General features: G+C 47.1%; 50 protein-coding genes and 1 tRNA gene (1 of these 51 running past the window's edge). 32 read left to right on the plus strand and 19 right to left on the minus strand.

Translation table 11 applies throughout. The features are described 5' to 3' along the window. A partial coding sequence (locus tag L4C42_RS07210) for a hypothetical protein (protein ID WP_429759926.1) occupies positions 1-246 on the plus strand: 246 nt, incomplete at its 5' end. Between the two features lie 535 nt (positions 247-781). Here L4C42_RS07210 and L4C42_RS07215 read toward each other — a convergent pair. Beyond that, on the minus strand, positions 782-3,430 hold the full coding sequence (locus L4C42_RS07215; protein ID WP_429759928.1) for a penicillin-binding protein 1A: 2,649 nt from the start codon (positions 3,428-3,430) through the stop codon (positions 782-784). Between the two features lie 146 nt (positions 3,431-3,576). Here L4C42_RS07215 and pilM point away from each other — a divergent pair, with 146 nt between their 5' ends. The 18 genes from pilM to L4C42_RS07305 all read left to right on the plus strand — a co-directional run bounded on the left by pilM (position 3,577) and on the right by L4C42_RS07305 (position 23,685). Then, positions 3,577-4,554, plus strand: a complete 978-nt coding sequence (gene pilM, locus L4C42_RS07220) for a pilus assembly protein PilM (protein WP_418641920.1) — start codon at positions 3,577-3,579, stop codon at positions 4,552-4,554. 1 nt (position 4,555) lies between these two features. Then, entirely contained in the window at positions 4,556-5,146 is a 591-nt protein-coding gene (locus L4C42_RS07225; protein ID WP_353497715.1) for a PilN domain-containing protein, read from the plus strand. Beyond that, on the plus strand, positions 5,146-5,730 hold the full coding sequence (locus tag L4C42_RS07230; protein ID WP_353497716.1) for a type IV pilus inner membrane component PilO: 585 nt from the start codon (positions 5,146-5,148) through the stop codon (positions 5,728-5,730). Before L4C42_RS07225 ends, L4C42_RS07230 begins: the two co-directional genes overlap by 1 nt. Then, the gene (locus L4C42_RS07235) at positions 5,720-6,226 is read left to right on the plus strand and encodes a pilus assembly protein PilP (protein WP_429759931.1); all 507 of its coding nucleotides are present in this window, start codon (positions 5,720-5,722) and stop codon (positions 6,224-6,226) included. Before L4C42_RS07230 ends, L4C42_RS07235 begins: the two co-directional genes overlap by 11 nt. Further along, a complete protein-coding gene (locus tag L4C42_RS07240) occupies positions 6,226-7,962 on the plus strand; it encodes a type IV pilus secretin PilQ (protein WP_418642314.1) in 1,737 nt (578 codons plus the stop codon). Before L4C42_RS07235 ends, L4C42_RS07240 begins: the two co-directional genes overlap by 1 nt. Positions 7,963-8,147: 185 nt before the next feature. Further along, on the plus strand, positions 8,148-8,666 hold the full coding sequence (aroK, locus tag L4C42_RS07245) for a shikimate kinase AroK (protein WP_353497718.1): 519 nt from the start codon (positions 8,148-8,150) through the stop codon (positions 8,664-8,666). A 30-nt stretch (positions 8,667-8,696) separates the two neighbouring features. Further along, the gene (aroB, locus tag L4C42_RS07250; protein WP_429759933.1) at positions 8,697-9,782 is read left to right on the plus strand and encodes a 3-dehydroquinate synthase; all 1,086 of its coding nucleotides are present in this window, start codon (positions 8,697-8,699) and stop codon (positions 9,780-9,782) included. 104 nt (positions 9,783-9,886) lie between these two features. Next, complete coding sequence (locus tag L4C42_RS07255; RefSeq protein WP_353497720.1) at positions 9,887-11,380, plus strand: AAA family ATPase; 1,494 nt, start codon at positions 9,887-9,889, stop codon at positions 11,378-11,380. Positions 11,381-11,538: 158 nt separating this feature from the next. After that, positions 11,539-12,363: a Dam family site-specific DNA-(adenine-N6)-methyltransferase gene (locus L4C42_RS07260; protein WP_353497721.1), complete on the plus strand. Its 825-nt coding sequence runs from the start codon at positions 11,539-11,541 to the stop codon at positions 12,361-12,363. Positions 12,364-12,467: 104 nt separating this feature from the next. Beyond that, positions 12,468-13,145 carry a ribulose-phosphate 3-epimerase gene (rpe, locus tag L4C42_RS07265; protein WP_252012666.1) on the plus strand — a complete coding sequence of 226 codons (678 nt, stop codon included), beginning with the start codon at positions 12,468-12,470 and terminating at the stop codon, positions 13,143-13,145. 12 nt (positions 13,146-13,157) lie between these two features. Then, positions 13,158-13,838, plus strand: a complete 681-nt coding sequence (locus L4C42_RS07270; RefSeq protein WP_429760066.1) for a phosphoglycolate phosphatase — start codon at positions 13,158-13,160, stop codon at positions 13,836-13,838. A 157-nt stretch (positions 13,839-13,995) separates the two neighbouring features. Further along, complete coding sequence (trpS, locus tag L4C42_RS07275) at positions 13,996-15,012, plus strand: tryptophan--tRNA ligase (protein ID WP_353497722.1); 1,017 nt, start codon at positions 13,996-13,998, stop codon at positions 15,010-15,012. A gap of 257 nt (positions 15,013-15,269) precedes the next feature. Then, complete coding sequence (locus tag L4C42_RS07280) at positions 15,270-17,936, plus strand: ExeM/NucH family extracellular endonuclease (RefSeq protein WP_429759937.1); 2,667 nt, start codon at positions 15,270-15,272, stop codon at positions 17,934-17,936. Positions 17,937-18,063: 127 nt separating this feature from the next. Further along, on the plus strand, positions 18,064-18,645 hold the full coding sequence (locus L4C42_RS07285; protein WP_429759939.1) for an aminodeoxychorismate/anthranilate synthase component II: 582 nt from the start codon (positions 18,064-18,066) through the stop codon (positions 18,643-18,645). Between the two features lie 381 nt (positions 18,646-19,026). Next, positions 19,027-20,238, plus strand: coding sequence for an aspartate aminotransferase family protein (locus L4C42_RS07290; RefSeq protein WP_353497725.1), 1,212 nt, complete (start codon positions 19,027-19,029; stop codon positions 20,236-20,238). Positions 20,239-20,319: 81 nt separating this feature from the next. Continuing rightward, positions 20,320-21,339 (plus strand): arginine N-succinyltransferase, encoded by a 1,020-nt coding sequence (gene astA, locus L4C42_RS07295; protein WP_353497726.1) that lies wholly within the window; start codon positions 20,320-20,322, stop codon positions 21,337-21,339. 77 nt (positions 21,340-21,416) lie between these two features. After that, positions 21,417-22,883 carry a succinylglutamate-semialdehyde dehydrogenase gene (astD, locus tag L4C42_RS07300; RefSeq protein WP_418641925.1) on the plus strand — a complete coding sequence of 489 codons (1,467 nt, stop codon included), beginning with the start codon at positions 21,417-21,419 and terminating at the stop codon, positions 22,881-22,883. A 10-nt stretch (positions 22,884-22,893) separates the two neighbouring features. Next, on the plus strand, positions 22,894-23,685 hold the full coding sequence (locus L4C42_RS07305) for a DUF1338 domain-containing protein (protein ID WP_429759942.1): 792 nt from the start codon (positions 22,894-22,896) through the stop codon (positions 23,683-23,685). 267 nt (positions 23,686-23,952) lie between these two features. Here L4C42_RS07305 and crp read toward each other — a convergent pair whose 3' ends face one another. The 5 genes from crp to L4C42_RS07330 form a co-directional block, all read right to left on the minus strand. After that, a complete protein-coding gene (gene crp / locus L4C42_RS07310; RefSeq protein WP_004410522.1) occupies positions 23,953-24,585 on the minus strand; it encodes a cAMP-activated global transcriptional regulator CRP in 633 nt (210 codons plus the stop codon). Between the two features lie 243 nt (positions 24,586-24,828). Then, complete coding sequence (locus L4C42_RS07315; RefSeq protein WP_353497729.1) at positions 24,829-25,698, minus strand: phosphoribulokinase; 870 nt, start codon at positions 25,696-25,698, stop codon at positions 24,829-24,831. Between the two features lie 127 nt (positions 25,699-25,825). Continuing rightward, positions 25,826-26,038 (minus strand): YheU family protein, encoded by a 213-nt coding sequence (locus L4C42_RS07320; RefSeq protein ID WP_353497730.1) that lies wholly within the window; start codon positions 26,036-26,038, stop codon positions 25,826-25,828. A 73-nt stretch (positions 26,039-26,111) separates the two neighbouring features. After that, entirely contained in the window at positions 26,112-27,089 is a 978-nt protein-coding gene (locus L4C42_RS07325) for a hydrolase (RefSeq protein ID WP_353497731.1), read from the minus strand. After that, a complete protein-coding gene (locus L4C42_RS07330) occupies positions 27,086-28,474 on the minus strand; it encodes an aminotransferase-like domain-containing protein (RefSeq protein WP_353497732.1) in 1,389 nt (462 codons plus the stop codon). The genes L4C42_RS07325 and L4C42_RS07330 overlap by 4 nt, the downstream gene beginning before the upstream one ends. Positions 28,475-28,602: 128 nt before the next feature. Between L4C42_RS07330 and L4C42_RS07335 the strand changes: the two genes are divergently transcribed. Then, positions 28,603-29,199, plus strand: a complete 597-nt coding sequence (locus L4C42_RS07335) for a LysE family translocator (protein ID WP_353497733.1) — start codon at positions 28,603-28,605, stop codon at positions 29,197-29,199. Here the strand turns inward: L4C42_RS07335 and L4C42_RS07340 are convergent. Together L4C42_RS07340 and L4C42_RS07345 are read right to left on the minus strand one after the other, a co-directional pair. Continuing rightward, a complete protein-coding gene (locus L4C42_RS07340; RefSeq protein ID WP_353497734.1) occupies positions 29,189-29,668 on the minus strand; it encodes a TIGR02444 family protein in 480 nt (159 codons plus the stop codon). The two genes, L4C42_RS07335 and L4C42_RS07340, sit on opposite strands and share 11 nt — an antisense overlap. Beyond that, positions 29,665-31,587 (minus strand): ABC transporter ATP-binding protein, encoded by a 1,923-nt coding sequence (locus tag L4C42_RS07345; protein WP_353497735.1) that lies wholly within the window; start codon positions 31,585-31,587, stop codon positions 29,665-29,667. The genes L4C42_RS07340 and L4C42_RS07345 overlap by 4 nt, the downstream gene beginning before the upstream one ends. A 300-nt stretch (positions 31,588-31,887) precedes the next feature. On the opposite strand from L4C42_RS07345, the gene kefG reads away from it, so the two are divergent. The 8 genes from kefG to rplI all read left to right on the plus strand — a co-directional run bounded on the left by kefG (position 31,888) and on the right by rplI (position 37,626). Continuing rightward, positions 31,888-32,502: a glutathione-regulated potassium-efflux system ancillary protein KefG gene (gene kefG / locus L4C42_RS07350; protein ID WP_353497736.1), complete on the plus strand. Its 615-nt coding sequence runs from the start codon at positions 31,888-31,890 to the stop codon at positions 32,500-32,502. Beyond that, positions 32,486-34,282, plus strand: a complete 1,797-nt coding sequence (gene kefB / locus L4C42_RS07355) for a glutathione-regulated potassium-efflux system protein KefB (RefSeq protein ID WP_353497737.1) — start codon at positions 32,486-32,488, stop codon at positions 34,280-34,282. The genes kefG and kefB overlap by 17 nt, the downstream gene beginning before the upstream one ends. A gap of 32 nt (positions 34,283-34,314) precedes the next feature. Beyond that, a complete protein-coding gene (locus L4C42_RS07360; protein WP_338165463.1) occupies positions 34,315-34,518 on the plus strand; it encodes a YheV family putative zinc ribbon protein in 204 nt (67 codons plus the stop codon). Between the two features lie 118 nt (positions 34,519-34,636). Beyond that, the gene (gene slyD, locus L4C42_RS07365; protein WP_353497738.1) at positions 34,637-35,221 is read left to right on the plus strand and encodes a peptidylprolyl isomerase; all 585 of its coding nucleotides are present in this window, start codon (positions 34,637-34,639) and stop codon (positions 35,219-35,221) included. A gap of 86 nt (positions 35,222-35,307) precedes the next feature. Beyond that, positions 35,308-36,249, plus strand: a complete 942-nt coding sequence (locus L4C42_RS07370) for an isoaspartyl peptidase/L-asparaginase family protein (RefSeq protein ID WP_353497739.1) — start codon at positions 35,308-35,310, stop codon at positions 36,247-36,249. Positions 36,250-36,448: 199 nt separating this feature from the next. Further along, a complete protein-coding gene (rpsF, locus tag L4C42_RS07375; protein ID WP_353496513.1) occupies positions 36,449-36,838 on the plus strand; it encodes a 30S ribosomal protein S6 in 390 nt (129 codons plus the stop codon). 77 nt (positions 36,839-36,915) lie between these two features. Next, complete coding sequence (gene rpsR / locus L4C42_RS07380; protein WP_353496514.1) at positions 36,916-37,143, plus strand: 30S ribosomal protein S18; 228 nt, start codon at positions 36,916-36,918, stop codon at positions 37,141-37,143. 30 nt (positions 37,144-37,173) lie between these two features. Continuing rightward, complete coding sequence (gene rplI, locus L4C42_RS07385; RefSeq protein WP_429759948.1) at positions 37,174-37,626, plus strand: 50S ribosomal protein L9; 453 nt, start codon at positions 37,174-37,176, stop codon at positions 37,624-37,626. 52 nt (positions 37,627-37,678) lie between these two features. Here rplI and L4C42_RS07390 read toward each other — a convergent pair whose 3' ends face one another. Next, positions 37,679-38,437 carry an Eco47II family restriction endonuclease gene (locus L4C42_RS07390; protein ID WP_429759950.1) on the minus strand — a complete coding sequence of 253 codons (759 nt, stop codon included), beginning with the start codon at positions 38,435-38,437 and terminating at the stop codon, positions 37,679-37,681. 172 nt (positions 38,438-38,609) lie between these two features. Here L4C42_RS07390 and L4C42_RS07395 point away from each other — a divergent pair, with 172 nt between their 5' ends. Next, on the plus strand, positions 38,610-40,289 hold the full coding sequence (locus L4C42_RS07395) for an RluA family pseudouridine synthase (RefSeq protein ID WP_429759952.1): 1,680 nt from the start codon (positions 38,610-38,612) through the stop codon (positions 40,287-40,289). Positions 40,290-40,388: 99 nt separating this feature from the next. Here L4C42_RS07395 and L4C42_RS07400 read toward each other — a convergent pair whose 3' ends face one another. From L4C42_RS07400 to L4C42_RS07415, 4 genes are read right to left on the minus strand one after another with little or no spacing between them, the layout of a single operon-like run. Further along, positions 40,389-40,955 carry a condensin complex protein MksE gene (locus L4C42_RS07400; RefSeq protein WP_429759954.1) on the minus strand — a complete coding sequence of 189 codons (567 nt, stop codon included), beginning with the start codon at positions 40,953-40,955 and terminating at the stop codon, positions 40,389-40,391. After that, positions 40,955-42,364 (minus strand): hypothetical protein, encoded by a 1,410-nt coding sequence (locus tag L4C42_RS07405; protein ID WP_429759956.1) that lies wholly within the window; start codon positions 42,362-42,364, stop codon positions 40,955-40,957. Before L4C42_RS07405 ends, L4C42_RS07400 begins: the two co-directional genes overlap by 1 nt. Continuing rightward, positions 42,357-45,296, minus strand: a complete 2,940-nt coding sequence (locus tag L4C42_RS07410; protein ID WP_429759958.1) for a hypothetical protein — start codon at positions 45,294-45,296, stop codon at positions 42,357-42,359. The genes L4C42_RS07405 and L4C42_RS07410 overlap by 8 nt, the downstream gene beginning before the upstream one ends. Then, positions 45,289-46,080 carry a hypothetical protein gene (locus L4C42_RS07415; protein WP_429759960.1) on the minus strand — a complete coding sequence of 264 codons (792 nt, stop codon included), beginning with the start codon at positions 46,078-46,080 and terminating at the stop codon, positions 45,289-45,291. The genes L4C42_RS07410 and L4C42_RS07415 overlap by 8 nt, the downstream gene beginning before the upstream one ends. A gap of 565 nt (positions 46,081-46,645) precedes the next feature. On the opposite strand from L4C42_RS07415, the gene L4C42_RS07420 reads away from it, so the two are divergent. Both L4C42_RS07420 and L4C42_RS07425 read left to right on the plus strand, forming a co-directional pair. Further along, on the plus strand, positions 46,646-47,227 hold the full coding sequence (locus tag L4C42_RS07420) for a class I SAM-dependent methyltransferase (protein WP_429760068.1): 582 nt from the start codon (positions 46,646-46,648) through the stop codon (positions 47,225-47,227). A gap of 21 nt (positions 47,228-47,248) precedes the next feature. Further along, complete coding sequence (locus tag L4C42_RS07425; RefSeq protein ID WP_429759962.1) at positions 47,249-50,161, plus strand: DEAD/DEAH box helicase family protein; 2,913 nt, start codon at positions 47,249-47,251, stop codon at positions 50,159-50,161. Positions 50,162-50,220: 59 nt separating this feature from the next. Here the strand turns inward: L4C42_RS07425 and L4C42_RS07430 are convergent. The 3 genes from L4C42_RS07430 to L4C42_RS07440 all read right to left on the minus strand — a co-directional run bounded on the left by L4C42_RS07430 (position 50,221) and on the right by L4C42_RS07440 (position 53,543). After that, positions 50,221-50,308, minus strand: a tRNA-Ser gene (locus tag L4C42_RS07430). Positions 50,309-50,453: 145 nt separating this feature from the next. Beyond that, complete coding sequence (locus tag L4C42_RS07435; protein WP_429759964.1) at positions 50,454-50,903, minus strand: L-alanine exporter AlaE; 450 nt, start codon at positions 50,901-50,903, stop codon at positions 50,454-50,456. A gap of 396 nt (positions 50,904-51,299) precedes the next feature. Next, positions 51,300-53,543: a hybrid sensor histidine kinase/response regulator gene (locus L4C42_RS07440; RefSeq protein WP_429759966.1), complete on the minus strand. Its 2,244-nt coding sequence runs from the start codon at positions 53,541-53,543 to the stop codon at positions 51,300-51,302. A gap of 144 nt (positions 53,544-53,687) precedes the next feature. Here L4C42_RS07440 and L4C42_RS07445 point away from each other — a divergent pair, with 144 nt between their 5' ends. Continuing rightward, positions 53,688-54,257: a UPF0149 family protein gene (locus L4C42_RS07445; protein WP_353496536.1), complete on the plus strand. Its 570-nt coding sequence runs from the start codon at positions 53,688-53,690 to the stop codon at positions 54,255-54,257. Positions 54,258-54,348: 91 nt separating this feature from the next. Here the strand turns inward: L4C42_RS07445 and L4C42_RS07450 are convergent, their stop codons facing one another. The 3 genes from L4C42_RS07450 to nadA all read right to left on the minus strand — a co-directional run. Continuing rightward, a complete protein-coding gene (locus tag L4C42_RS07450; protein ID WP_429759968.1) occupies positions 54,349-55,749 on the minus strand; it encodes a BamA/TamA family outer membrane protein in 1,401 nt (466 codons plus the stop codon). Between the two features lie 115 nt (positions 55,750-55,864). Further along, a complete protein-coding gene (locus tag L4C42_RS07455) occupies positions 55,865-56,854 on the minus strand; it encodes a potassium channel family protein (protein WP_429760070.1) in 990 nt (329 codons plus the stop codon). Positions 56,855-56,987: 133 nt separating this feature from the next. Further along, a protein-coding gene (gene nadA / locus L4C42_RS07460; RefSeq protein WP_353496539.1) for a quinolinate synthase NadA crosses the window boundary here: on the minus strand, positions 56,988-57,671 show its 3' portion. The gene runs 378 nt beyond the window's last position; the window shows 684 of its 1,062 coding nt (coding positions 379-1,062); the start codon falls outside the window, past its right edge; it ends in the stop codon at positions 56,988-56,990.

The raw sequence follows: 57,671 nt of genomic DNA on the forward strand, positions 1-57,671 counted from the left end.
AAGTCTCCTCGACCATTCCCCAATCAATTACCTCCGCTGGAATACCCTAGCGAACATGAAGTCAGAAAGGTGAAATGTGGCGGCTATATTAAACTTAACGGGCAAGCCATTTACGTCACGAGAAGACTATTAGGTGAGTACGTTAGTTTGGAATATATCGACAATCGATGTTGGTTGCTTCGATTTGGAGAAATGAGATTAGGGATTGTAGATGAAGTTGTTGGAAAAGTAATTCGGCCAACATAGGGTGTTACCTATGTGGCCGGTTTAAAGTGTTACCTATGTGACCATCAGTACAGCTTGGTGCGCGCTTTGAGAAGACCCCTGCCTGCGCAGGGGTGACGGCTGTTTTAGTGGTGAAGATAGCTTTGAGTATGCGCTCTCACAACTCACGTCATTCCTGCGTAGGCAGGAATCTACTTAAGGCCTGGTGCGCGCTTTGAGAAGACCCCTGCCTGCGCAGGGGTGACGGCTGTTTTAGTGGTGAAGATAGCTTTGAGTATGCGCTCTCACAACTCACGTCATTCCTGCGTAGGCAGAAATCTAATTGAGGCTTGATACGCACTTTGAGAAGACCCCTGTTTGCACAGGGGGGACGGCTGTTTAAGTGGTGAAGATAGCTTTGAGTATGCGCTCTCACAACTCACGTCATTCCTGCGTAGGCAGGAATCTACTTAAGGCCTGGTGCGCGCTTTGAGAAGACCCCTGCCTTCGCAGGGGTGACGGTTGCTTTAGGGGTGACGACTTATTTTAGTGTTCTATAGCAAATGAAAGAGCGTCATTAGAATAGACTCTCACCACCAGACTCATCACTAGAGTACAAGGTATCCGTTAGACTTTCCTGTACGTACTCAGTCGGCTCAGTCCCAATCTTGAAGTATTCAAACATGGTCGAACCATCGGTCTTATTGGTGAGAAGACCCGAGTCACGGTCGATACGCACGCGAGTGATATCGTTTGGTACCTGCTTGCCGACTACATCGTGACCTTCAAGCGCCATGCCCATAAAGCCCACCCATGCAGGTTGAGCCGTTTTTGCACCTGCCTCAGCACCGGTGATTTGATCCTTACCTAAGTTCGCATTTGCCGTTGTGCGGCCAAGCTTTCTTTGGTGGTCATCGAAACCAACCCAAGCGGTTGCGACGATACCTGGACCATAACCGTTATACCACGCGTCTTTCGAGTCGTTTGTGGTGCCCGTTTTTCCGCCCACATCGCGGCGCTTAAGCTTTTGAGCGCGCCAACCAGTACCGTTCCAACCAGTGCCTTCACGCCAGTTACCACCGCCCCAAACGTTGCTGTAGAGCATTTCACGCGTTAGGAACGCGGTTTGCTCTGAAATCACTTTTGGTGCATAGCGCGGCTCGTCGGTTTCCGTTAGGTCTTCTTCGTTAAATTGCGCGATGTCCAGTGGCTCAATCTCAGAGGCATTGGTTGCTTCTTCAATGCTCGGCGCTGCGCCTTCTGTTGCTGCCTTGGTAAACTCAGGAGCTTGCATATCCGGACAGTTCTGATGACACACCACTTTCGGGTTTGCTTCAAACTCAACTTTGCCGAATGGGTCTTCCACTTTACTGATGTAGAATGGTTCTACATAGTATCCACCGTTAGCGAACACAGAGAAGCCTTGTGCCATTTGAACGGGCGTCAAACTGCCAGCACCAAGAGCAATCGTCTCAGAGCGAGGTAGCTTAGACTTATCAAAACCAAATCGAGTTAGGTAATCACGAGTCTCATCCAGACCTACTTCACGCAGTACACGAACCGCCATAACGTTCTTTGATTGCGCTAGACCGATACGCAGACGTGTTGGGCCTGTGTAAGTTGGAGGCGAGTTTTTAGGGCGCCAAGCGGTGCCTGCACTCTTATCCCACTTATTGATAGGCGCATCGTTCACAAGACTTGCCAGCGTCATATCTTTATCCAGTGCGGCAGCGTAGATAAACGGCTTAATGCTCGAACCTACTTGTCGTACCGATTGTGTTGCGCGGTTAAACTTACTGTGTACGAAGTTAAAACCACCCACGAGAGACAGCACTGCGCCGTTTTCTGGGTTGATAGCAACAAACGCCGTATTGGCATTAGGCACTTGGCTTAGACGCCACGTGATAGCCATTGGCTCAGGTACTTGGTCATCTTCCGTTTGCGCTTCTTTTTCTTCAGGAGACACATCTGGAGTGATATCGAGATCCGCGGCGCGAACCCAAACTTGTTCACCCACGGCCACGATATCGCTCGGTGCTTTTGGTGCTGCACCTTGACGATCATCGGTACGGAACTTACGTGCCCAGTTCATGTTTTCCCAGCTGATAGTTTGTTCACCATAGCTTTTTACATAAACCGTAGCGGATTTATCGGCCACTTTAGTGACCACCGCAGGACGAAGCTCACCATAGGTTGGCTGGCGACGAAGGTGCTTGGCAATCTCTTCGCCAGTCATTGCGGTTTGACCTGCTTTCCACAGCACTTTTTCAGCGCCGCGGTAACCGTGTCGCTCGTCGTAGTTTAGAAGGTTTTTAATTGCCGCGATGTGACCTGCTTTTTGCAGTTTCGAGTCAATCGTGGTGGTGATTCGCATGCCTGATTCGTACGCTTCTTCACCGTAGCGGCTCACCATCCAAGCGCGAGCAATCTCTGCGACATATGGAGCGCTTAGCTCGATCTCAGCGCCATGGTATTGAGAGATAATTGGCTCCGCACGCGCTTCATCAAATTCAGCTTGAGTGATGTATTTTTCAGACAACATGCGTGAAAGCACGACATTACGACGCTGGGTCGCACGTTCAACAGAGTAGATAGGGTTCATGGTCGATGGTGCTTTAGGAAGACCGGCCAATACCGCAATCTCACTCAAAGTAAGTTCATCAAGGTTACGACCGAAGTACGCCTGTGCTGCCGCGCCAAAACCGTATGAGCGGTAGCCCAAGAAGATTTTGTTAACGTAGAGCTCCATGATTTCTTGTTTGCTAAGAAGTTGCTCGATGTGTACGGCGATGAAAATCTCTTTCACCTTACGCATGATTTTCTTCTCGTTCGACAAGAAGAAGTTACGAGCTAGCTGCTGGGTGATGGTACTTGCACCTTGTGAAGCACTACCGGACGCGATAACGGCCACTGCCGCACGGGTAATACCGATTGGGTCAAAACCAAAGTGGTCGTAATAGCGGCTATCTTCTGTCGCAATGAGAGCTTCGATAAGTTCTTGTGGGATCTCATCGTAAGATACTGGAATTCTGCGTTTTTCGCCGAATTGTGCGATCAGCTTCCCATCTTGGCTGAACACCTGCATCGGTGTTTGTAGTTGGACGTCTTTAAGAGTGGCGACATCAGGTAGCTCAGGTTTTACGTAGTAGTAAAACCCAAAAATTGTACCGACTCCAAGGAGTATGCAAATGAATGCAAGAACCAACAGTCTCTTTATGAACTTCACCGAGAATTTCCTAATTAATTGGGGTTACGAGTAGGTAATTACTTGTAGGCTAGGACAAAAATATACCTATAGGGTTAATTAACGCTTATTTGAGCGTCGATCTCAACCTTTTCACGTTGTTTATGTATTTGTTGAGGTTATTTTTCATGGCAAGAAAATGGATCACCGGGATAGATATTGGTCATCACAGTGCCAAAGCTGTTGTCTTGGTTTGTAATGGTACAGATATCTCCTTGGTTAACCATCTGGAGCTTAAAGGATGTGATGCTATTTTCTCCGATCCCCACGCCCTTAAACATCAAGATAGTGTTAAGAAACTTAAAATTCTGCGAAAGATTGCGCCGTTATTTCGCAATAGTGCCGCTATTGTGCTGCCAGAAAGTGCAGTGATCAGCAAAGTCGTCACACTTGAGGCGGGTCTTGAAGGGCAGGAGCAGGAGCTTGCCATTGAGCAAGCGATGAATCATCAGACGCCGTACCCAATGGATGACATTGCTTTGGACTTTATTAAAGAAACCGAAGAGGACAATGTTGCGGTAGAGGCGTATCGAGTGCATGTGACCAAACAATCTATCGTCGATAGCTGGTCTCAAGTGATCACCAAGCTTGGTTTTCGTCCTAAGTTGCTGGACACCAACAATGGAGCACTGCGCGGCGTCCAGAGCTGGGTTTGCGCTCACACACCATCGTTGGCAAATCATGCGGTGCTGGATCTTGGCTGCGTACAAGCGACACTACTTCCACCGCCGGCGCTTTCTCCAGAGTTGGCCAAATCATGGGTACTGGAACCTATCCCCGAACTACAAAATCGTGCAGAAAGTCAGTTCAAGTCGCTATCTGAAGTGGTGTTTGAGTCTGTTGCTGGGCGGGTTGCTTCTCAACTGCAATTGTATCGTTCGGTGGCCGGGAAAGAGGCTATTGATGGTGTCATTTTGATGGGAGGACACGCGCAGCAAGAGGGCGTGATCGATCGCGTCACTAAGGCCTTGTCCTGTCCAATAGCTTGCATTGATCTTCAGCGATTATCGACAAGTAAGACCAAGTCGGGCCAACCTTTGTCACCATGCTATGCCTCTGCGGTCGGGGCGGCAATCAATGGTCTGAATTGGCTAAAGAGACATTGATATGAAGATAATCAACCTATTGCCTTGGCGAGAAGCCAAGCGTAAGAAGCATCAACAGCGCTTTATCGCGATGCTTGTTGCGGCGCTGCTTCTTGGTTATTCGACGTCACATCTATTAAATCTGAAGCTGACAAGTGAGGTCAGTGTTCAACAACAGCGGGTTGCTTATCTGCAAGGTGAAATTGATGACTATCGACGTCAAATCCGTGCATTGTCATCGACCAAAAGTGAGCAGCAGTCTCTAGAAGCCCGCCTTGACTACGTTGATGGGCTGCAGCAGCAGCGCAATAAGACAACAGCGGTAATGAATTTGCTGCCGACTCTTATTCCTTCGCAAGTCTATGTAGACAAGATCCGTATGCAAGGTGAGCAATTTAAGGTCAGTGGCATTGGAGAAAGTACCGCTTTCCTCGCTCAAATGCTGGATAGATTTGAACAATCGACGATGGTCAATAACGTAGTGCTGCACTCTATCGTTCATGACCGCGAGCGCTTTGGCGCTAAATATCAAGCGTTTGAGCTGTCGTTTGCTATTGATGGTGCAGCGCTACTTGCCAATCCAGCCAAGCAGCCGCAAACAGGAGTGAACTAATGTCACTCGACCTTGAACTTGATGAATTGAGCAGTTGGCCGTTGATTCCACAGCTTGTCGTGGTCGGTATTGTGTTTGTGATGGCGGCACTGGTCAGTGGATGGCTTTCGGTGAAGCCCAGCCTTGAAGACCTCGATTACTACAAACAACAAGAAACTCAACTGAAGCAAGAGCTGCAGGTTGTCGCTCGCAAGGCCGCTATGTTGCCTGTGATGTCAGCGCATCTTAGCGATCTTTCTGACCATTACGACAGGCTTTTGCGTCAATTGCCTGCTCAGCAAGAGCTAGCAAGCTTGCTCGCAGACATCAACGAGCAAGGCCTCAACAATCATCTTACCTTCACTCGTATCAATTGGGGTAAGCGTCAGCCGCAGAAGTTTTTATTAAAGCTTCCTTTAGATATCGAGCTGACCGGAAGTTATGACGATATCGGCCGTTACGCTCAGGCAATTGCTGAGCTGCCTCGCATTGTACTGATCGAAAATGCTGAATGGCAGAGAGTCAGTTTGGAAAGCAGCACTCTGCACTTTCGTGTCAATGCCACTACCTACCAGTTTATTGCGGAGGCTGAAGGTGAAAAATAGCACTCTAGCTATATTGATAACTTTAGGTTTATTTGGTTGCAACGCCAATCAAGAATCATTGCAACAGTTTGTTTTAAATGCAGAATCGAGTTCTGAGCCGCAAAAAATGGCGGCGAGATTGATTCAGTCTTCTGAGGTAGTACTCTTCCAAGAGTCGAGCAGTCAATCGCCTTTCGGTTTGCCGAAAATGGCAACCCAGCAGAGTCCTAAACGCGGGCAGAGCTGTTGGCAACCGAAGACCAGAACCAAACAAGGATTAGAGCTCTATCGAATTAGCGAACTACAGGTCAAAGGGATCATGAGTAAAAACGGCAAGATGACCGGCTTGGTGATGCTGCCCAATCGACGTGTAGTGAAAGTGGAAGAGGGGCATTTTCTTGGCGAGAACAACGGTCAAATAAAACAAATAACCGAAAATGCGCTGATTGTAGGCGAGACCTTGTCCGATGGATTGGGATGCTGGTACCAAAGGCAAATAAAGCTGGCATTGAAGTAATGGAGAAACACGTGCAACGTTTAGTGGTGCAGGGCATCAATTTTCTTATCTGTGGTCTTGCATTGAGCATTGGCTTGCTGACAAGTGGCGAACTTGCGGCTAATGAAATTACCAACGTTTCATTTCAACTCAACGAGCAGCGTCAGGGGGTATTGACGGTTACTCTGTCCGAGCAGGACAGCGCTGTTGATGTCAGTGGCAGCGACAATGGTCTGAACATTATGCTTCGGCAAACGAAAGTGACGCCTGAGCATTTGTCTATTTATGATGTCACCGATTTTGCCACACCCGTCACCACCATCGAACTTTTTGATGAGTCGCCTGATGTGCGTTTAGTCGTGAGAACCAAACAAACGGTTGATTATCAATACGTGGTAGCGGATAACCAGCTTCGCGTTACGTTTGTTGAGCTTAGCCAAGCTCGCGCTGACGAGAAGGCATTGGAGTCGCGCAACAAAGGTCAGCTTACCTCGATCAATTTTCAAGATATGCCAGTTCGTAACGTGCTGCAGTTACTTGCTGAGTACAATGATTTTAACTTAGTTGTCTCAGATACGGTGCAAGGCAATTTGACGCTGCGTCTTGATAGTGTGCCGTGGACAGATGTACTTGATATTATTCTGCGCGTTAAAGGCCTTGATAAACGAGTCAAAGGGGATGTCGTGCTGGTGGCGCCAAAGGCAGAACTTGACCGACAGGAAAAGCTTGAGCTAGAGCGTCATCAACTGACTGAAAAAATTGGTAAGTTGGCGTCAGAAATCGTCAAGATTAATTACGCCAAAGCCTCTGAAATGGCCGCCATGGTCGGTGGAAATGAGACCCTCAGCATGCTATCTGAGCGCGGCTCTGTGACGGTCGATGAGCGCACCAATTCACTATTGCTTCGCGATCTTCCTGACAATATAGAAGTCATTAAAAGCATTATTGCTGAGCTCGATATCCCCGTAAAACAGGTTCAAATTGAAGCACGAGTGGTGACGATTAGAGAAGGTAACATTGAAGAACTGGGGATCCGCTGGGGAGTGAGTTCATCCAATGGCACCACGACTGTTGGCGGCTCTATTGAAAGCAATCTTGTTGCCGCAGGTAGTGGCGAAAAACTTGAGATAGATGATTTTTTGAACGTCAATTTGCCAGCGCTATCTGATAATGCATCAAGTATTGCGTTTCAAGTGGCGAGTCTTGGTACCAATACCTTGCTCGACCTTGAGCTTTCAGCACTACAAAACGAATCAAAAGCAGAAATTATCTCTAGCCCAAGGTTGATCACCACCAATAAGAAGTCGGCGTATATTGAGCAAGGGACAGAGATCCCGTATCTCAAATCTACCTCAAGTGGCGCCACTGCTGTGGAGTTTAAAAAAGCGGTGCTCTCGCTGACTGTTACGCCGCAAATTACCCCGGATAACCGGTTAATACTTGACCTCGATGTTACCCAAGATCAAGTGGGGGAAATACTGAAAACACTAGAGGGAGAAACGGTCGCCATTGACACTCAGCGTATCGGTACTCAGGTTCTCGTGAATAACGGTGAGACTGTGGTGCTTGGTGGAATTTACCAACACACCTTTTCCAATAAAATCGATAAAGTGCCACTTTTAGGTGATATTCCAGGCTTGGGCGCATTATTTCGACGAACCTATGAAAATATCGGTAAGAGTGAGCTACTAATCTTTGTGACTCCGAAGATTATTACCCCAACACCAGTACTCACAGATCTTGGTAACCCTTTGTAAAATGGTCATTAATTGAAAAGGATTAAAAATAAAGTTGCATTAAAGCCACCTTGCCTTGATAATTTCGGGTCTTATCACGACTTATCTGTGAGGAATCGGTGCCACAAGCCCTTTTTTCCGAGGTTCCTTTTCGGTCTTTTCTTGTGGCGATGTCATTGAATTAACGTTGTAAATTAATGCTGAACATGGCTGAGAAACGTAATATTTTTCTTGTTGGCCCTATGGGTGCCGGCAAAAGTACAATCGGTAGACACCTAGCTCAACAACTTCATATGGAATTTGTTGATTCTGATACTGTAATTGAAGAGCGCACTGGCGCAGACATCGCATGGGTGTTTGACGTTGAAGGTGAAGACGGTTTCCGCGCGCGCGAAGAAACCGTTATTAACGATCTAACCGAGCAGCAAGGTATTGTACTTGCTACTGGCGGTGGTTCTGTGAAGAGCAAAGACAACCGTAACCGCTTGTCGGCTCGTGGTATCGTTGTTTATCTAGAAACCACTATCGAAAAACAACTTGCTCGCACTAATCGCGACAAGAAGCGTCCATTACTTCAAACGGATAACCCACGCGAAGTACTAGAAAGCCTAGCGGACGAGCGTAATGATCTTTACAAAGAAGTGGCGGACTATGTGGTTCGTACTGACGATCAAAGTGCAAAAGTGGTAGCCAACCAAATCGTAAAAATGCTAGAAGAAGGTTAATCGAAACCTTTTTCATTAGGAGAGCAAACCATGGAACGGATTACGGTCGAGCTTGGTGAGCGCAGCTACCCAATTTCAATTGGTGCCGGGTTATTTAATGACTCGGCTCAATTTTCCCAAATTCCCGACGGAAAAACAGTCGTGGTGATCACCAACACCACTGTATCCCCTCTTTATGCTCAGGTGATTCTTAAACAGTTGGAAAGCAAAGGTTGCAAAACCTCATTGCTTGAACTGCCTGATGGTGAGCAATACAAAACTCTTGATACCTTTAACACGGTTCAAACCCATCTGCTCTCGGGCAACTACGGTCGCGATGTCGTTGTAGTCGCACTGGGTGGTGGCGTGATTGGCGATCTTGTCGGCTTTTCGGCAGCTTGCTATCAGCGCGGTGTTGATTTTGTGCAGATCCCAACCACTTTGTTATCGCAAGTGGACTCATCGGTTGGTGGTAAAACAGCGGTTAACCATGAGCTGGGTAAAAACATGATCGGTGCTTTTTATCAGCCTCAAGCGGTAATCATCGATACCAACTGTTTGCGTACGTTACCTGAACGTGAGTTTGCAGCGGGTATGGCCGAAGTGATCAAGTATGGCATCATCTATGATGAGTCGTTCTTTGAGTGGCTAGAGGAAAACCTCGACAAACTCTATGCTCTTGACCAGCAAGCGTTAACCTATGCGATTGCGCGATGCTGTCAGATCAAAGCTGAAGTGGTTGCTCAAGATGAGAAAGAGTCGGGTATTCGTGCGTTATTGAATCTAGGTCATACATTTGGTCATGCTATCGAAGCGGAACTAGGGTATGGTAAATGGCTACATGGAGAGGCTGTGTCTTCTGGCACTGCGATGGCGGCTCATACCGCTCAACTGCTAGGTGATATCACGCCGCAGCAAGTCACTCGTATTATTGCTTTGCTAAAGCGAGCGAAACTGCCCGTACATACGCCTGAGTCAATGAGCTTTGATGATTTCATCAAGCACATGATGCGCGACAAAAAGGTGTTATCGGGTAAGTTGCGTTTGGTGTTGCCGACCTCTATCGGCAGCGCGCAAGTGGTCTCTGATGTACCAAGTGATCTGATTGAGCAAGCGATTGATTTATGTCGCAAGTAGCCAATACTTAACGATAGAGAGTTGAGGTTAGGCGACATCCGCGAATAGAATAAGAGGCTCCAGTTGGAGCCTTTTTTAGTTTGGATTGGTGGTAGAAAACCGGGATGAGTTTGTCCTATGAATTGCGAGTGCTAGAACTCGATTCACAAACCCAGTTGCTTGAAAGAATGCAGCTGTTGACGCAATTTGCTTCAAACTTTGTGGTCGTCAAAGGTGAGGCGGGAGCTGGAAAAACCTGGCTTGCTCATCGCTATCTAGAAGCGTGGTCGTATGACAAAAACCAGTCGTTAGTGACCTGCCTGCCTAACCAGGAGGATGAGGTCAATCGCGGTAATATTCTCAGGCAGCTGTTTCCACATCAAATGTACAGCACCACCGATTCACTCAATGACAGTATCGAGCGTATTTTAGATGGTGAAGCGTGTAACATCGTTATTGTGGTCGATAACGCCCACCATGCGTCTCAAGCACTATTGGCTGAACTCTGGCTGCTTTATAGCGCTGCGCTTTCCACACCTAAGCAAAACATCAGCGTGGTGTTGTTTACCGCGAGTGATTCAGTATCGACTAAGCTTGCAAGATTAAGTCATGGACTGGATATCAAGCCGGTTGAGTTGGATATTGATGAATTACCAGAGGCTGAGGCTGAGCGTTTTTTTGAGAGTTTGGTTCTACGCTATCTCGATGAAAGCGTTGAAAAAAGAATCAAAAGCGCGTTTACTAATATCAGACCGCTTCCGGGAGAAATTTTGGCGCTAGGAGAGCACAAAGTGGAAAAGAAAGTGATTATTCGTTCATTGGTGGGCTCGCCCGCGAAGATTGCCGTCACCGTTGCCGTTATTCTGTTGCTGCTGTTCTTAGGCTATCGCTGGTTACTGCAAGCTCCAAAACCGAGTGTTGCACCAGTCGAGATGGCGAGTGAACAAACCGTGATCCCGACTTTAGAGCAGCCAGTGGATGCTGCAAGTGAAGAGCAAGCGCAAAAAGCCAATCAAGAGATGCCATCAAACTTGACCGCCACGGATGATTCCGAGGCATTGCCACCGGTGGTGACGTCAGAAACGGCTAGTGTGGGCGTCGCGGAGACTGGTGAGCGTGTCGTGATCACCTCTGATGTGGTTGATGCTTTACTAGAAGATAAGACCGACATTGCCGCGCAGCAAGCTAAAGAAATCCAGCAAGCGGTGGATAGTGCAAAAAACACGAGTAATATTCAGCCAGTGGCTATTGAGCCTCCACCAGAGGTGGTGATTGATGATGGTGTGACAGAAGCGCTTCAAACGCCTATTACATTCTCGTTTGCGAGAGACCAGCTGAATGCATTAGCCTCGAACAGCTACACGCTACAGATTGCGGCGATGACAGAGCTAGAAGATGTGCAGCTATTTTTGAACCAGCATAGTTTTGATAAGCCGGTGCGCATTTATCCGACTCTGCGTGGCGAGGAAAAGTGGTATATCGTCACTTACGATAATTACGCAACGATTCAGCAAGCGCGAGATGCGGCGGAGAAGCTCCCAGCAGAGCTACAGTCGCTTGGTCCATGGCCAAAAGCGTTGAGCCAAGTGAAGCGTGAAATTGCTCGCTGGACTGAATAAGCTTTCGAGCTAGTCGACTGTGAGCTAGTTAACGGCGACTCAGTCAACATTTACACCAAGCGCTGTTGACCTTTCTACCAGAAAGGTCAACATAACAATTTGAATTATGATATATTCCCCAGCCTTAATTTTTGGGGTGGCAGTAATTAGAGCAAGTAATGAAGAAGCAACGTGCCTTTCTTAAGTGGGCTGGTGGAAAATATGGCTTGGTTGAAGACATTCAAAAGCATTTACCAGACGCTAGAAAACTGGTAGAACCCTTTGTTGGTGCAGGCTCTGTTTTTCTTAATACGGATTATGAGCAATACCTGCTCGCCGATATTAACCCTGATCTTATCAATCTTTACAACCTACTCAAGACGCAGCCAGAGCAATACATTGCTGAGGCGAAACGTCTATTTACCGCAGAGCACAATCGTAAAGAAGTCTATCTCGATATTCGCGCTCAGTTTAACCAAACCGACGACATCATGTTTCGTTCGGTAGCGTTCTTGTACATGAACCGTTTTGGGTTTAACGGCTTATGTCGTTACAACAAAAAGGGGGGCTTTAACGTGCCGTTTGGCTCCTACAAAAAGCCATACTTCCCTGAGAACGAAATGGAGTTTTTTGCAGAGAAAGCGAAGAAAGCAACATTTGTCTGTGAGGGTTACCCTGAGACATTTAAGCGCGCTCGCAAAGGCAGCGTGATTTACTGCGATCCTCCGTACGCTCCGCTTTCCAACACCGCCAATTTTACCTCTTATGCAGGTAATGGTTTTACCTTGGACGATCAGGCTGCGCTTGCCGATGTGGCTGAACATGCGGCTTTTGACCGTGGTATTCCTGTACTGATCTCTAACCACGACACCACGCTGACGCGACGCCTGTATCACGGAGCCCAGCTTAATGTGGTTAAAGTGAAGCGAACCATTAGCCGCAATGGCGCCGGTCGCAATAAAGTCGATGAATTGTTGGCATTATTTGAACCGCGAGATCAATAACTCCTAGCCAAGGGCTAGGATTTACCCCCTTGCTTCGGTAGAATTGCGCGCACTGTTACTGTTATGTAAAGACTCGCTTGCAATCCATTTCACTGAGGTTAGGTATGAAAGACTTTCTTATTGCTCCATCCATTCTCTCTGCAGACTTTGCTCGTTTGGGTGAGGATGTCGAAAAAGTACTCGCTGCGGGTGCTGACGTCGTTCACTTCGATGTGATGGATAATCACTATGTGCCTAACCTAACGTTCGGTGCACCAATCTGTAAAGCGCTGCGCGACTACGGCATCACTGCTCCAATTGATGTTCACTTAATGGTGAAACCTGTCGACAGCATCGTACCTGACTTTGCCAAAGCAGGCGCAAGCATGATCACTTTCCACGTTGAAGCGTCTGAGCACGTTGATCGCACGCTTCAGCTCATCAAAGAGCACGGCTGTCAGGCGGGTGTGGTACTAAACCCTGCAACGCCGCTTTCTTGCCTTGATTACATCATGGACAAGGTTGATCTGATTCTACTAATGTCGGTTAACCCTGGTTTTGGCGGTCAATCGTTCATCCCTTCAACGCTAGATAAGCTGCGCGAAGTTCGTAAGCGTATCGATGCGTCTGGTCGTAACATTCGCCTTGAGATTGATGGCGGCGTGAAAGTCGACAACATTCGCGAAATTGCTGAAGCGGGTGCGGACATGTTTGTTGCGGGTAGCGCTATCTTCAATCGTCCAGATTACAAAGAGGTGATTGATGAGATGCGTGCTGAACTTGCTAAAGTAGAAAGTAAGTAACGGGCAGTCATGATGAGCACAATTAAACTGGTTGTATTCGATCTCGATGGTACTCTGCTTGATAGCGTGCCAGATTTAGCGCTTGCCGCTGACCAAGCTGTTCAAGAACTTGGTTACCCAGCAGTAACCGAAGAGCAAGTTCGCGATTATGTTGGCAATGGTGCTGATATCTTGATTGGTCGCTCGCTAAGCCAGAGCATCAATGTCGATCCGAGCTTGTCACCTGAGCTGCTCGCGAAAGCGCGAGTTCTATTTGATGACTTTTACAAAGCGAGTGGTCACAAACTTAGCCACCTTTATCCAGCGGTGCATCAAACGCTGGATACCTTGGTTGCCAACGGTATCACTGTCGCTCTGCTTACCAACAAACCATCAAAGTTTGTTCCAGAGCTACTAGAACAGCACAAGCTGGATAAGTACTTCAAGCACGTGTTGGGTGGTGATGCGTTTGAAAAGCGCAAGCCAGATCCTATTGCTCTGCACTGGTTGATGGAACAAGAACAAGTCTCTGCGGAGCAGGTACTGATGGTTGGCGATTCAAAGAATGACATTCTTGCGGCGCGCAACGCGGGCTGTCAGGCGTTTGGTTTGACTTATGGTTACAACCATGGCGAGCCGATTGCCAATGCCAAGCCAGATTTTGTCGCTGATATTGTGTCGGATGTGCTAAAAGCGGTCGGTATCGACGCTTAACTTCCTCAATATGCCGTGAAGCCAGTGTCTTTTATCCCCTAGTTATAAAACACTGGCAAAATACTCGCCAATGAGTACACTGCTAAAACCGCGTTAAAAGAACGCGGTTTTTCATTCTCCTAAATTATCTCGTCAAGAAGTCAAAGGAATCATAATCATGAGCAAACCCATTGTATTAAGTGGTGTTCAGCCGTCAGGTGAACTAAGTATCGGTAACTACTTGGGTGCTCTACGTCAATGGCAACAAATGCAAGACGACTATGACTGCCAGTACTGCGTTGTTGACCTTCATGCCATCACGGTTCGCCAAGATCCAAAAGCGCTGCATGAGGCAACTCTAGACGCACTAGCAATCTGCCTTGCGGTTGGTGTTGATCCAAAGAAGAGCACGCTATTTGTTCAGTCACACGTACCAGAGCATGCTCAACTTGGTTGGCTTCTTAACTGTTACACCCAAATGGGTGAACTGAATCGTATGACTCAGTTTAAAGACAAATCTCAGCGTTACGCTAACGATGTTAACGTGGGTCTATACGACTACCCTGTATTGATGGCTGCGGATATCCTGCTATACGGTGCACACCAAGTGCCAGTAGGTAGTGACCAGAAGCAGCACCTAGAGCTAGCGCGTGATATCGCGACTCGCTTTAACAACATCTACAGCCCTGAATCGCCAATCTTTGAAGTGCCAGAGCCTTACATTCCGACTGTGAATGCGCGCGTAATGAGCCTGCAAGATGCGACTAAGAAGATGTCTAAATCGGACGATAACCGTAAAAACGTTATCACGCTGCTAGAAGAGCCAAAGTCGATTCTTAAGAAGATTAACAAGGCGCAAACAGACACTGAGACGCCGCCGCGCATTGCTCACGATTGGGATAACAAAGCGGGTATCTCTAACCTAATGGGTCTGTACTCTGCGGCAACTGGTAAAACGTTTGAAGAGATTGAAGCGCAATACGCAGGCGTTGAAATGTATGGTCCATTTAAGAAAGATGTCGGTGAAGCACTGGTAGCCATGCTTGAGCCAATCCAATCTGAGTACCGTCGTATTCGTGAAGATCGTGCTTACATGGATGAAGTGATGCGCCAAGGTGCTGATAAGGCATCTGCTCGCGCAGCAGAGATGCTAGCGAAGGCGTACAAAGCGGTAGGTTTTGTAGCTCGCCCATAACATCATCATTGCAGAAACAAAAAAACCACCCCAACGGGTGGTTTTTTTGTTTCTGCAATAAGTGCATGATTTGTAAACGATTGCATGACCGGAACCAGTTCTGTTGAAAGTTGGTGTTGTGCTACAAATTCCTATGTAGCACTGTGATAAATCGCTCAAAACACCCTGATGTGTCTTATTTGTTTCATGAATTAACGTGATAGTTGTCCTGAATTTAGCTTCATTAGATAACAATAACGAGATATTCAGGTGGATGTATGACAACGAACAACCGACGCTCCTTGCTTGCAGTGATGATAGGATCGCTGCTGGCGGCAAATGCGAATGCCGAGCTGATCATTTCCCAGTATGTTGAAGGTGGTGGTTTTAATAAAGCGATAGAGATAGCCAATACCGGCGATACGCCGCTGGCGCTTGATGGTTATCAGTTAGCACGATCAGCCAATGGTGATGGCATTTGGGGCAGCACACTGTCTTTGGATGGTAAAACTCTCGCGGCGAAACAGGTCATGGTGTTTGCGAATTCTAGCGCAAGCGATGCAATCAAAGCCGTGAGTGATGAAGTGGAAAACAATGTCACGAGCTTTAATGGTGATGACCCCATCGCTATCTTGAAATCGGACGGCAGTGTTCATGATGTGCTTGGTATCATGGGTGATGTAGATTTTGGTAAGGACGTGACCTTAGTAAGAACCTCTTCTGCCAGCGAGGCAAGTGCGACGTTTAATGCTTCGGATTGGGTAACGTTAGATAAGGACGTGATTGATGGTTTAGGTGACTACGATCTGCAAGCAGCGCCCGAGGTATTCACGTGTACAGATTCTGGTGCTACGCCAAGCTTCACCACCATTAGCCAAATTCAGGGCAGTGGTGATAGCTCTCCATTTATTGATGGCTACCCGTATATCACCGATGAGGACTTCTTCGTTAACGGCGTGGTTTCTGCTGTTACCTCTGGCCTAACCAAGGGTTTTTACCTGCAAGATGTCACCCCAGATAACGACGTTGCGACATCCGATGGTTTGTTTGTTCACACTGGCGGTTTGGTCGCTGATCTAGTGCCTGGCGATGTGGTGTGCGTGAAAGGTAAAGTAAAAGAGTATTACTCTCATACCCAGCTTGTGTCAGACATGAACAGCTATCTCAAGCAGAGCTCTGGCACTGCCCCTGCGGCGACGCCACTGGAACCGCTTGAAGGCGAAAACCTTAAGCAAGCACTTGAGCGTCATGAAGGCATGTTGATTGAGCTCACCGATCAAAGTGCGCTGCATATTACGCGTAACTTCTCGTATGATTACGATGCGCGCCGCAATAACATGTTGCTTTCCTACCAAGCTCCGTTGTACAAGCCGACACAGTTACATCCAGCTGAGAGTAGTGAGTCGATAGCACTTGCCGAGCATAATGCCAATCACCGTGTGTTTGTTGAATCTGATCAAAAAGCGCCAAACGGTCAGATCCCTTATTACCCAGATTTTGCCACTGACCCGGATCAAAATGGCAGTTCTGAAAATCACCTACGTTTAGGCTCACGAGTGGAAGGCATGCAAGCCGTCGTTACCTATAGCTACAATGAGTATCGCTTGATTGTCACCAACGAGCTCGATAAGAGTAATTTTGTCGCGATAGGTGAGGGCTTCAATGTCGAGCGTAAAGCTGCCCCTAGCGTTGTGGATGCCGATCTGCACGTAGCAAGCTTTAATGTGCTCAACTACTTCAACTCGGTCGCAGACAGTGGCGATCCTAATGCCCTTGGTCAAAATCGCGGTGCAGAGAGTTTTGCCGAGTTTGAGATCCAACGTGCGAAAATCGTTGCGGCAATGAAAGCGATGAACGCAGACATCATCGGCCTAATGGAAATTGAAAATAATGGGTTTGGTGAAGGCAGCGCGCTGAACAACTTGGTTACCGCGCTTAATGCAGAATTTGATAATACCGATGACCACTACGCCTATGTTGAGATAGAGGCTACGGACAAACATCAAGATGCGTATCTAGGCAGTGATGCCATCATGGTGGCGATGATCTACAAGCCTAGCAAGGTGGAAGTGAATCAAAGCGCTCAAGTAATACCAATGCCTGAGCAGCACATTGAAGCTGGCTTAATCAGCCGTGAGAAAGATGACACCACCAACCCAAGCTACGATAAGTATCAGCGCCACAGTTTGCTGCAGACGTTTGATGTGAAAGGCAGTGACGAGTCCATCACCATCGTCGTCAATCACTTCAAGTCTAAAGGCTCTGAGTGTATTGAAGAGTGGATTGCCGGTGTTGAAGATAGTGAACCAAGCGATTTGCAAGGCAACTGTAATAACTTCCGCGTATCGGCAGCGAAAGTGCTAGGGGATGCCATCGACCAGGTATCTGGCGATATCCTGGTGATGGGGGATATGAATGCTTATGGCATGGAAGATCCAATTCTCGTTCTGACCGACTACGATCCTGCGCAGCACAAGCGTGAAATTAAGACCGCCTCTTACACCACGCTTGGCCTAAATGATGATGGCACTAACAAGGTTTACCAGCAGCAAGGTACCATTATTAATCAAGGGTATGGGCTCGTGAATCTCAATACCAGACTGCATGGGGCTGAGACGTTCTCATACAACTATGGTGGCGAGCTTGGCAACCTAGACCACGCGCTGGCGAATCAAAGCTTGGCGCAGAAAGTGGTGGCGATTGAAGACTGGCACATTAACTCGCTGGAGAGTAATTTGTTTGAGTACAGCAGCAAGTACACTGGAGATATGGCGAAGTACCAAGATGCGTATTCAGCATCGGATCACGACCCTATCTTGATTGCTATTGATTATTCTCAAGAGGAAGAGAAAAAGGATGGCGCTGGTTCAACTGGCCTAGCTTCTCTACTCGCGCTGTTCGGTTTTGGTGTTTATCGTCGTCAACGACGTCATGTAAAACGTTAACGCTTGTAGACTTGTAAGGCCAGCGTAAGCTGGCCTTAATTTCAATAAACCATAATTCTGCGCTTGCCTTTCATCGCAGGTATTGCACAATACCGCCTCTTGGTGCGCAACCCTTTAAAGTCTGACTATGCTACTCATCATCGACAACTACGATTCCTTCACCTTTAACCTGTTTCAGTATTTTTCTGAATTGGGCACAGAGGTCAAAGTCGTGCGTAACGATGAGATTGATATTGCCGGTATCGAGGTTTTAAACCCTTCCCACTTGGTTATTTCCCCTGGTCCTTGTACACCCAATGAGGCAGGGATCTCGCTTGATGTGATCAAACACTTTGCTGGCAAATTGCCACTGCTTGGTGTCTGCTTAGGTCATCAGGCGATAGCACAGGTGTTTGGTGGCGAAGTCGTGCGTGCAAGGCAGGTGATGCATGGTAAGACGTCACCGATTCGGCATACCAACCAGAGTGTGTTCACTGGACTTAATAATCCTCTTACTGTGACGCGCTATCACTCGCTTATTGTGGCTCGCGACAGTCTACCTGACTGCTTTGAAGTAACCGCCTGGACCGAGCTTGAGAATGGCGAGTTTGACGAAATCATGGGGTATCGTCATAAGATCCTCAACATTCACGCTGTTCAATTCCACCCAGAATCTATCAAAACTGAGCAAGGGCATGAGCTTTTGCGTAACTTCCTGTTGCAGAAATAGTCGATCTAGATCACTCTTTTTTGTTTTCTTATCCCTAATAAGTTTAGCTTATGGATTTGCAAATTTATTCGCTTTTACTGATGTAAAGCGAGTGAACACCTTACCTGAGCAGTTTCTTCGCCCCTTCGTCAAAAAACACTTCATTCAAATTCATTTATGATGCATAAATACTCATAAGGCGATATTGAATCCGGCGCAAAGTGCGCTTAAAAAGGTTTTTTCACTATTGCTATGGTTAAATAAATGTAAATACAATGCTGCATCTGTGGAAAGTCGATAGAAAATGTTCTGTCGACAATGGAAAGAGAAGGTTCCCCTAAAACCGTCTCGTTAAAGGCCAGTCTCTTTTCGTCCACACGCAGTAATAAGAAGGAATGTGTTATGACAACGGAAAAAGCGGTAACTCGTGAGTGGTTCGATGAGGTAATGGTGCCTTGCTATAACCCTATGGAGATGATTCCAGTTAAGGGTGAGGGTGCACGTGTTTGGGATCAGCAAGGTAACGAGTATATCGACTTTGCTGGTGGTATCGCGGTGAGCTGTTTAGGCCATTGCCACCCTGCGATGGTGAATGCGGTTACAGAGCAAGCCAACAAAATTTGGCACTTAAGTAATGTAATGACCAATGAGCCTGCACTGCGCCTTGCGAAAAAACTGACTGAAGTGAGCTTTGCTGAGCGCGTGTTCTTTGCCAACTCGGGTGCAGAAGCGAACGAAGCAGCGCTTAAGCTTGCGCGTCGCTGGGCAGCGGATGTACATGGCACTGAAAAGTCAGAAATCATCGCGTTTAACCAAGGCTTCCACGGCCGTACTTTCTTTACCGTGACAGTGGGTGGTCAAGCGGCCTACTCCGATGGTTTTGGTCCTAAGCCAGGTGACGTGACACACATTCCTTATAACGATATCGCGGCGCTCGAAGCGCAAATGTCTGAGAAAACCTGTGCGGTGATGATGGAGCCACTACAAGGTGAGGGCGGTATCGTTTCTCCGCAACCTGAATTCGTTCAAGCCGTTCGTGAGCTTTGTGATAAGTACAATGCGCTACTTATCTTTGATGAAGTACAAACAGGTAACGGCCGTACCGGTAACTTTTACGCTTACCAAGGTCTTGGTATCACGCCTGATATTCTGAGCACGGCTAAATCTCTGGGCGGCGGCTTCCCTATCGGAGCCATGCTAACCACAGAAAAACTGGCCGCTCACATGAAGGTGGGAACCCATGGTTCAACCTATGGCGGTAACCCGCTCGCGTGTGCGGTAGCAGAGGCGGTTGTTGATGTAGTTTCTCGCAAGGACGTACTAGAAGGCGTTGCTGAGCGTGAGGCTTGGTTCCGTGAAGGTCTTGAGAAAATCAACGCGAAATATGACCTATTTAGTGAAATTCGTGGCAAAGGCTTGCTACTTGGCGCTGCGCTTAACGAAGAGTGGCAAGGCCGAGCTCGTGACGTATTAGTTGCTGCAGGCCAACAAGGTTTGATGGTGCTGGTTGCCGGTGCCAACGTGGTGCGCTTCACACCATCACTGGTTATCACTCAACAAGAAGTTGAAGAAGGATTAGCTAAACTAGACAAAGCCATTGGTACGCTAGTTTAAGCAGACAGCCGATAAGTCGGCTTTTAGATACTCTCTCGGATTTGGATGTTCCGAGAGAGTTCGCGTCAGGAGGGATTATTGATGCTTGTTGTTCGTCCTATCACTATGTCTGACTACGATGCGCTACATACTTGCGCGGTAGAATCAGGCCACGGTTTCACTTCTCTTCCCGTTAATGAAGAGCTTCTGACAAACCGAATTACCCACTCTGAATACAGCTTTGCTAAACATGATGTCACGGCGCCTACCGACGAAGGTTATTTGATGGTTGGCTTTGACACCGAAACCGGCGAAGTCGCAGGGACAACGGGTATTGAAGGTGCGATTGGTTGGGATGTTCCTTTCTACTCTTATCACATAAGTACCGTGGTGCACTCATCGCCAAAGCTGAACGTCAACAACGTGGTGAAGCTTTTGACCTTTGGCAACAATTACACTGGCTGTAGTGAAATCTGTACCTTGTTCTTGCGTCCGGAGTTTCGAGGTGGTCTGAATGGACGCCTAATGTCGAAATGTCGCTTCTTGATGATGGCAGAGCACCCAGAGCGCTTTTCTAAAACCATCTTTGCAGAAATGCGCGGCGTGTCGGATGCAGAAGGTAACTCACCGTTTTGGCAGTGGTTACAAGAGCACTTCTTCTCGATCGATTTCACGATGGCAGATTATCTAACAGGTATAGGTAAAAAAGGCTTTATTGCCGACCTAATGCCAAAGCTACCTATTTACATCAATCTGCTGAGTAAAGAAGCGCAAGCGGTTATCGGTCAAGTGCATGAAAATACGCGTCCTGCATTAAAACTACTTGAGAAAGAAGGTTTTACTTGTCGGAACTATGTCGACATCTTCGATGCAGGTCCAACGGTTGAATGCGATCTTCGTAATATCCAAGCGGTACGAGATTCATTTCGCGCTAAGGTGTCGGTCTCTGAGCACACCAGTTCACAGGACTACCTGATTGCTAATACTTCTTTTGAGCACTTCCGTGCGACGGCGGCTAAAGCGGCGTTTGACGCCGAGTCTGGCACCGTATTGTTGTCTCCTGAGGCGGCGGATGCACTGAATGTTGCTGATGGCGACATGGTTCGTATGCTGGCTCAATAAGCGACGTTACTCGCCTCCACAAGCAATAAGATGGCCGCTCACAGCGGCCACATTTAAAAGACCAAAGGAACTTCACTATGTCTCAACAAACTCAATGGATCTCGGGCAACTGGGTAGCGGGTCTCGGTTACGCGTTTCAGTCACTGTCACCATACGACAATAATATTATCTGGGAAGGTCAATCCGCGACGCCAGAGCAAGTAGATCAGGCAGTATCTTCCGCTCGCAAGGCGTTTGTTGAGTGGAAAAAAAGACCGTTTGCGGAACGTGAGGCTATTGTGCTGGCGTTTGCCGACAAGGTTAAAGAACGTAGTGAAGAGATTGCTATTGCGATTGCCAAAGAAACGGGCAAGCCGTTATGGGAAACCCGCACTGAAGCCGGCGCGATGGCCGGTAAAATTGCCATTTCGATACGTGCTTACCATCAACGCACTGGTGAGAACCAACGCGAAGCAGCTGGAAACCAAATCGTCCTCCGTCACAGGCCACTTGGTGTTATGGCAGTGTTTGGTCCTTATAACTTTCCGGGACACTTGCCAAATGGCCATATCGTGCCAGCGCTGTTGGCAGGGAACACAGTGGTCTTTAAACCCTCAGAGCAAACTCCACTAGTCGGCGAACTTGCAATGAAAATCTGGGAGGAAGTGGGACTGCCTGCCGGTGTTATTAACCTTGTTCAAGGTGGTAAAGAGACGGGTATCGCTCTTGCTGATTCGAAAGGCATTGATGGCGTGCTGTTTACTGGTAGCGCCAACACAGGGCATATCCTGCATCGTCAATTTGCTGGTCAGCCTGGCAAGATGCTGGCGCTCGAGATGGGCGGTAACAATCCGCTTGTCGTCAGTGAAGCGTTTGGTGATGTTGATGCGGCGGTGTACACCATTTTGCAATCGGCCTACATCAGTGCTGGACAGCGTTGTACCTGCGCACGACGCCTTTATGTGCCATTTGGTGAAAAAGGTGATCAACTAGTAGAAAGCCTAGTGTCTGCTATTAATAAGATCCGTATCGATGAGCCGTTTGCACAGCCTGCGCCATTTATGGGCCCGCAGATCTCAGAGCAGGCCGCTGACCATATTATTGCAGCGCAAGCTGAGTTGGTGAAGCTAGGCGGTAAGAGCCTAGTAGAAGCAAAACGCTTGAAAGCCGCCTTCGTGACGCCAGCACTGTTAGATGCCACTGATATCGATGAGCTTCCTGATGAAGAGTACTTTGGGCCGCTGCTACAACTGGTGCGCTACGAAACTCTTGAACAAGCGGTAGAGCTGGCCAACGATACCCGATTTGGTTTGTCGGCAGGGCTTATCTCAGAGCGTGATGAGGAGTGGCAATATTTCACAGACCACATTCGAGCAGGCATTGTAAACCGCAACCGTCAGCTTACAGGAGCCAGTGGTGATGCGCCGTTTGGCGGTCCGGGCGCGTCTGGCAACCTTCGTCCAAGTGCGTTTTATGCAGCAGATTACTGCGCTTACCCTATGGCATCAATGGAGGGCGATAACACCGTTCTTCCTGCGACTTTAAGCCCTGGCATCGAACTATAAGGAGCGTGCTATGACCGTTGACGCGCTATTTGGCCACTTGTGGCAAGACTATATCACTCGCCTGTGCCCATCGGCACATAAGGTGCACGACTTGCTTAGAGAAGATGAGTCGCTTATCAATGACCATATTGCGCTGCGAACCTTTAATGTCGCGCCACTGGGTATCGACACACTAGCTAAGCCGTTTCTAGATCTTGGTTACGAGGTCAGTGGCCATTACGACTTTGAAGCCAAAAAGCTGACTGCGATACACCTAGAACATAGCAATACTTTGCTTCCTAAGGTGTTTATCAGCGAGTTGCGAGTAGAAGAGTGCTCTCAATCGCTTCAAGATACCGTGGCTAAGTTAGTGGCACAGGTGGACAGCGCCAAGCTTTCCTCTGCTGAGTTCTTATATGGTGGCCGTTTGTGGGACTTAAGCTATCAAGACTTCCAAATGTTGGCACAAGAAAGTGAGTATGCCTCATGGCTTGCTGCTCACGGTTATGGCGCCAATCACTTCACGGTGAGCGTGAATCAGCTTGACTGCTTTGCCGAAGTAGTTGAGGTCAATCAGCACCTTCGTGATGCTGGGTTTGCGATTAATGAATCGGGCGGGGAAGTGAAAGGCTCACCAGAGGTGCTGCTAGAGCAATCCTCGACCATGGCAGACAAAGTGTCTGTGGCATTTACTGATGGTGATCAGTTGATTCCAGGTGGCTTCTATGAGTTTGCTAAACGTTACCAGCTAGCCGATGGCAGTTACTACCAAGGCTTTGTCGCGGCATCTGCGGACAAAATCTTTGAGAGTACGCATCAGTAACGATAAACCCTACAGCGCCGTCATTGCACTGGCCGGGCCTCTACGCAGAGATGACGGAGGAACAACAGCTCACGTCATTCCTGCGTAGGGGTGACGACTATTTGGGGTTAGGGTGATATCTCAAGGCTCGTCATTCTTGCGTAGGCAGGAATCTACTTGAGGCTTGGGACGCGCTTAAAGAAGACCCCTGCCTGCGCAGGGGTGACGATAAATTTGAAACAAAAAAAAGCCACCCGAGGGTGGCTTTTTAAATCTTGTTACGTGCTCTTAGCGAGTACCGTAAACCACGATTGTCTTACCGTGGGCAGAAATTAGGTTCTGCTCTTCTAGCATCTTAAGAATACGACCTACTGTTTCGCGAGAACAACCAACGATTTGGCCAATCTCTTGACGAGTGATCTTGATTTGCATGCCGTCTGGATGAGTCATTGCATCAGGTTGTTTCGCTAGGTTAAGTAGCGTCTGTGCAATACGACCCGTTACGTCTAGGAATGCTAGGTCACCTACTTTTTGGCTAGTCACTTGTAGACGACTTGCCATCTGAGCAGATAAGCGCATTAGAATGTCTGGGTTAACTTGGATAAGCTGACGGAACTTCTTGAATGAGATTTCCGCAACTTCACAAGGTGATTTTGCTCGTACCCATGCCGTACGTTCTTGGTCCTCTTCGAACAAGCCAAGTTCACCGATGAAGTCACCTTGGTTTAGGTAAGACAAGATCATCTCTTTGCCTTCTTCATCTTTAATCAGTACCGCTACAGAGCCTTTGACGATGTAGTAAAGCGTTTCTGCTTTCTCGCCCGCATGAATAAGCGTGCTCTTTGATGGGTACTTGTGAATGTGGCAGTGTGAAAGGAACCACTCTAACGTTGGGTCGGTTTGAGGTTTACCTAGAACCATATATCTTACTTCCTCTGCAGGGTATGCTTGCTGCTTTCCATATTTGTTAGCAAGCCCGTTGGTTAAGACCTACTAGCATAAAAGCACTTTGAAGATGGCGCAAGCGATCTTCTATTTCCTAGAAATAGTATCCTTTTTTGCGCCGCTTTTCTTGATTTTAATCGTGTCAAAAGCGTATTTATCTATACAAAACTGTGCACATGATCACGATACAAAAAAACAGGCTGATTTGGCTCACATTTCCTAACCTATTTTTCCCGTTTCTATAAGTTGCTGAAGTATTGGTCTGACGATTAGCTCCATCGCAAAACTCATCTTACCGCCCGGCACTACGATGGTGTTGTGACGTGACATGAACGAACCATCAATCATCGCTAGTAAGTACGGGAAGTCGACATTCTTGATACCACGTAAGCGAATCACCACAAAACTCTCATCCAAACTCGGAATGCCTTTCGCATTGAGCGGGTTTGAAGTGTCCACGGTTGGGACGCGCTGGAAGTTAATGTGTGTGCGTGAAAATTGCGGTGTAATGTAGCTTAAGTAGTCGTCCATCGAGCGAACAATTGAGTCAGTAACCGCTTCTCGAGAGTGACCACGATCGCGGGTGTCTCGTACGAATTTTTGGATCCACTCGAGGTTAACGATAGGCACCATGCCGATAAGCAGGTCAACGTGCTGCGCAGCATTGACATCGCCATCTACAACGCCGCCGTGTAGGCCTTCATAAAACAGCACATCGCTATTCTCTGGCAGGTCTTGCCATGGAGTGAAGGTGCCTGGCATTTGATTATAAGGCACGGCCTCATCGAAGGTGTGTAGGTAGCGGCGGAACTGGCCAGTACCATTTTGCCCATAGTTGCGAAAAAACTCTTCAAGCGCAGGGAAGTCGTTCGCTTGGGGGCCAAAGTAGCTGATGTGTTTACCTTGATCTTTGGCTTTGCGGATCTCGATGTCCATCTCTGGGCGAGTAAAACGGTGAAAGCTATCACCTTCAATAAATGCAGGCTTGACGCTCATCATGTTGAACATCTTGCGAAATGCTTCTGACGTTGTGGTGGTTCCAGCTCCAGAGGAGCCCGTTACAGCAATGATCGGGTGTTTTGCTGACATGACACTTCCTGTGTATTTGTAATTGTCGTTATAAATTTGCTAACTCACATAAGGAGTTAGACCTTGTAGGCCAATTTCAGTTCAATAGCCTTTCAATATAGCAGCTACTTGCGCAGCTACCGAAAAATTACAGCGAGCGACGCGATTTAATGTCGACGGTTTCGTGCAGTTCAGAGAAAACGATGACGGCCTCACCGCTTTCGAGCTGGCTACGAACATGGCGAACTTTATCATCTAGCGATATTTCCGACTCACCATAGTCGGTGCCTTCGCGCAGCACGAACTCTTTAATAAGGTTATCTAGCGTGTCTGCGTCAATCTGTTGCCATGGGATGATCATAAATACCTCTCAATTCTATGACCGCAGGATTATAGCACTGCTGATTCACAAAGGGATCTATCGCTGTTTTTGGCTAGTCAATAAAGTGTCGGTAGTAGCTTGGTAAGCTCTCTTCTAACCAAAAGCGCGGGCGTCGCAAACTACCCGTCATAAAGCCGACATGACCACCTCGATCAAGCAGTTGGTAATTGATATGGCTTGGAAGACTAAAAGTTGGAATGACCTCGTGTGTCATAAAGGGGTCATCCTTGGCATGAATAAACTGAGTCGGTACGGTGATTTCTCTTAGGCGAGGTAGCCCAGAGCAGCGCTGATAGTAGTCGTCGGCATTTTTAAATCCATGCAGCGGAGCAGTGATCAAATCATCGAACTCGTAAAGCTTTTTCATGTTCTTAATGCGCTCTTCGGTCAGTCCGAGGACTTCGCTTAGCAGATGAAGTTTGTTGAGCGCATTCTTTTTCATCGAACTGAGCAGGTAAGAGCGATAGACCTTAGAGAAGCCTTGTTCAATACGTCTAGCACACGCTGCCAAGTCGAGTGGCGCAGAGATGACGGTTGCGCCATCGAGCTTAGTATCATCGCCGTAGTGAGCGAGATAGTTGGTGAGCATATTGCCGCCAAGGGAAATGCCTACGGCAACCTTTCTACTATTTGGGTAACGATGATCCAAAAGCTCAATGAACTGTCTCGCATCACCAATCTCACCGGAATGATAAGCTCTGGCAAGTCGGTTCGGGTTTGGCCCACAGCCGCGAAAGTGCATCATGACCGACAGCCAGCCCTGCTTAGCAAATGCGTGCATTAGCCCGTTGGCATAAGGGCTGTGAAAGCAGCCTTCTAAGCCATGAAATAGAACAAACACAGGTTTGTTTTGGGCACTTTGTCTATGGGGGTCTTCACTCCACGCGAGCTCGACAAAGTCGCCATCTGGGGTATCCAGGGTTTCCCATATCGGCTCAAATAACGCTTTGCGTCGTACAAAGCGTGGGATCAGCGTCTGGACGTGTGGATTGGCTAGCCCTTTGGCGGCGATAAAGTGTTTGCTGCTCATAACGTAAATTCACTTACGGGATTGGATTGCAATAGTGCTTTTAGAGTATCTACGCCTAATTGTAGCTGCTCGATCGTTTGTGGCGAGCTCAGCGATAGACGTACCGCAGGCGCTACCGAGCCACCAGGAGGTGCAAACAGCTCGCCCGATTTGACGACAACCCCTTGCTCTGAGGCTCTACTAACAAACTCACTCAGCCGCCAGTGCTCAGGTAGGGTTAGCCAAACGTGAAAGCCGCCTTGTTGATAACGAAGGTCAAACTCGCCTAGCGTGTCTACCGCGATGGCAATACGCTTTTTCATTTCGCTGTGGATGATAGTGAGGTTTCGCTCTGCATCACCAGAGAGCAGCATTTCACAGGTTAGGGCAGTGAGTAGAGGGCTTATCATCCAGCTGTGGTTTTGCAGTGTCATCACCAGATGTTGATGAAGCTTTTCCGGGGCGCTCATATAGCCCACCCGTAGACCGGGTGCGAGACATTTCGAGAAAGCACCAATATGGATAACGCGCTCAGGCGCGAAGTTAACCATGGGAGCCGGGGCTTTTTCTATCAGCAGGCCGTTGATCTCATCTTCAATCACGTAGACATCATAAGACTCACAGATGCGCAAGATATCGCGGCGGCGCTCTTCAGACATAATGGCAGTGGTAGGGTTTTGCAGCGTTGGCGTTAAGTAGATAAATCGCGGCGAGTAGCGCTGGCAGCATACCTCCAACGATTCTGGCGTTATGCCAAATTCATCCATGTCCACGCCTTTGAGCGTCAATTGATTCTGACGTGCCAAACTAATCACACCCGGGTAGGTGTACTTTTCGACCAAGACGGTATCGCCCGCACGAGTGAAGGTGTCGAGTACCATCTGAATCGCATGCTGCGCGCCTGAACTAAATAGCATCCTATGTGCGGGAAGTTTGATGCCTTTATTATTGAGCCAATTGGCGACTATGGTTCGGTGAGCATCCAGTCCGGCGGGGGGGTGATAGAGCATCAATTGGTTGAGGTGCGAGTTCGAGCTTGAGATGCGCTGCATAGCTTGTTTTAGCATATCGCTTCTGTCGAGCAGAGGCGGAATATTATAACCAAAGTTCATTTCACCTTGCGCCACCGTGCTTTGCTCGAATACCCAGCTGGGTTTATTGGTATCAGAGACATAGGTGCCAGCACCGACTTTTGCTTCCACCAAGCCCCTTCGTTCTACTTCCGCATAGGCTCGGGTAATCGTTCCTACCGTGACACCGAGCTTATCTGCAAGCCAACGGTGAGTGGGTAGTTTACTGTTTGCTTTGAGAGCGCCATCTTCGATCATTGTGGCGATCTGATCAGCGATCTGTTTGTAGATCGGCGCTGGATCTTGCTTGAATACTGTAATCGTCTCGATTGTCATGGTGACAATAAACCCTTTGCGTCTGCTGTATGGCTTTGTTAGGGTTATTTTGTGCTCGAATTAACAATAAATCAACGTATTTATGGAAATTGTATCGATACAATTTTTATCATAGAGGGAGAAAAGGGATGGATTGGTCATTTTTGCTATCAGTGGCATTGTTTGCCGTGGTCATGACGGGGACACCGGGTCCTAACAATGTCATGTTAACTGCGTCGGGTGCTAACTTTGGCTATGTTAGATCGATCCCGCACTTTGTTGGGATTGGTCTCGGTCTGATCAGCTTGATCTTATTGAATGGCGCAGGTCTCGGCGTGATCTTCCAGACTTACCCGATGGTTCAGGAAGTTCTTAAATGGCTGGGTAGCGCGTATTTGCTGTATTTGGCTTGGCGAATTCTGACCGCAGGGATCAATAAGGGAGAATCTGATAGTAAAGCCAAACCTATGACCTGCTTTGAAGCCATGACATTTCAATACTTGAATCCAAAAGCTTGGGTGATGTCGGTAACCGCCGTGAGTTCATTTGCATTGAGCGGTGACTACTATTGGTGGTCGCTGGTGGGGATCTCGGTGATCTTTTTGCTTGTTCAGATACAAACGTCGTCGGTATGGGTGGGGTTTGGCACCTTTATCCGCCGCTGGCTGGCAACACCTACTGCATGGCGCCGCTTTAACTCCAGTATGGCGCTGCTTACTGCATCATGTGTGGTGTTTATTTGGTAGCGAGTTCGCTGACTGGCTTGGAGAAAATAAGCCCGAGGTGCTCAGCGCCAAGTTGGCGACAGTAGCCGAGTACAAGTGCCTCATCCTGTTTGGGGCTGAGCGTTAACGCATTAATGCAATCAACAAGGTCGGATTGCTGTTGCTTCTCAAGGCTGAGTTCAAACTCAAGTGCTTCACGATATAAACTATCAACCACACTGTGCTTGAGCTGACGGCGAATATCGCGAAATTGATGTAGCAGTTTTTCAGTGCGACCGAGGCAGGATTGGACGTGATGCCAATCCTCGGCGTTGAAGCGAAGTGCCTGTTCGTCTAGGCACTTCAGTAGCAACAGCAAATTGACGTTGCCGTGGTAGTGATTTTGCAGATTTAAGCACGCCTCTTTTACCTCTCGCACCCCGTAGTACTGCAGGCTGAACTGCCATAGGTGCTCTAGAGTGAGATTTGAAGATGCGTGCTCGCGGGTCATGATTGATTGAATTCCTGTTCCATCTGCTCAAGAACTTCTTGCTGCACCATCCAGTCCATTTCGACTTCTTCAAGTTCGGATTTGCTGGAGGCTTGTTTGGCAAGTACTTCATTAAGTTTAGCTTTATTTTCCGCATCATACAGAGAAGTATCAGACAATTGCTCCTCTGCCTCAGCGATGAGGGCGGATAACTTATCCATTTTTTCCTCAAGCTTTGTCAGTGTTTTGCGAATTGGCGCGGTTTGCTTACGAAACTCGGCGTCTTTGCGTTTTTGCTCTTTCTTAGCGGCTGCACTGTTATTTGAGGCTTTATCTGGCTCATTGGCTTGAGCCTCTTTACGCTCAATTTTTTGCTGCTCTGTCAGCCACTTATAGTAGTCAACGAGGTCGCCATTAAATGGCGCTACCTGACGATCGTGGACTAGGTATAGGTCATCGGTGGTCGCGCGCAGTAAGTAGCGATCGTGGCTGACGATGACCATGGCACCTTCAAAGGTTTGCAGAGCCAGTGTTAGTGCTTGGCGCATATCCAGATCAAGGTGGTTGGTCGGTTCATCGAGTAGTAATAGGTTTGGTTTTTCCCATACAACAAGCGCTAATACCAGTCTGGCTTTTTCACCACCGGAGAACGGCGCGACTTTTTCAAGCGCTTTGTCACCTTGGAAACCAAAGCTTCCCAAGTAATCACGAAGCTGCTGCTCGGTGTGCTGCGGCGCGATCTGCATCATATGTTGCAGCGGCGTCTCTTCTGGGTGCAGGGTTTCCAGTTGGTGCTGAGCAAAGTAACCAATTTTAACGCCTTGAGAGTAATTAAGATCGCCCTCTTTAGCGCCAAGCTCGCCTGACAGCAGTTTGATCAGCGTGGATTTACCTGCGCCATTACGACCTAAAAGACCAATTCGGCTACCTGGAACCAGGTTTAGACGGATCTTTTCAAGAATGATGTTGTCATCGTAACCCGCCGAAACCTCATCCATCATGATGATTGGATTTGGCAGTGCCGCAGGCTCTCTGAATTCGAAGCTAAATGGATTATCAAACTGAGCTGGCAGCACTTTTTCCATGCGTTCCAGCGCTTTGATACGGCTTTGCGCTTGGCGTGCTTTCGATGCTTTATAGCGGAAGCGGTCAATGTACTTCTGCATATGCGACATCTGCTTTTGCTGCTTCTGGTATTGAGCTTGTTGCAAGATGAGTTTTTGCGCGCGCTGTTCTTCAAACGAGGAGTAGTTGCCCGTGTACTCGTTTAGCAGTTGATTCTCGATATGGATAATGCGGCCAACGATTGGATCGAGAAAATCTCGGTCGTGCGAGATCAAGACAAGTGTACCTGGGTAGCTTTGTAGCCAGCGTTCAAGCCACATTACGGCATCTAAGTCCAAGTGGTTGGTTGGTTCGTCGAGCAGCAGTAGATCTGAGCGGCACAATAGCGCCTGCGCTAGGTTAAGGCGCATACGCCAACCACCCGAGAATTGAGTCAGATTCCAGGTCATCTGCTCTTGGCTAAAACCCAGACCGTCGAGAAGCTCTGCGGCGCGAGCACGGATGCTGTAACCGCCAATGACTTCGATTTTGCCATGCAGTTCAGCAACCAGAGTACCGTTGTCTTGTTGCTCTGCGTCAACAAGCTTTTGTTCAAGTGCGCGATACTCTCGATCGCCATCAATCACGTATTCAATAGCGGTGCGCTCTAGTGCTGGGGTTTCCTGTGCGACCCAAGCGAGCTCCCAATGGGATGGCTGACTAAATGAGCCTGCATCAATGGAGAGTTCGTCTTTGAGCAGCGCAAACAGGGTGGATTTACCACAACCGTTTTTGCCGACTAGACCCACTTTGTCACCAGGGTGAATGGTGGCAGAGGCTTGGTCGAGCAGTGGTTTACCGCCGCGAAGCAATTGAATATCAGAGAAGGTGATCATAAGGAAACAACTAGCTAGTGATTGAAATTTCGACCCACGAATACTATGAGGAAAGCAGCGAAATGTCGATCATTATCCCTTGGGAGAAGGCATAAATAGCAAGGCAATCAGGGGCAAACTAACCTGCACGAACGATGAAGTTTGGTATATGATGGAACAAACTGATAACAAAAACAGAATGATTTCAATAACAATCATCACTGTCTACCCTTAAAGATTAGGGTAAAGAAGAGTGACTGACTCTCGCTGTTGTTAGAGAGCAGTTTACGAAGTCGTAAGTATGGAGATGGTTTTCAAGGAATGACGTCAGAATTACAACACTTAAACCAATCCCCAAAAGTTCTGGTGATCTATGCGCACCCAGAGCCACAAAACTCTATCGCCAATCAGGTGATGCTCAAGAAAATCCAATCATTGGATAACGTCACCTTGCGTGATTTGTATGCCCTGTATCCTGATTTCTTTATTGACGTCAATGCTGAGCATCAGATGCTACTTGAACACGATGTGATTGTGTTTCAGCACCCACTTTATATGTATTCCTGCCCATCGCTGCTCAAAGAGTGGATTGACCGAGTGCTGGGCAAAGGCTTTGCGTTTGGTGATGATTGTGCCTTGGAAGGCAAATATTGGCGCAGCGTGATTACCACAGGCGGTAAAGAATCGGCCTTTAGCCAGTCTGGCTATAACAAGTACCCACTTGAGCAGATATTGCAGCCGTTTGAGCTCAGTGCAGCCTTGTGCAAAATGCACTGGATGGAGCCTTTGGTTCTCTACTGGTCACGCCGTGTGGATGATATGGATCGCTATCAGCATGCCGAGCTCTACAGGCAGTGGTTGATGCATCCCTTTGATGAGTCATTGATGATGTCGTCGCTAACGGCAAAGGGGGCAGCTGATGGCAATGGAGAATGATTTCTTACAGAGTGGTGTGATATTTCTCTCTGCGGCAGTGGTGGCTGTGCCGATTGCTCAGCGCTTGGGCCTAGGAAGTGTGCTTGGCTATTTGTTGGCGGGCGTAGCGATTGGCCCTTGGGGACTGGGTCTTATTAGTGATGTCGACGAGATCCTTCATTTCTCCGAGTTTGGCGTGGTGCTGCTACTGTTTTTAATAGGTCTTGAGCTAAACCCCAAGAAGCTTTGGCAAATGCGGGTACCAATACTTGGTCTCGGTGGGGCACAGGTATTAGTGACGACTTTGGTGTTATCGGCCATCGCCTCACTGTTTGGTCTGACTTGGCAGACCAGCTTGGCGATAGGGATGGCTTTAGCACTCTCCTCTACCGCGATTGCATTGCGAGTGATAGAAGAGCAAGGATTAGCGGGCGGAGAAACAGGGCAATCAGGTTTTGCAGTGTTGCTGTTTCAAGATATCGCCGTGATCCCTATGCTGGCGTTGATCCCTGTATTGGCTGGCAACACCGCAGGTAACTGGGGTGACATCTTGTGGATGCTCGCAGGTGTGCTTGGGCTGCTAATCGGTGGTCATTACTTAATTCGACCTCTATTTCGCTATGTCGTGATGAGCGGAGTGCGAGAACTGTTTACGGTGGCGGCGCTACTACTGGTGATCGGTATTGCAGCCTTTATGCAAAAGCTGGGTCTATCGATGGCACTTGGCACCTTTTTGGCAGGGGTGCTATTGGCTGAAAGTGAATATCGTCATGAGCTTGAGATAGCCATTGAACCGTTTAAAGGTCTATTGCTTGGTCTGTTCTTTATTGCGGTGGGGATGGCGGTCAATTTAGGACTTTTGGTCTCTGAGCCATTCAAGGTGCTGTTGGCTGTTGTGTCACTGGTGGTTATAAAAGGCCTAATACTTTACGTGTTAGCAAGGTTGTTTGGTATTCGCCCTAAAGCGCGCAGTAAGATGGCGGCGATATTGAGCCAAGGTGGTGAGTTTGCTTTTGTTATTTTTACCGCCGCGAGCGCGCAAGGTTTGTTACCTGCTGAAGAGTCCGCTTTTCTATTGGTGGTGGTGAGCTTGTCCATGGTGACCACGCCATTGCTATTGATGGCACAGGAAAAGTGGTTTGAAAAATCTTTGAATCAAGAGCAGGAAACCACAATTAAAACCGATGTCGAAGACAGGCAGCCACGAGTCATCATTGCTGGTTTTGGTCGTTTCGGACAAATCGTTGGTCGTTTGATGTACGCCAACAAGGTCAAAATTACCGTATTAGAGAGTGATGCGAGCCAAATTCATCTGTTAAGGAAGTATGGCTACAAAGTATTTTATGGGGATGCCACTCAACTAGACCTGTTGCGCGCTGCTGGCGCAGACAAAGCCGAAGCCATTATTGTCTGTACCGACTCGCCGGAAGAGATCATGGAAGTGGTGGATATGTGCCATAAGCACTTCCCGTCACTCAAGGTTCTAGCGCGTGCTCGAAGTCGTGTGGAAGCCTATCAATTAATGAACCATGGTGTGGATCGTTATTCTCGAGAGACTTTCTTGGGGGCGCTTGACTTAGGTCGCCAAGCTCTTATTGAACTGGGTTTTCATCCTTATGAGGCCAAACGCGCAGAAGCGCATTTTAAAAAGTTGGATAATTCCATGCTCAAGGAGCTGCTGCCGCAGCACAGTGAAGATAAACAACTGGCGCAACGTTCAAAAGAAGCTCGTAAAGAGCTTGAAGAGATCTTTGGCCGTGAAATGGAAAAAGACCGTCAGTCTCGCAATTTTTGGGATTAGGAAGTCAGGTCGTCTGGATAGTAGGAAGTAACATGAGCAGTACCAAGAAACGTTTTATCGCCGGGGCAAGCTGCCCGAAATGCTCCACTCAAGACAGTTTGCGCTGGTGGATAGAGAATAATGTTGAGTGGGTAGAGTGTGTGGATTGTGAGTTCACCGAGCAGAGAACCCCTAAAGCTGTAGAAAAATCTGAACGAAGTGATGAAGAATTAATCGGTATTTTTAAGCCGGAATGATTGAGTTTCTATTTTCTATCCCCATAATATGCTCACACGCCGCCTAACGGCGGCATTGTTTTGATAAGACTAGGCGAAGTTAAGTGTTTAGTCTTAGTGCCAATCCTTTGGAGTATCCATGAAAATTGCTAACAACGCAGTAGTAAGCCTAGCGTACCAAGTAAAAACTGAAGACGGTGTGGTTGTTGACCAAGCAACTGTAGACGCACCTCTAGATTACCTACACGGCCACAACAACCTAATCACTGGCTTAGAAAAGGAACTTGAAGGCAAAGAAGCGGGTGACAAGTTCACTGCAACTGTATCTCCAGAAGAGGCATACGGCGAGCACAATGACGCGCTAGTTCAGCGTGTACCAGCGAACGTATTCCAAGGCGTTGACACAATTGAAGTGGGTATGCGTTTCCTAGCGGATACTGACCAGGGTCCAATCCCAGTAGAAGTAACAGAAGTTGATGGCGACGAAGTTGTGGTTGATGGTAACCACATGCTAGCTGGCCAAACACTAACGTTTGACGTTGAAGTGGTAGCACTTCGCGATGCAACAGCAGAAGAGATCGAGCACGGTCACATTCACCAAGGTGGCGATAGCTGCTGTGGTGGCGAAGGTCACGGTGAAGAAGGTGGCTGTTGTGGTGGTGAAGGCCACGGTGAGAAGAAAGAAGACGGCTGCTGCGGTGGCGGCGGTTGTGGTTCTCACTAATCACACGCTTTTCAAAGGCCTCCCATTGGGAGGCCTTTGTCGTTTATAGTACTCGTAAAATATAACGAAGAATAAGGAAGTGATGTATGACTCAGCCTTTTGCTATCGCAATTCACGGTGGTGCCGGTACCATCCTTAAAACGCAGATGAGTGATGAGTTAAAGCAACAGATACTCGATGCGCTAAGCCGCTCAGTAAAAGCAGGGGCTGCGGTATTGGAAGCGGGTGGTGATGCCCTCGATGCGGCAGTGGCAGCTGTGCAGGTTATGGAAGATTCGCCGCACTTCAACGCTGGTAAAGGCTCGGTGTTGACTCACAATGAGATGGTCGAGATGGATGCCTCTGTGATGCACGGCGCTCAGCAAGATGCAGGTGCGGTGGCCGGTGTTAGGCACATTAAAAACCCGATTGCACTTGCTCGCGATGTGATGCGCGACAGTGACCACGTGCTCTTGATTGGCGAAGGCGCAGAAAAATTTGCTTTTGAGCAAGGCCATGAGTACACAGAACAAGACTATTTCTTTACCGAGCGCCGCTATGAGCAGCTTCAATCTATGAAAGAAAAAGGGCTGTTTGCGCTATCGGAATCAAAATATCCTGATGATAAAAAGTACGGCACGGTAGGTGCGGTGGCGCTGGATATGCAAGGCAATTTGGCGGCAGCTACCAGCACAGGCGGCGTGACCAATAAGAAATATGGCCGTGTCGGCGATACCGCCATTATTGGTGCAGGCACCTATGCGGAGAACAACAACGTTGCCGTATCGACTTCGGGCATGGGGGAGTACTTTATCCGTAAAACCGTAGCCAGTGATGTCGCCGCGCGCATGCGTTATCTCAAAGAAGACGTACATACAGCCTCAGAAAGCGTGATACAGGGTGAACTCAAACAGATGGGTGGAGAAGGTGGCCTTATCGCCATCGACGCAAGCGGTGACATGCATTTTGCAATGAATAGTTCTGGGATGTACCGAGCGTCGATTGATGCGGAAGGTGCGCTGACCGTTAAGATATACGCTGATGAGTAACTGCTTGTTAGCTCCTAGGTTTTTGGTTCTAGTATCTAGGGCCAAGAACCAATCCCCCTGCTCTTCAAAATCGCTTGCTTATTATTCGCCCTTTATGTAACATTTGCGGTCCTTAATTCTCGGTCTTTTTTATTAGTTCCTTGCTTCCTCTGGATGACCGAGCCAAACGTGGAAGCTAATAATCCGTAAGGAGCAACCAATGCGTCATTACGAAATCGTATTCATGGTGCACCCTGATCAAAGCGAGCAAGTTGCTGGCATGATCGAGCGTTACACTGGTTCAATCACTGAAGCTAACGGTACTATCCACCGTCTAGAAGACTGGGGTCGCCGTCAAATGGCTTACCCAATCAACAAGCTTCACAAAGCACACTACGTTCTAATGAACGTTGAAGCGCCACAAGAAGCGATTGATGAGCTAGAAACTGCTTTCCGTTTTAACGATGCAGTTCTACGTAACATGATCATGCGTACTAAAAAAGCTGTTACTGAGCCTTCTATCATGCTTAAGCAGAAAGAAGAGCGTTCTGAGCGTGCTCCACGTCGTGAAGAGCGTACAGAAGCTAAGCCAGAAGCATCTGCAGAGTAATTTTTTACTCATTTAGTACTTGGTAGTGGTTCTCCACTGCCGACTTTAAGACTTTAATTTAGATCAGGAGATAGCCCATGGCTCGTTTCTTCCGTCGTCGTAAATTCTGCCGTTTCACTGCAGAAGGCGTTACAGAGATTGATTACAAAGACGTAACAACTCTAAAAAACTACATTACTGAATCTGGTAAAATCGTACCTAGCCGTATCACTGGCACAAGTGCTAAATACCAGCGTCAGCTAGCTCGCGCTATCAAGCGTTCACGCTACCTAGCACTACTTCCGTACACTGATAAGCATCAGTAATCGGCACCGTTTAGAAAAGAGGATTAAACAATGCAAGTTATTCTACTTGATAAAATCGGTAACCTAGGTGGTCTTGGCGATACAGTTAACGTTAAATCTGGTTACGCTCGTAACTTCCTTATCCCACAAGGTAAGGCTGTAATGGCAACTAAGAACAACGTTGAAATGTTTGAAGCTCGTCGCGCTGAACTAGAAGCGAAAGTTGCTGAGCAACTAACTGCTGCTGAAGCACGTGCTGAGAAAGTTAACGCTCTAGAAGCAGTTGTTATCGCTTCTAAAGCGGGTGACGAAGGCAAACTATTCGGTTCTATCGGTACTCGTGACATCGCTGACGCAATCACTGCGGCAGGCGTTGAAGTTGCTAAAAGCGAAGTTCGTCTTCCTGAAGGCGCTCTACGTACAACTGGCGAGTTCGAGATCAGCGTTCAACTTCACTCTGAAGTTTTCGCTCAAATCGCACTACAAGTTGTTGCTGCTGAGTAATTCAGTTGTAAGAACGCGAAAAACACCAGCTTCGGCTGGTGTTTTTTTATGCTCAAGAAAAATTAAGCTCCTCAAAGCCTTCATATTGCTCAAATGGAAGCAGATAGATACTTTTTAGCACGTCGTCAGAAATGTTTTCCAATTCAGTGAAAACCGTATTCTCGATTTTTCCAAGCTTGGCTTCAGCGACGACATCGTCAATCACCCTAGGTAATACCTGACATAGTTTCTTGAAGGCATGAGCGTCACCCGTAGCGATCTCATAGAACTTGTCCATTGATACTCTTCGAATGTTTTTATGACTGATCTTTTCACCATCTAAACTGATTGCCCAAGGAATATCTTGGCTATTCTTAGCAATAACCTCAACTAAGTAACAGACAGCCTTATCATCGCGGACAATTTTGTTTTGCATTTTCATGTAGGTCTTCTGTGATGAAGCCGAGTTCATGGTGTTATGCTTGTTTTTTAGCTCCGCATAGATATTTAGCTCTGAGTTAATCGTATCAAAGCCTTGCTCAGGCACTTCCCAGCCATCAAAAAATTTAAATATATTTTGATGAAAATAGCCGATGTGATTGGTGTTTGACTTGTCAATCTGACGAATAGACTCAGATTCAATGATTTCAGGTATCGTCTTGCCATAAATCTTTGAATCAAAGGTAAGTTTGATTGGGTCAAGTAAGTTCTTATTAAACTGCGACAGGTTGATTTTGAATCGGTACTTAAGAACCGTATCTTTCACATGCTCAAATAGCTGCTCATCGCTAATAAATCCTAAACCATATGCTTCTGACTTGGTTGCTGACATAGATGCCTACCTTTATGTTAATCAGACAGTTATGTTACCCGATTAGCTAGAAAATAAAAGACACACCGAGCCCCCCTCAAAGAGCTCAAAAGCCAACAAACACTACTCATGGAAATTCTGTCCAAAAGAGGTACAATCCGTGCTCAATTTTCTATGACCCACGGCCTTTAATATGCACTCACCCCAACACTGCTTTAACCAATTTGATGTTGCTATCGAAGGCTACGAGTTACCCAAGCAATTTACGTTCCCGTTCTACTACACGCCCCACCCGCTGTGCGTGTTGGCGGCAAATCAGCTCCAGCAGTATCTAGAAACACAAACTGACTTCATTTATGACTTTGGCATAAAAGACGAGAGCCAAGGTCGAGGTAAGATGTTCGGTGTTTTACTGGTGCAAAACCCACAAGGCCAAATCGGCTTTTTGAATGCCTTTTCTGGCAAGATTGCAGACCAAAATCTCCTGCCAGGATTCGTCCCACCAGTTTTCGACATGCTTACTGAAGACGGCTTCTTCCGAGAAGACACCGACGCCATCACCAAAGCGCTTGCGACATACAAAACCTTCGCCGACGCACCTGAAATCACAGAACTCAAAGAGCAAATCGCTACAGAGCGTGCCGCGTACCAACAAGAAGAACAAGCGCATCGCGACACCAGGATTCAAGGACGTGCTGCTCGCAAACTGCAGCGAAAAGAAGCGCAACAAACACTCAGTGGCGATGCTCTTCAGTCCTTACTTGACGAGCTTGGCAAACAAAGCGTTGCAGAAAAAAACACGCTAAAATATCTAAAGCTTAAATGGGAAGATAAGCTCGCGGTTAAAGAACAGCGACTAGCAGAACTAGAAACTCATCTTGCAGAGCTTAGAGAGCACCATAAAGCGCTATCAAACGCATTGCAGCACAAACTTCATAAGCAGTATCGCTTTTTGAATCAACGTGGCGAAACGAGCGATTTAGTTGATATCTTCGCGGCAACAACAACGCCAATCCCACCAGCCGGTGCCGGCGAATGCGCCGCACCAAAACTGCTGCACTACGCCTACAAGCACGGCTTTACACCTTTGGCTTTGGCCGAGTTTTGGTGGGGTGCATCGCCGAAATCAGAGATCCGCAAGCACGGCAATTTTTACCCATCCTGCAATAACAAGTGCCAACCTATCTTGGGACACATGCTGCAAGGCCTAAGCGTAGAGCCTAACCCGCTAGAGCAAAACTGGGCGCAAGACAAAAAGCTGGAAATTGTATTCCAAGATGAAGCAATGGTGGTCATCAATAAACCATCAGGTTTGTTATCTGTGCCGGGCAAAACCATTAAAGATTCTGCCTATACGCGGCTGCAAGCTCTGTTCCCAGATGTTGAAGGCCCCTATGTGATTCATCGCCTAGACATGGCGACATCCGGATTGCTCGTCTTCGCCTTAACCAAGCGCGCCAACAAAAGCCTACAAAAGCAGTTCATTACCCGTGGTGTACAAAAGCGCTATGTTGCATTGCTCGAAGGTGAGCTTTCCCAAAGCGAGGGCGATATTTCGCTACCCATGCGCGGCGACCCTGATGATCGCCCAAGACAGCTAGTGTGCTATGAACATGGCAAGCCAGCGCAAACTCATTGGGAGTTGATTGAAGTGCGGGATGGCCGAAGCAAGGTGTACATGTACCCGAAAACAGGCCGAACCCACCAGCTACGCGTCCACAGTGCTCATCATCTTGGCTTGAACATGGCTATGGTTGGCGACACCTTGTATGGCGAGAAGTCAGATCGTTTGCATTTGCATGCAGAGCGATTGGAGCTTGATCATCCTTATACCAAAGAGCGGTTGGTGTTTCAGGTTGATTGTGAGTTTTAAGGTTGAAGTTGGCTTTCAACCTTAAAACTCTTAGTGTAGTGGTTTAATGATCCCAAACGCGCACCTATTAACAAATGAAGGCACCTATATCTTGAAAACCTAAACTTGTTCTTGTGAGTACTTCTCCACATGTAAGTTCAGGAAATGCATACCTGCTGAGCTCAAAATGTAATGCTTATCGCCACATTGATAAAGAAAGTTTCGGTCCACTAAGTAATTGATGGCTTTGTCCCAAGTTTCGATTCCAAGCGCCAATCGGATGTCATTGTAAATCGTTTGCTCGCCGATCTCTTCCAGTGCAGCTCGCCCTAGCCCTATAACTGGCGTTGTTAAATCATCTAGGTCAAAACCTTTATCTACCCAATAGCGCGCGATAATCAACAGCATGGCTTGAATTTTTGTGGCATTGGTGTCGGCATCTTCCTCTACTTCACTGCGACTGATGTAAAAAAACTCACCATCAACATTAAAGTTAAGTGAGTAACCAATGTGCTGATAGAGCTGATTAAAGTGCTCGAGATTGTTGTAAAGCTCAGTATAAAGTGCATTCTCCAAAAAGCTTTGCTGGTAAAGATCATAAACCTGTTTAGTAATGACTTTACCATTAACGAAAGTTGTATATATCTGCTGACTTTTCGCCATGTTTACTTGAGAAAATGTGTTCATTACTGAGTTACTCGCTCTGTTCGGATTTTACGGTAAAGATAAACGGTGTCGCGTTGAGCGATTCGTTGGCGGATGTTGGTCATCTTGAGTCTATGCCCATCTAGTATCCCCTCACTGCGTAATAGAAAGTTTAGCCCTTCCAACAAGTCTATAAAGTGATACTCATCTAAGTGATCTTTGAGGCGTCGGTGCAAAGATATAGTAAGATCTTGATACTCGGCCATTTTCATCTGTTTAACCAATTCAAAGATCTGCTCTGCGCGCACTAGTCTGAGTTCTGTCGTATTGTCTTTACTGCTCACTAAGTCAGCAAAACGGCCCTGCTCTAGTAAACCTCTATCCGCAACTCGCGCGTCAATATCACTCACGACGTTATTCAGGTAGGCTTCCGAACTGCTGACGCGGAGCACTTTAGGCCTCGCTTGCTGCATCAAGCCCATGAAGGCACCATTGTCGCGGGCAAACTGTCCATCAATTTGGCTGCGCTTTAGGTTTTCTTTTGTGGCATCTAGGGCTTTGACCAACTCGCCAAACGCCCCCTCAATCGCATTAAGTTGTTGAAGGCGTTTTTTGGAACGCGCCAAAAACTGGTCAACAGATTGCGATACTTTACTGATCTGCTTGTGAAAACTGTTGAAGCTCACCTCATACCTTAACAGTGCATTAGCCCGTTCATGGTCTTGATGACGTTCAAACTGGCTGCGTAAGCGTTGCAGACACTCAAACAAGTTTGGCCCATCTTTCAACCGGCTTTTTTCATCCAAAAACTGCCGTGTGGGCAGTATGTGTCTCGATAACAGCAGCGATATCTTTTCTATTGAGTCTTGCTGCAAGGCCGAGAACACTTTTGGGTTGTCCGACTTAGCAGCCAGTTCACTCGCATCGCATAACTCTTGGTTGATGGTCTGCATTTTTACCAGATTCAGGCGGATGCTGTTTAGTAGTTCGCTCAATTGGTGAAAAAGCTCATCGATCAGCTCCTTAAAATCTAGGTCGCTATCGCTATACAACATAGTGCCAGATTGAAGCTTCTCTAAGAGTAGGCGTATCCCTCCTAACTGGATTTTGAGAGCGACATCGGTGAGATCTTGAAACAGACTGCGATCAAACAGACGGAAAACACCTATCACAGCTCGATCGAAGATCAGACGGCTTTCACCACCAAACTCATCTTTGTCCACCAATATATGTGCAGCCAGTAAGTTGTCCGTAGAAAAGGCGGTGCGTAAATGTTTTTGTTTATCTTTATGTTGCCTCTGAATGTAACGATGCAACAAAGAAACAAAGGACGCTTCTCTCACATAAGGCTCACCACTTTCATCCATTGTGCGGATCACATCTCGCATGATGGTGTGATGCTCGAGCATAATGGCAAATGTGGGGATGGTCAGAAGTCTTTGATCACTCATCTGCCTCTCCAAACATATCGAGCTGCTCTCTATCCAGTGCACTGCCTTTTGTCACAAAGCTTTCTGGCGCGCCAGTATAAGCAATAGTGCGAGCTTCACTATAAGGTTTTGAAGTACGGAGAGAATCCAAACGGAAATGTTGGCCAAACTTAAATATGATTTCACTGGATGCCGAATTAGTGGACGCGCTCAAAACTCGAAAGCCAGCTTGTTTCATGTTTGGCAATAGCCAGTCAAACTGCGAGCTGTCCACTGAAGCCCCTTCGTCGATCACAAGTGGAAACTGAGTTGCGCAAGCAGTATTTCGTAGGCGGCTTAACAAAATCTCTACCAATTTAATGTTGATGAGCATGATAGTAGAGGTTGACTGTGACTTACTCTCCCAACTATTTTGACCGCGTTTTTTAACTCGATAGCTGATACCCGAGACGATTTGCTCCATGGTCAACAATGCAGCCTTGCCCTCTGGAAAAAACTTTTTGCTGAAGGCTTTGAGTCGCTCAATAAACTGCTCGGAGGCTTTCTGATCTGAGTGCGTATCAAAGAACTCGATTTCCCTCACCAAATCATCAAACCGAGCCTCTACTTTGATCTTCGCTTCAACCTGCGATAAATCATTGATTGCTACACCATCAAACGCTCGGTTAATACTCTGCTCAAACTGGTGCACCATTTCTCGATTGTTTTTTAGCTCATTAATAATGGAGTGAACAGAGTGCTTGTGTTCAATAAAGTTTTTGCGCAGGATATCAAACTCATCGTCTAGTCCGTGGTAGCGCGTTTTAAGCTGGTTAAATGCATGTTCCAGAAGTTCATCATCTAGGTGAGAGAGCATCAATTTGTCGTCGTTTTCGAGCACCTGTTCTCTAACGAAATCTTGCAGTCTTTCGGTAATATCGGTTTTTGCTTGACGCTTGCTATTGAGGCTCTCGATTCGCGTCAGTAATGTTTCTTCCGACAAATCCACAGTCTGATCGGGTAACACTGAAAAATCGCTAACTGGCAGATGGTGCGCCGCAAGTTCTGCTTTAACTCTCACATCGTACTCTGACAGTTTTTCTAGCAGCCGTTTTTTCTCCGCAAACTGGTCTATTTGCACCTCAACCCGTTGCTTCTCTTGCTCTAACAAATCTGTTTGAGCCATCAACTGCTTTTGTAACGAGTCACGGGCTTGTTCCGATTCGGCGAGCTCTTTATTGATCTCTTGAAGCTGTTGCACATTATTCGCGTAAGCTTGTAGAAAGCTGATTTCTTTCTCGGTACGCTTAATTTCAGTTTTTAACGCGGTAATTTCTTTAATTCGCTCTATGCGAGATTGATTACCCGTCGCACTGAGTTCCGCAACTCGCTGGCGTTTTTGCTCTAACGTTTGTTGTACTTGAGCCAAACGCGCTTGATCGGACTCACGATTTTCGGGTTGCCTAAACCCTATGGTTACGTCCCAAAACGCGTAGTGCTGCTGTTTTTCTTCTAGTAAATCAGTAAATGACTCAATTGCTTGTCGCTCAGTTGAGGACAGCTCTCTCGCAGGGTTAGACTCTGCCAACTCCTCATTAACCGCCGCTAACTTCAGCCAAACACTTTCAGGTAACTGGTTAAATAGCTTATATTGCTGTGCGTTGACCGAGGTTTGATAGCGAACTTCCGTCTTTTCAAGGTCGGCAATGTCCTGCTTGAGCGTTTCAAGTTCAATGTGTAAAGCATCGGCATCTTCCTTTAATCTTAATGCTTCTTCTCTATCTTCTAGGTGTTCACGGTGGCCTGAAATAATGTCGTCTATCGTTTCGCTTTCATCGTATAGGTTGATGATAAGATCGGTCTCTTGAACAAGATCATCGAGCTTGTCCTGTTGACGAGACAGGACTTTAATCTCACCTTTCAATGTCTGCTGTTCTTCGGCGGTACCATCACACGTTTTTTGGGCTGTGCGTACCTTACCTTTCTGCAGCGTCAGCTGTAACTTTTCTTGCTCAAGAGCTTGGTTTTCTAGATTAATTCGGCTGTCCAACATCATCGCATACTGCATCAACGCCTCTTCAGCGTTTTTATTACTGATTAGCTGTTGATGACTGATAGCAAGCTTTTCGTATTCTGGCCTTAAGCTTTCAATCTTTTTGAGTATAAGCTCGCGACGCGACAACATATCGTTGTGATGTATAAAGGCGTCAATATCAAAGCTAAGCTCGTCTTTACGCTCTTTCTTTCTCGATTCTATAATGTTGGCGACCGCTAAACGAACCGTATCCGAGCCCGTTTTCATGTCAAACAACAAGCGAACCAAAGCACGAAAAGCATCGACATCGGAGTCCTTTGTTGAGCTAAGAGGAAATAAGCAAAACCGCATCGCATCAATATCAAGGAGTTGATTTGCATAAATCAACTCCTTGATCGCAGAAGAGCGAACTAGTGATTTGAAATGCTTATCCTCACGCTTCAAAAAACCTTGAACTTTGCTTAGTGTTAAATCATCAACTCGGCCACCTATGCCATCTTCTCCGGCATTGTCATCCCAAAAAAGGTGACGAATCTGAGCATAGCGAAGTGACGTGAACATGCGTCGGTAATCAAGCTTGTCCGAATTACCGCGATAGAGTATTTGGCAGTGTGGCAATGGCCCGCCCAGGTAATTATCACACTCTAAAATAAGAAAGCTGGTGTTACTCGGAAAGTAGTGTTCAAAGCACTCATCATTGGTGTAAAAATTGCCTTCTTTATCTGAAAAACCAAATTTATTTTTTGAGTCTTTGAAGTTTTCTTCCGGCAGTAAAAACAGTCGAATGGCGTTTAGAATAGACGTTTTACCGATGTTTCCGCCGCCGATGAGGATGCCCCCTTCGCGCAAATCTATTTCTGCAATGGCAACGCCGGCACTGTCTACCGCGACCAAGCGCGATATACTGATTAAAAGGTTATCTATTGCGTTGTTAAGCATCGGTGGAGTCCTGTTGTATTTCGGGTAGTAGAGCTTCTTGCTCTAGGAATGAGCGAGTATTGTTCATAATGTCGGCTTCCGAGTTTAAGCCAAGTTCTCGAGCTAGCTCTATCGCCTTAACCAAATGAGCGCTGCTTTTGGGCTTGAGTTTGAACTTGCTTCGGTACACGCTCCAATCTACTGGGGCTAGCCATCGACATTTAGGGAGAGCATTTTTCAGCGTTTTGTAAATGACCAGTCCTCCTAGTTCAACATCCTGCGCACAATAAATTTCATCATAACTAGCTAAAAATGGCATATTCAGGTTATGACATATCTGGTTGCCTGAGCCAAAAATAATATCTGAGTCATCAGCCAATAATGGATGACCAATAAACGCCAAAAACTCTCGATATCGATAGAAATTCTCAATATTTTCGATGAGCACCGCTCGCTTACCATTCAGGCTTCCTTGAGTTTTAAACCCATTAGCGTCAGAGACAACCACAAATGGGATCTGTGACTTAGCAGTACTGTTCAAAACCAACAAGTGAGCGAAGTTACTGGGAAAATCATGTGAGCGCCCAAAGTGCGATGCTCCGACTCTATCGCTTACCTCAGCTTCAAAAAGTGCCCGATGTCGCTCATCATCCAGAATCACCATTTTATGCCCGTCACTGTCACGCGTAGCGCTATAGATTTTGCGCCATTCATTCTTATCTGAGAATGGTAAGCACTTGATAAACCGATCCAAGTTGATCGGTTGACCATGTGAAATTTTATTGAGATATTGATTCAGTTTCATTTTAAGATGTTGTTAGCTATTCCACCTAAAGAGGTAAGTCTGGCAGCCTCACTGTTGTCCCTGGTTGCGATTTTACAATGCAGTCGATACTGTCTAGCAACCAATCAAAAACAACAGACAACTGATGAGTCGAGGTGTGCAATACGGGCACCACCGAATAATCACTCAATTTTGCGTCATGTTCGCCTACGTTGATAATAGATGTGTTATCCATAAACAACATTTTTCCGTTTAGTATTAAGTGGTTGTTGGTAATCGATGATGCAGGTTCAGTCGGAAGTGTTCAAGTTAGATTTATATAATAGTGTCGAAAATTGCATAGCTGGATAATTTTCATCCCATCTGGAGTCTATCGTTAGCCAATTTGTAATCAGAGACAAAGTTCATCACGAAGGTGAATCAACCAACAACAGAATATAGGTATTTATAGCCCCTAATATGTTCATATAGATTATAAATATCAGCTAGTTACTGTCATACTATCTAATCTAATCTAATATGTAGACCCGTCAGCTAAGATAGTGCACACTGCCTTTAGTGACAAAACTTGAGCCTCCCCATGAACATTACCAACCACTACTACACAGAACACGCACAAGATTTCTTTGACTCAACCGTAGCTGTTGACGTTCAAAAGCTTTATGCGCAATTCCTTCCTCGAGTCAAGGCGCAAGGTAAGATCCTCGATGCCGGTTGTGGCTCTGGCCGTGACAGTAAACACTTCCTTGACCTCGGCTATCAGGTTTGTGCATTTGACGCCAATGAGTCGCTGGTGAGTCTTGCATCAAATCACCTAGGACAACCTGTCACTCTCGCAAAGTTTGATACCTTCGCAGGCGAACCTAATAGCTTTGATGGGATATGGGCATGTGCATCACTCTTGCATGTTGAAGCTGAAAGCCTACCAAGCGTATTTATTCATCTAAGCAAATTGCTTAAGCCCGATGGTGTGTTCTATTGTTCATTCAAGTACGGTGAGTCAGCGCTCGTTCGCAATGGTCGTTACTTCACGGATATGAACGAGGATAAGCTAAAAGAAGTGCTGTCGCACACAGAACTGACTATTGATAATACGTGGAAAACCTCCGACGCAAGACCTGGCAGAGAATCTGAAAAGTGGCTAAACGCCATTCTGATTAAAGGCTAACCTCGAACTCGGAGACCAAACATGCCTCATCAATCGCTGATACTGAAAGACAACCTTCTGACCACTGGAGGCGACGACCCGCTTCTACCGCAACTCATTCACGCGATAAACCACGCAACTGAAATTGAAATTGCAGTGTCTTTCATTCAACCATCAGGGTTGGACTTGCTGCTTCCGAGTATCTATGAGGCGATTGAGCGTGGTGTGCTGCATCAGCGTCCTCTCAAGCTTAGGGTTTTGACATCTGATTACCTTCACATTACTCACCCTATCGCCTTACGTTCATTGGTTGAATTAGAAGGAGAAGGTGTCGAAGTAAGAATATTTGAAGCTCAAAACCGAAGCTTCCACTTAAAGTCCTACATATTCGTTCGCTGCGACGAGGCTCGATCATACTTTCAAGGCACCGCTTTTGTTGGCTCGAACAACATCAGCAAGTCAGCTCTTACCGATGCCCACGAATGGTGCCTGAGACTCGACTATCAGCAACCTGAAAGCTCTACTCAAGCGAAACAGTTTCATAGCATTCGCAATGAGTTCGATAAACTATTTCACCACCCATCTGCGATGCCACTCAATGATGAATGGATTGATACCTATATCAAACGCAGACAACCACCTAAACTAACTGCCGTTGGTGATTCTGCTCTACTCGATGATGATGAATACTCTCCAAACTCTGCACAAGTAGAGGCACTTAATGCACTCGATGCAACACGAGAACAAGGCAATGTCCGCGGACTCGTTGTTATGGGCACAGGCATGGGCAAAACTTGGCTATCGGCCTTCGATGCCAAGCAGCTTGATGCTGCGCGAATTCTATTCGTAGCGCACCGAGAAGAGATTCTCACTCAAGCATTAAATACCTTTGCCAAGCTATGGCCGGAAAAATCTGCTGGGTACTATCACGGCAAAAGCAAAGATAAGTCCAAGGAGATGTTGTTTGCCTCTGTACAAAGCTTGGGTAAAAAGCAACACCTCAAAAACTTTGTACCGGACTATTTTGACTACATCGTGGTAGATGAATTTCATCATGCGAGTGCAAAAACTTACTTAAACATTCTCAACTATTTTGACCCAAAGTTTCTACTTGGGTTGACCGCGACGCCTGAGCGCACCGACCAAGCCAACATACTCTCTCTATGTCACGACAACTTGGTGTTTGAGCGCAACTTAGTACACGGCATCGATAGTGAGATCTTAACGCCTTTCCACTATTACGGAATATGGGATGAGTCGGTCAACTACCAAGAAATCCCTTGGCGAAATGGTAAGTTTGATCCAGCTGCTCTTGATGCACAATTTGCTACTGCGCAAAGAGCCAAACACGTTTTCAATCATTGGCAAGAAAAGCAGCAATCGCGAACGCTGGCATTCTGCGTGTCGAAAAAACATGCCGATTTCATGGCAGAGCAGTTTAACAAGACCTACGAATCTCAAGGTCTAAAAGCGCTCTCTGTGCACAGCGACTCCTCTGTGAGACGCAATGAAGCCTTGACTCAACTCGATAAAGGTGAGGTTCAAGTTCTGTTCTCCGTCGATCTGTTCAATGAAGGAACGGATCTACCCTCGATCGACACGGTATTGATGCTTCGTCCAACCGAGTCGAACATTATCTTTCTTCAACAGCTTGGACGTGGCCTTCGCCGACATGAAAACAAAAGCCACTTAGTTGTGCTCGACTTTATTGGAAACCACCGCTCATTTTTAAACAAACAAGAGGTGCTAGGCATTGCGTCCCCACAGTCTATCCAAGGGCAAGGAGGAAAGAATGTTAAAACGCCAAGTATAGGTGAAGGCTGCTTTGTAAACCTAGACCCAGAGATTATCGACTTCTGGCAACAGATTTCCAAACAACTACGCCTTAGTGCAAAAGAAGAGTTCGAACGACTGACGAACCACCTCGGTCATCGACCAAGAGCGGTGGAGTACTTTCGAGCTGGGTATGACTTATCAAAAGTTAACAAACAGCATGGTAGTTGGCTGGAACTCGTTGCAAGTGTCGAGGACGATTTAAACCTCCAACAATTAATCTCACCACATGGCAAGTTCTTTTTGGGTGCCATCCAGAAAATGAGCATGACTAAGTGCTTTAAAGCGATACTGCTTGAAGCTTATATAGAACTAGACGGCTTTAACAACCCTCCAACGGTAGAGACTCTAGCAGAAAAAAGCTGGCACGTGCTCGCAAGATACCCTCGCTTAAAAGCAGCCGACCTGTCCAAAACACATCAAGGTTTAGAGCCTGATTCTGCAAAGTGGACAAAATACTGGCGTGACAATCCAATCAACGCTTTCATTGGTGGGAACAGCAAAAAAGGCGAAAGCTGGTTTGCTAATGTGGATGGAAAACTAACGGCCAACTTCTCCGTAGAGTCATCACTTCAACCAGCATTTCATGACTTCACTAAAGAGCTTATTGACTTCCACCTAGCAAAATACACACAGCGCGCTCGCGAAAAAGACGAACAGGCTTCAGTCCAAACCGACATACTGCCTGTAGCGGCAAATGAGGGAACTATCCTCCCCTACTTCCCGAACATAAAAATTGCCTGCGGGCACTTCAAAACCGGCACCCACGATGAAGTAGAGTCGATGGCTATCGACCTTCCTAATCTCAATCCAGAAAAACACTTTTTAGCGCGGGCGTCGGGTAACTCAATGAACGGTGGCAAAACGCCTATTTTGGATGGTGACCTGCTGCTATTTGAATTTGTAACTTCGACATCGGCCGGTTCGATTACTGGTAAAACAATGGCCGTAGAAATTCAGGATGAGTCCGGTGACAACCAGTATTTGCTGCGTGTGGTTCAGAAGGACAAGCAAGGCCAGTACTGGTTGAAGGCGAATAATCCTGATTATGGGTTGATGTTGGCGAATGAATCGATGAGGACGCTTGCTCGGTTGAAGCAGGTGCTTAGCAAACACGCTTAAGGGTTTTCTTGAGCGATAGAAACGAAAAAGCCCCAGCATTTCTGCTGGGGCTTCGAATTTGGCGGTGAGTGAGAGATTCGAACTCTCGATACGTTGCCGTATACACACTTTCCAGGCGTGCTCCTTCAGCCACTCGGACAACTCACCGTATTTTGATTTGGTTAGCGCTCTTGGCTAACGGGGTGGTAATTTAATGATTCCGCCCCGCTTGGTCAACCCTAAAAGGGAAAAAAGCTGCGCTTTTTTAATTGTTTGCTTACTTTGTGATTAATTCGATCAAATGATCGGCAAATCATACGCTTTGGTAGTAGCCCGGCACTCGGAACCAACGGCGACATAGATCTAGGAAGTAGCCGTATAGGACGCCCATTCCGCAAGACACAATTGCATTACTCGATACTGCGGTAATAATTTGGTCTGTTGATGCACCTACCGTAAACAAAATCGCTGCGTAGACTGGCGATTGGAACGCGACGTACGCGACCAGATCCGAGAACGCTTTCATAGGACCAGAAGGCGATACTTTCGCGCCTTTGCGTAGTGCCCAGTCACGGAACACACCGTATGGCCATGCGATGGCGATGTTCACAGGGATAGACAACAAACGTGATGCCAATGACTGCTCGAAGGTCATGCCAGAGACAAGCACTTCAATCAACATACCAGACACAAAACAGAACACGACCATTGCAAAGGTATCAGCGGCCGCGTTACGAATACAGAAAGGAGCTTTCGGTTTCACTTACAATCTCACAGGACAATAAACTAACATAAAATCGAATATCGACTCATATGACTGGATATTTACCACCATCCAGATAACAGCGCTATTAGAACACCAATTTGGTAGATTTACCTACCGTATTTCAAACTCAAAGGTAAATTTATCACCAATTTTGGCGTTCAAAGTAGTCAAACTCGCTATTTGTTGTAGTTTAATTACAAACATAACGCTAAACCCCGTTTCATCAGGGAGTTAGCGTTATGTTTTCGTAGGTTAATGACATAAGAGGGACTGATATATGAACGGTTTAGCCATCACTATCGCTACTTAGCGGGTAGATAAGGTTGAGAGTGGGTCTTTTCGCAATCCAGTCACCAGTTAGGCGACCGGTTAGGTGGGCTATTTAGAAGCGCCTTATTTGGAAACGCCTAGAGACGTCACGTTGCTGCCTTTTCGGCCGCTGAATTGGAACAGTTTATTGGCGAACTGATAAAGCGCGTCGTCGAGAATCCGTTCATCAATAGGCTTGCCGACAATAAAGTCTGCGCCTGCACCCATCATGCGTTCACGAGTCTCTTTGAATACATCGGCGGTGCAGCCGAAGATAAGGGTATCTTTTTCTTTGCCTGGCATATTGCGGATACCGGCGATGGCTTCCACACCGTCCATCACTGGCATGTGGTTATCCATTAAGATTAAGTCGTAGTTTTGGGTGGCAACGGCTTTTAACGCTTCTTCGCCATTGACTACGGAATAAGTAATGAAGCCTTTCCGCTTCATAAAGGTTTCTATGATGATGGTGTTGGTGCGGTTGTCTTCAACAATCAGTGCTTTAAGGCCACGATAGTCGAGGTTGCGCTCTATGTGTACATCCAGCGGTTTTGGTTTACAGCTTGCGAGCCTCACGGTGACTTCAAACTCGGAGCCCATGCCCTCTTGGCTGGTAAGTTTAATATCGCCGCCCATCACGTGTGCGATTTCTTTAACGATAGCGAGCCCTAGCCCTGTGCCACCAAAACGGCGCGTCGTGCTCGACTCGGCCTGTTCAAAAGGTTTAAATATGCGTGCCTGCGCTTCTGGACCAATGCCAATACCGGTATCTTTTACACGGATGGTTAATGTGTTTTTGTCCGCGCCCGTTTTCTCTGACAGGTACACTTCTATGTTGCCCTGTGAGGTAAACTTCACCGCATTGTTAAGTAGGTTAAACAAGATCTGGCGTAGCCTTGCTTTGTCACCTTGGTACCAGCGCTCATCTTCAACGTCGGAGTAAACACTAAACTTCAGCCCCTTTTCGTTACACAAGGTGTGATAAACACTGTGCATACTGCCAATAATGGAGTTGAGTGGAAACGGGTGGCTATCCAGTTCGATATGACCCTGCTCAATTTTAGAATAATCAAGAAGTTCGTTGAGTAGCGACATCATGTGATCGCCAGAATCATACAGGGTTTTAAGGTGCTTTCTTTGTTCTACCGAAAGATCGGTTTTAAGCAAGATCTGCGCGGTACCGAGCACGCCATTCATTGGAGTGCGGATCTCGTGAGACAGTGTTGCAAGGAACGCGGTTTTGGCTTTAGTGGAGGCTTGTGCTTTCATGCGCTCTTGGTCTAGGTAAACTGTTTTTTGATTAAAACTGTCTATCAGATAACGGATCTCGTCTGGGCTGCGATAATTAATATCGATACTGCCGCCATGGCGTGATTCATCCACCTCTTTAGCAATGATCGCAATCGGCTTGATGAGGTATTGGTTGATAAGGTAATAGCCAAACATTAAGCACAGCAGCATGACAGGAACAATACCCAACTCAACACTCTTAACGATGTCTGCCACTTCATCGGCCACCAGCCTTCTGGCGTTGACCACTTCCAGACTCCAGTTAAAGTCGCCGAAACTGAGCTGGCTAATGTAGATACCGCGCTCAACTCTAAAGTTGTGTTCAGTGATAACTTGCTGATTGGCATCTCGAACAATCACGCCGAGATCGTGCTCTCTCGCTTTACTTTTTACAAAACCAATCAAATTTTCTAGCGACAGATCCACGGTGGCAACACCAGCGAACACACCTTGAATATAATAAGGCGCGGAGGCGGTGATCATCTGAACATGGGTGTATGGGTCAACATAAACCTCAGACCAACTGATGGTATTGCTTGGTGTGTCTTTTACCGAAGTATACCAAGGCTCTATATGGTAACCTGCGGTTTGAGGGTTGTTCCACAAGTCGATTTTGTCGACTTCACCGGTACTGGTGCGGTTGTAAAACAAGCTGGAGAGCTTAACATCGGGGTCAACGGAATACGGCTCGGGCCATATACCGCCGCTCACGGCAATGCCATCATTCAGCTTAAAGACTTGGCGCAGCGCTTTGTCGAGGGAGTGACGATCACTAATAGTCTCCTCCATGGCCACGATACTTTTTAATACACCAAGGGAGCTATGAAGAGGAGCCGAGATCTCAGCGGCAAGGAATTCACTTCGAATATCAAGGTTTTGTTCTAGCTTGGCACGAACGGGCGACTCTACCACCCAATAAGTGATAGTACCAAAGATGGCAATAAACACGGCCAGGTATACGGCGAGTGCAATAATGCTTTTCTTTTTAAGCGACTCTTTGACGACCGATTTTTGTAAAACCGACTCTTTGATAACCATAGCGAGAGAAGACTTCCTTTCTTCGTGTGCATGAACTGCATCTTCTTGAGATGTCTCGTTACTTTAGTATAGCTATAGGTAATTGAAGCCTAGCTTGTTACTATACTCAAGATATTCATAATTTAGCCCTAACGGTAAAGCATTTTGGAACTAAAAGACATACTTTCCCTTCCTGAGCTAGAAGGAAAACTACTCAACAACGCGCAAACTCAAGGCTTCGTCACTTCTATGGCATCGGCTCCACACACCTTGCCACCAGAAGAATGGCTACCGTTTTTGTGGGGCGGTGAAGAAGTTGCACCCTTTACTTCGGGCGAGCAGCTAGAAGACTACGCTCAAGCGGTGATTACGCTTTGGAATCAATACCGCCCAGCGCTTTTAGATGGCGAATGGCAATGGCCAGAAGGTTGCGATTTGGATGAAGAAGAGATCGTTACTCAAGAAGCCAAAGACTTTTGTGAAGGTGTATTACAAGGCTGGCAACTAGCTCGTGATGACTGGGAAACGCTGATGCCGGAAAACAGTGAAGATAATGCACTACTTGGCGGCGTATTGCTGTCACTGAGCATGCTGTATGATCCAGAAACCTCGATTGCGACATTGCAAGCGCAAGGCATTGAAGGTCTCGAACAGTTCAATGAAATCTATGCAGCCATGCCAGTGATGCTATGTGGTATTACGCAAAAAGGCGCTGTTTTAGCAGAGAACCAGTAAGTAGCAGAAAATCAATAGTTGGTTGAACAGCTATGGTTAGCCAACAGTATTGCTAGTCAAACGCCCTCACGATAGTGAGGGCGTTTTTGTATCAGAAGGCTTCAGTAAAGTTGAAGTAGAACGCTGAGCCGTGTCGACCCATACCGAGATCGAGTCTGATGTTCATTCGAGGCTGGAGTTCATAACGATATCCTACCCCATAAGAGACGATGGCATGCCCAGTCAAGTCATCCATAGAATTGCCTACAGAGCCAACACCCGCCCACGCTGTCATACCATGGTTTGATAGTACGCCAGAGTCACGACGAAACGTATGGCGGTACTCCGCGGTGACTTCCGCCGTTACTTTGTCTCGATACTGTCCTTGGTAGTAACCGCGCATTGAACTCGCACCACCGATTTCCGGCATGTCGTAATACGGCACATCACCAAATGCTTGCTGATAATGAGCAAGCAGTGCAATCACTCTACCTTCGGCGACGCTATGGAAAGTACGGTACTCCATATCGAGTTTTTGGTATTCCGCCTGACTGCCCAGTGCCTCACTGTATAGCAGCACTTCACTGCGAAACAGCGAGCCACTCCATGGGTTCACGGCCACGTCACGGCTGTCATATTGCAGACTCGCACCCAAACCCCAAGTAAATGGCTTGTCTTTAAAGGTGTTAAAGTTTTCATCCATAAAGGCCGCTTCAGGCTCTGAGGTTGGGCTGTAGTAGTTCAGTTTTACAGCAGGCCCTGCGAACCAGTTGCCGGTTAAGCGATAGATGAGGTTGCCTTTGTAGTTGTTCTCGATAGCTGAGTATTTTGTTACCTCACCGAACTCAAAGTCGTTCGCCGCGTCATAACCAATACCCCAATAGTGCTTGCTCTGAGAGCCAAGATTAAAGTTGCCTTTGAACTGAACATCGTTGTTGTTCCAATACAGCTCATGATGGCCACTTAGGCCATAGCCCACTTCGGAATCACCATAGTTGCCAATCAAGAACGCCGATAAACTCGAGCGCTGCAGCGCACTTTGCGCGCGATCAGTCTTGAACGAATACAATCCGCCCAAAGCGACCAATAGTCCTTGTTCTGGGGTATAAGCCGGACCGCCAAGAAAACTAAACATAGGCAGGCCATTAATTTCTTGATAGTACTTTTTAGCGTACTTCAAATCGCTCACGGCCTGTTTGTTGGAGACTTGGCTGTTGGCATCTTGTTTGGCTTGATCATCCCCATTGTCTTGGGACTTAAGATAGTCAATGGCATTTTGGTACTCATCGACTCGCGCATTGGCTTTATCGATATCGCTCTCGAACACCATGTCCTGTTTCGAGGTTGGCAGAGAGTGGGGAGCATTGGAAGTTTCTAGGTTAGCAGCATAAGCCGCCGAGCTGGACACTAGTGCAGCAACCAAAGAAACCGACAACAAACGAACGCGCATGGACAAGGACACCTTAATCAACAGAATGAATTCAGTGAATGAACGTTCATTCACTGAATTCATAAAACGCGCGCATAATATACAGTATGTATTTTCGTATCAATAAATATTTTGTATGGTATCGATTACGTTATCTTGTCGTAAGAATAAGCCTGCAAACAAAGCCTGTATTGGCGGGCTATCTCGACTCCCAATGGAAAGAATCAATTCGCTCATCGGCGATGTAAAAAAGTTTGGTACCCGGTTCAATATCCAAATCCAACTCGGGATTGAGGACTATCCCTTGCCCTACGTCCACAGCGATCAACGTGGCTTGGTATTCCGCTTTCATCCATTGGAACAGTGCGTTCACCTTAGTTGCTTTGGCAGAGCTTGGGTAGCGGACGGAATATTGGGTCATCCCACGAGTGGAGCTCAGTAGCTCTTGATGAAGCGCACTCGAACCTGGGTCGACTGCGGCTTTGGCAAGCATTTCTGCGCCCACGGCAGGAATACACTCAGAGTTCGGACAGTGTTGGTGAAGTAGATCGCTCAGCGCTTCGTCTTTAAAATACACCAATAAATGCGCCTCTGGATTGCGGTTTGCACAATAGAGCGCGGCGGATAGGGTGATGTCGTCCTCTGGATTGTCGATAAGAATACAGCTCGCAGACTCAATGTTGGTCTTTTCCATCTCGCGGCCATCGGTATAGCTGTTTACTTTAACGAACGCAATTTCGCCCGGCAACGGATTTTCAATATCAGAGCGGCTACACAACACAATGGGTCTTCTACCCGTCTCTTCATGTTGTAGCATACGAATAAGGTGAATTGTTCGCTGACCATTCCAGCCTAACATCAAAATATGGTTATCCACTCTTACCTTCCTTTTTCCCAACTGACCTGCGCGCCAAGATTCCAAGCCTAACGCTGCCATTCGGCCAAGCAGCGCTGCAAACAACATTAACCCACCAGGGATAATAAATAATATAGCAACCCATCGGCCGGCCTCAGTGGTTGGCGAGAGATCGCCATAGCCCACGGTCGATGCCGTCACGACAATAAAATAGACAAACTGTGATATAGGCGTTGTGAGCTCTGTTTCGCCGCTGAGTGACAACAGCGCCCAGGACGCGACAACATAAAGCAGCAACGCCATCATCAAAGTTCGAAATTTAAGTTCAAACAAATGGCTGTGTAACCACTTGCGAAGCTGGATCCAGATAACCACGTGATTCCTTGTGAACGTTTTGTAATAAGCATATACGAAAAAACCAGTCCGAAGACTGGTTTTTGATCATTAATGTGAATGAATCAGCGAGTTACGCGTTGCCTTTCACTTTAATTTGTAGCTGCTCAGCAAAATCAAGCATGCGGTTTAGCGGGATCAGTGATTTCACGCGAAGTGCTTCATCAACAAAGATTTCGTGCTCTTCACCACCATCACGTAGCGCTTTCTCAATCGCTTTAAGACCGTTCATTGCCATCCAAGGGCAGTGTGCACAGCTGCGACATGTCGCACCATTGCCTGCCGTTGGTGCTTCGATTAGCTCTTTTTCTGGCACTAACTGCTGCATCTTGAAGAAGATGCCTTTATCTGTGGCCACGATAAGCTGCTTATTCGGTAGCTCTTTCGCCGCTTTGATAAGTTGGCTGGTTGAGCCTACTGCATCAGCGAGGTCAACAACGCTTGCTGGCGATTCTGGGTGAACCAGAATGGCTGCATCTGGGTAAACCGATCTCATGTCTTTCAGTGCTTTTGATGAGAATTCGTCATGAACGATACACTCACCTTGCCACAGTAACATGTCGGCACCGGTTTGGTTCGCAATGTACGAACCTAGGTGGCGGTCTGGGCCCCAAATAATCGGTTTGTCTTCAGCATCTAGGCTTTCAACAATTTCAAGCGCGATACTTGATGTTACTACCCAATCAGCGCGTGCTTTCACCGCTGCCGATGTATTGGCATAAACCACAACTGTGTGGTCTGGGTGCGCGTCACAGAA

Origin of the sequence: Vibrio wakamikoensis (assembly GCF_050337275.1) — a bacterium.
Lineage (GTDB): Bacteria > Pseudomonadota > Gammaproteobacteria > Enterobacterales > Vibrionaceae > Vibrio > Vibrio chaetopteri.

Excerpts from the sequence above, each read along its gene's own strand:
- kefB (WP_353497737.1), top strand. The coding sequence starts at position 32,486 with ATGGCAATGGAGAATGATTTCTTACAGAGTGGTGTGATATTTCTCTCT.
- rplI (WP_429759948.1), top strand. The coding sequence starts at position 37,174 with ATGCAAGTTATTCTACTTGATAAAATCGGTAACCTAGGTGGTCTTGGC.
- L4C42_RS07345 (WP_353497735.1), bottom strand. The coding sequence starts at position 31,587 with ATGATCACCTTCTCTGATATTCAATTGCTTCGCGGCGGTAAACCACTG.
- rpe (WP_252012666.1), top strand. The coding sequence starts at position 12,468 with ATGAAAGACTTTCTTATTGCTCCATCCATTCTCTCTGCAGACTTTGCT.
- L4C42_RS07405 (WP_429759956.1), bottom strand. The coding sequence starts at position 42,364 with ATGAGTGATCAAAGACTTCTGACCATCCCCACATTTGCCATTATGCTC.
- L4C42_RS07315 (WP_353497729.1), bottom strand. The coding sequence starts at position 25,698 with ATGTCAGCAAAACACCCGATCATTGCTGTAACGGGCTCCTCTGGAGCT.
- crp (WP_004410522.1), bottom strand. The coding sequence starts at position 24,585 with ATGGTTCTAGGTAAACCTCAAACCGACCCAACGTTAGAGTGGTTCCTT.
- aroB (WP_429759933.1), top strand. The coding sequence starts at position 8,697 with ATGGAACGGATTACGGTCGAGCTTGGTGAGCGCAGCTACCCAATTTCA.
- L4C42_RS07400 (WP_429759954.1), bottom strand. The coding sequence starts at position 40,955 with ATGAACACATTTTCTCAAGTAAACATGGCGAAAAGTCAGCAGATATAT.
- L4C42_RS07425 (WP_429759962.1), top strand. The coding sequence starts at position 47,249 with ATGCCTCATCAATCGCTGATACTGAAAGACAACCTTCTGACCACTGGA.
- L4C42_RS07240 (WP_418642314.1), top strand. The coding sequence starts at position 6,226 with ATGGAGAAACACGTGCAACGTTTAGTGGTGCAGGGCATCAATTTTCTT.
- L4C42_RS07280 (WP_429759937.1), top strand. The coding sequence starts at position 15,270 with ATGACAACGAACAACCGACGCTCCTTGCTTGCAGTGATGATAGGATCG.
- L4C42_RS07325 (WP_353497731.1), bottom strand. The coding sequence starts at position 27,089 with ATGAGCAGCAAACACTTTATCGCCGCCAAAGGGCTAGCCAATCCACAC.
- pilM (WP_418641920.1), top strand. The coding sequence starts at position 3,577 with ATGGCAAGAAAATGGATCACCGGGATAGATATTGGTCATCACAGTGCC.
- L4C42_RS07225 (WP_353497715.1), top strand. The coding sequence starts at position 4,556 with ATGAAGATAATCAACCTATTGCCTTGGCGAGAAGCCAAGCGTAAGAAG.
- trpS (WP_353497722.1), top strand. The coding sequence starts at position 13,996 with ATGAGCAAACCCATTGTATTAAGTGGTGTTCAGCCGTCAGGTGAACTA.
- L4C42_RS07415 (WP_429759960.1), bottom strand. The coding sequence starts at position 46,080 with ATGAAACTGAATCAATATCTCAATAAAATTTCACATGGTCAACCGATC.
- L4C42_RS07395 (WP_429759952.1), top strand. The coding sequence starts at position 38,610 with ATGCACTCACCCCAACACTGCTTTAACCAATTTGATGTTGCTATCGAA.
- L4C42_RS07270 (WP_429760066.1), top strand. The coding sequence starts at position 13,158 with ATGAGCACAATTAAACTGGTTGTATTCGATCTCGATGGTACTCTGCTT.
- slyD (WP_353497738.1), top strand. The coding sequence starts at position 34,637 with ATGAAAATTGCTAACAACGCAGTAGTAAGCCTAGCGTACCAAGTAAAA.
- aroK (WP_353497718.1), top strand. The coding sequence starts at position 8,148 with ATGGCTGAGAAACGTAATATTTTTCTTGTTGGCCCTATGGGTGCCGGC.
- L4C42_RS07335 (WP_353497733.1), top strand. The coding sequence starts at position 28,603 with ATGGATTGGTCATTTTTGCTATCAGTGGCATTGTTTGCCGTGGTCATG.
- L4C42_RS07255 (WP_353497720.1), top strand. The coding sequence starts at position 9,887 with ATGAGTTTGTCCTATGAATTGCGAGTGCTAGAACTCGATTCACAAACC.
- L4C42_RS07320 (WP_353497730.1), bottom strand. The coding sequence starts at position 26,038 with ATGATCATCCCATGGCAACAGATTGACGCAGACACGCTAGATAACCTT.
- rpsR (WP_353496514.1), top strand. The coding sequence starts at position 36,916 with ATGGCTCGTTTCTTCCGTCGTCGTAAATTCTGCCGTTTCACTGCAGAA.
- L4C42_RS07340 (WP_353497734.1), bottom strand. The coding sequence starts at position 29,668 with ATGACCCGCGAGCACGCATCTTCAAATCTCACTCTAGAGCACCTATGG.
- L4C42_RS07390 (WP_429759950.1), bottom strand. The coding sequence starts at position 38,437 with ATGTCAGCAACCAAGTCAGAAGCATATGGTTTAGGATTTATTAGCGAT.
- L4C42_RS07285 (WP_429759939.1), top strand. The coding sequence starts at position 18,064 with ATGCTACTCATCATCGACAACTACGATTCCTTCACCTTTAACCTGTTT.
- L4C42_RS07360 (WP_338165463.1), top strand. The coding sequence starts at position 34,315 with ATGAGCAGTACCAAGAAACGTTTTATCGCCGGGGCAAGCTGCCCGAAA.
- kefG (WP_353497736.1), top strand. The coding sequence starts at position 31,888 with ATGACGTCAGAATTACAACACTTAAACCAATCCCCAAAAGTTCTGGTG.
- rpsF (WP_353496513.1), top strand. The coding sequence starts at position 36,449 with ATGCGTCATTACGAAATCGTATTCATGGTGCACCCTGATCAAAGCGAG.
- L4C42_RS07330 (WP_353497732.1), bottom strand. The coding sequence starts at position 28,474 with ATGACAATCGAGACGATTACAGTATTCAAGCAAGATCCAGCGCCGATC.
- astD (WP_418641925.1), top strand. The coding sequence starts at position 21,417 with ATGTCTCAACAAACTCAATGGATCTCGGGCAACTGGGTAGCGGGTCTC.
- L4C42_RS07450 (WP_429759968.1), bottom strand. The coding sequence starts at position 55,749 with ATGAATTCAGTGAATGAACGTTCATTCACTGAATTCATTCTGTTGATT.
- L4C42_RS07260 (WP_353497721.1), top strand. The coding sequence starts at position 11,539 with ATGAAGAAGCAACGTGCCTTTCTTAAGTGGGCTGGTGGAAAATATGGC.
- L4C42_RS07370 (WP_353497739.1), top strand. The coding sequence starts at position 35,308 with ATGACTCAGCCTTTTGCTATCGCAATTCACGGTGGTGCCGGTACCATC.
- L4C42_RS07440 (WP_429759966.1), bottom strand. The coding sequence starts at position 53,543 with ATGGTTATCAAAGAGTCGGTTTTACAAAAATCGGTCGTCAAAGAGTCG.
- astA (WP_353497726.1), top strand. The coding sequence starts at position 20,320 with ATGCTTGTTGTTCGTCCTATCACTATGTCTGACTACGATGCGCTACAT.
- L4C42_RS07290 (WP_353497725.1), top strand. The coding sequence starts at position 19,027 with ATGACAACGGAAAAAGCGGTAACTCGTGAGTGGTTCGATGAGGTAATG.
- L4C42_RS07230 (WP_353497716.1), top strand. The coding sequence starts at position 5,146 with ATGTCACTCGACCTTGAACTTGATGAATTGAGCAGTTGGCCGTTGATT.
- L4C42_RS07305 (WP_429759942.1), top strand. The coding sequence starts at position 22,894 with ATGACCGTTGACGCGCTATTTGGCCACTTGTGGCAAGACTATATCACT.
- L4C42_RS07410 (WP_429759958.1), bottom strand. The coding sequence starts at position 45,296 with ATGCTTAACAACGCAATAGATAACCTTTTAATCAGTATATCGCGCTTG.